Below are 54,818 nucleotides of genomic sequence, written 5' to 3'. Positions count from 1 at the left end.
GGATTGTTCCAGTTCGTCCAGAAGGCCGGAACTAGTGGAGCCTCCTGCTTTCCCAGCATGAACCAGGACGAACAGGTCGCGGTGGCGTTCGCCGGGATGATCTATCCGGCGGGCGCCGGCGCCGGCGCGGTGCAGACCTCCTTGAGGACCTCCGGCGGCCGCGGTGGCGTAGGAGGGGTTCTGGTTCGTGTAGTCGGCGAGCCCGCTGCGCATCGCCAGCAATTCCGCGATGGTGACCTTCTTCCCGTCGGGAACCCCGCGAACATGGGCGGAGACCGGATCGTCGAACCGAAGCCCGCCTTCCTGAGCGAGAAGCACGATCAGCGCGGGCCGACGGCTCGGATCGATCAGGAATCGAGAAGCGCCGGAGGCCGGACCGCGCCTAGCGTGACCGTCATGGACATCACCATTCACCAGGCCTTCCTTCCGCACGACGACCCGGACGCCTCCCTGGCCTTCTACCGCGACGCCCTCGGCTTCGAGGTCCGCAAGGACGTCGGATACGACGGGATGCGCTGGATCACGGTCGGACCCCCCGGGATGCCCGGCACGTCCCTCGTCCTGCACCCGCCCGCCGCCGATCCCGGCATCACCGAGGACGAGCGCCGCACCATCGCCGAGATGATGGCCAAGGGCACCTACGCCAGCATCATCCTGGCCGCCCCCGACCTCGACGCCGTCTTCGAGAAGCTGCAGGCCGGCAACGCCGAGGTCGCCCAGGAGCCGATCGAGCAGCCCTACGGGATCCGCGACTGCGCCTTCCGCGACCCCGCGGGCAACATGGTCCGCATCCAAGAGACCCGCTGAGCCGCCCGGCGCCCGCCGGGCGGTGGTGACGGCCGCGGAGGCGGCCTCCGCGGCACCCGGCCGGATTCCCCGATAGCCGACCAAGCGGTTGCTTGCATAAGGTGGCGGGCATGGGACTTCTGGACGGCCTGCGGGTGCTGGATCTGACGATGTGGCGGCCGGGGCCGTACGCGACGCAGCTGCTCGGGCGGCTCGGCGCCGACGTCGTCAAGGTCGAGCCGCCCGGCGGGGAGCCGATGCGGGTCTTCCGCGACCACTTCGACGTGCTGAACCGGCACAAGCGCAGCGTCGAACTCGATCTGAAGACCGACGCGGGGCTCGCGCGGTGCCTGGAGCTGGCGAAGGACGCCGAGGTGTTCGTCGAGGGGTTCCGGCCGGGTGTAGCCGACCGGCTGGGCGTCGGGTACGCCCGGCTCCGGGAGGCCGCGCCCGCGCTCGTCTACTGCTCGATCTCCGGATACGGCGCCGAAGGGCCGCTGGTCGACGTGCCGGGACACGACGTCAACTACCGCGCCTACGCGGGCGCTCTCGCCCAGGACACCACGGCGGCGGGGGCGGAACTGGCCGTCGCCGACATGGCGGCGGCGACGATGGCGGCGTTCGCGATCACGGCGGCCGTGCTGAAGGCGCGACAGACCGGCGCCGGCGAGCGGATCGACCTCGCCATGGCGGACGTGCTGGCCGACTGGGTCGAGACCTCGCCCAACATGACCGACGCCGACGCGCCCGTCCCGGGATACGGGATCTATCCGACGAAGGACGGGCGCACGATCGCCCTCGGCGTCGTCTCCGAACAGGCGCTGTGGGCGGCGACCTGCCGGGCGCTCGGCCTCGAACGGCACGCGGACGTCCCGTTCCTGCAGCGGTTCGAGCGGCTGAAGGAGCTCGACGGCCGGATCGCCGACGCGGTCGCGGCCCTCACCCGGGACGAAGCGCTCGCGCGGCTGTCGAGGGAAGGCGCGCCGGTGGCGCCCGTCCTGACCCGGACGGAGATGCTCGCGCACGAGCACTTCCGCGCGAGGGGCATCGGGACGGGACCGATACGGACGGCGAACCAGCCCAACCCCTCGCAGGGAACGGCTCCGGAACTGGACGAGCACCGGGGCGAGGGCTGGCGCCTCACAGACTGACACCCGGCCGGGAACGTCCTCGCTCAGGCGTTCGCGGGGGCCGCGGGAGAGGCGGACTTGGACGCGGAGGGGCGCAGGAAGAGGTAGAGGACGGGTACCGCGTAGGCCAGCCAGACGGCGGCCTGGAGCCAGGTGACGGTGGGCGTCAGGTTGAAGATGCCGTGCAGGAAGGTCTGGAGCCACTCGCCCGGACGGCCCCAGTCGCCGAAGAGGAGCGACGGCTGGAAGGCGACGGCGTCGAGGCCGGGGAGGACGTCCGCCTCCTGGAGGTCGTGGAAGCCGTAGCCGAGCACGCCCGCGGCGACCAGCACCAGGGCGCCGCCCGTCCAGGTGAAGAACCTGCCGAGGTTCAGCGACATGCCGCCGCGGTAGAGCAGGTGACCGAGGACGACGGCCGTGGCCAGCCCGGCGAGCGCGCCTCCGACCGACTGGGCGGGGGAGACGTAGGAGTGGGCGATGTTGGTCCACAGGAAGAGCGCGGTCTCCAGGCCCTCCCGGCCGACCGACAGGAAGGCGACGAAGGCCAGGGCGGCGGGGCCGAGGTCGAGCGCCTCGTCCAGCCGTCCTTCCAGCTCGGCCTTGATGCCCCGGGAGGCCCTGCGCATCCAGAAGACCATCCAGGTGACGAGCCCGACGGCGACGATCGACAGCGCGCCGCCGACCAGCTCCTGGATCTTGAAGTGGCTCTCCTGCGCGATGAGGGTCTGCAGCACCAGCGCGAACAGGACGCTGACCGCGACCGCCGCCGCCACGCCCGCCCAGACCGGGACGAGCGCGCGGCGGTTGCCGGTCTTGACGAGGTAGGCGATGAGGATGCTCACCACCAGGGCAGCCTCCAGGCCCTCGCGGAGGCCGATGAGGTAGTTGCCGAGGAACATGGACGCCTCCGGGACGGCTAGGAGAAGAGGGTCTCCCCCCAGAAGCCGCCCTCGCGGACTCCCGGGGGAACGGCGTACACGCCGCTGCCCACGTGCTGGATGTATTCGTTGAGGCGGTCGCCGCGCAGGTTCGCCTGGACCCGGACGAACGACGCGTCGATGTCGCGCTGGTAGGCGAGGAAGAACAGGCCCGCGTCGAGCCTGCCGAGCCCGTCGGTGCCGTCGGTGAAGGAGTAGCCCCGGCGGAGCATGCGGGCGCCGGCGTTGGCGTCGGGGTGGGCGAGGCGGACGTGGGCGTCGGGCGCCATCCGCTCCAGGATCACCGGGTCGTGCTCGCGCGAGCGGCCGGGTGAGGCGCCTTCGCCCTTGGACCTGCCGAAGACCTCCTCCTGCTCGGCGAGCGAGGTGCGGTCCCAGGTCTCGATGTGCATCCGGATACGACGCGCCACCAGGTAGCTGCCGCCCGCCATCCACGGCGCGCCGTCCTCGGCCGCGGCCCAGACGTGCCGGCCGAGCAGGGCCTCGTCGGTGCCGGGGATGTTGTTGGTGCCGTCCTTGAAACCCATCATGTTGCGCGGCGTCTGGGAGTCGGGCGTGGTGGAGGAGGTCTTGCCGAAGCCGAGCTGGGACCAGCGGACCGACACCGTGCCGAAGCCGATGCGGGCGAGGTTGTGCACGGCGTGCACCGCGACCTGCGGATCGTCGGCACACGCCTGGATGCACAGGTCGCCGCCGCTGCGCGCCGGGTCCAGCTTGTCACCGGGGAAGTGCGGCAGGTCCACCAGCGCCGCGGGCCTGCGGTCGGCCAGCCCGAGCCGGGTGAAGAAGGACGGGCCGAACCCGAGGGTGAGGGTGAGGCGGGAGGCGGGCAGGCCGAGGGCCTCCCCCGTGTCGTCCGGAGGGGCCAGCGGTGCGCCGCCGACGGCGCCGCCGCCGACCGGCAGCCCGCGCGTCATCGCCGCCGCGGCCGCCGTCCACTCCCGCAGCAGCGCGACGACGCGCTCGGGGTCGTCGCCGGTGAGGTCGAACGCCGCGAAGTGCAGCCGGTCCTGGACGGGTGTGGTGATACCCGCCTGGTGGGCACCGTGGAAGGGGATGACGCCGGGGTCGGCCTCGGTCTCGCCGGAGGAGGTGCGGGCCACCTGGAAGAGGCCCGCCGCGCCGGCGAGCACGCCCGCGCCGCCGGCGCCCAGCAGGGCGCGGCGGCTGACAGGAGGACGTCCGGCCATGGTCAGGCGACCGCGGCGGCGAGCTTGGACAGGGGTTCGCCGAGCGCGTTGACCACGTCGGTGAGCTTCTTGCGCTCGTCGGCGCCCACGGTGTCGTAGGAGACGTAGCCGTCGCCCTTTTCGTGCTTCTTCAGGGCGGTGTAGACGTCGGCGAAGGCCCCTTCCAGCGCGGTGGCCAGAGCGGCGTCCTTCTCCTTGACGACGGGCGCGAGCAGCTCGAACACCTTGGAGGCGCCGTCGAGGTTGGCCTTGAAATCCACGAGGTCGGTGTGGGAGAACGCCTCCTCCTCACCGGTGATCTTCCCGGTGGCCACCTCGTCGAGCAGCTCCTTGGCGCCGTTGGCCATCGAGGCGGGCGTGATGTCCACGGTGTGGACCCGGTCCTGGAGGTCCTTCAGGTCGGTGATGAGCTGGTCGCCGACAGCCTCCATGCCCTTGGCCGAGCCGTCCTCCCACAGCGCCTTCTCCAGCTTGTGCCAGCCGGACCAGCCCGCCTTCTCCTCGTCGGTGAGGTCGGCCTCGCGGGCGTCGATCTTCGGGTCGAGGTCGCCGAAGGACTCCGCGACGGGTTCGACGCTCTCCCAGCCGAACCGGGAGGGCGCGTACAGCTCCTTGGCCTTCTCGATGTCGCCCGCCTTCACCGCGGCGACGAACTTCTCGCTCACCGACACGGTGTCGGCCACCTGGGCGTCGATGTAGAGCCGGTAGTCGGCGACCGCCTTGACCAGGCGCGGGTCGAGCGCGGCCGCCTCGCCGGAGACCTTCACGTCCTGCCGGATGCCGTCGCCGACCATGCCGGGCTTGCAGCCGATCTGCTGGTCGCCCGCGGGGAGGCTGACGGTGATGTCGTAGCTGGTGCCGGGGCCGATGTTCTCCTTCTCGGAGATGATCTTGCCGTCGGGCGCGTAGAAGTAGACCTCGGTGACCTTGGAGCCTTTGTTCACCAGGGTGAAGGTGTGCGAACCGGCGGTCAGGTCGGTCCGGGAGACCTCGCACTCGGTGTCGGTGGACACGACGGTGAGCGCCGCGGGGTCGGCCGCCGGGTCGGAGGCGCCGCAGGCGGTGAGCGCGGACAGCGCGGCGGCTCCGGTCAGGGCGAGCAGGGGCAGGGAGCGCAAGGGGGTCTCCGCAGAAATGAGGTACTGGCGCAGGGCGCGCCGGAGCGGACCGCTCCGGCATAGGTGAGCCTAACCTACCTTCTACAGCGTGTAAATTCTCCGGGCGGTACGGGGACCTGGGCGGATGGGACGCGGGATCGGGCCGAGGCCCGGGAGAACGCTCGGGTCAGTCCTCGGAGTCGCGGAGCAGGGCGCGCAGGAACTCCTCGTCCTGCTCGTCCAGGGTGCTGACGAACCTGCGCAGCACCGAGGCGCGGTCGGGCTCCTCGGTGAGCAGCCGGTTCATCCGGCCCGCGACCAGCGCGGCGGCGTCGGCGACCGCCTCGTAGCGGTAGGCGCGCCCGTCGCGGCGGCGGGTGGCGGCGCCCTTGTCGTACAGGCGCGTGAGGATGGTGACGACCGTGCTGTAGGACAGCTCGGGAAGGCGGTCGCGCACCTCGCCGGGGGTCAGGCCGCGGCCGGCCCGGGTGAGCACCGTGACGATCTGCCCTTCGAGCTGGCCCGCCCGCCGCCGCCCGCTCCCCCGTTCAGGGTCGGATGACGGGAAAAGGCTCACCTTTCGACTCTACCGGCGCATCCCCGGCGTGGTGGCAAACTGGCTGCGTGTTCGATCATTTCGTCTGGTCAGTGCTGGTCGCGCCGCTGCTCGTCGTGGCCGCCGCCGCCCTCGTCGCGGGCAGGCTGCGGCCCGGCGCCGGAGCGGCGGCGCTCGCCTGGTCCGCGGGCGGGGCCGCGCTCGCCTCCGCGGCCAACCTCGCCCTCTTCTGCGTCAAGGCGGTCGCCGAGATCCCCGCCGTCGACGCCTACTTCGGCCTGTCGCACGGCACCGTGACCGCCGACACCGCGCACGTCCCGTGGGTGTCGTGGCTCTCGGCCGCCCTGCTCGCCTGCTGCGCCGCCGCGGCGGGCCGGGTCTGGCGGCGCCACCGGCGCGGGCACGCGGTGATCAGGACCCTCGCGCCGCTGCCCGGCGGCGAGCGGGTGGTGCTCCTGCCCCGGGCCGCCCCCGACGCCTTCGCCGTCCCGGGCCGGCCGGGGCGGATCGTCGTCACCAGCGGCATGCGCGACAGGCTCACCGACGCCCAGTACGCGGCGCTGCTGGCGCACGAGCAGGCGCACCTGGACGGACGGCACCACCGGCTGGTGCTGCTCGCCGACCTCGCCGGCGCCCTCCATCCCGCGCTGCGCTGGGTCTCGCAGCGGGTCGCCCACCTCGTCGAACGCGACGCCGACGAACGGGCGGCCGCCGCGATCGGCGACCGCCGCACCGTCGCGAAGGCCATCGCCGCGGCCGCCCTGGCCACCCGCGAGGCGGCGGCCTCCCCCGGCCTGCACATGGCCCGGCCCGGCTCCGTCCCCCGCCGCGTCACCTCGCTGCTCACCCCGGACCGCAGGCTGCTCCTGCCCTGGGCGGCCCTGCTGCCGCTCGCCCTGGCCGCGAGCTCCCTCGTGTGGACCGGTGAGGCCGCCGTGGACCTCCAGCAGCTCCTGCGATCGGCCCACCAGGCAGCGGCTCCGGCGCGCTGACGGCTGGGGTGCCCGCCGCCGCCGGTCAGAAGGGGATGTAGACCCAGTTCTTGGGGCGGTAGGCGTTGTGGAGCACGAGCGAGAGATAGCGTCCGGCGTTGCGCAGGTACTCGTCGGTGGAGAACGCGGCGCGTTCGATCGCGGGGAGGGCGGGCTCGGCGGCGTCGCCGAGGTAGGTGAGGGCGTTGAGGGCCTGCAGGCGGACTCTGGGGTCGGGATGGCGGTCCAGGGTCCCGGCCAGGAAGGGCACCGCTTCCGTGGCGCGGCCCAGGCCGGCCAGGGCCTCGGCGATCACCACGCGGACCTGGGGTGATGGTTCGTCCTCCAGGCGTCCGGCCAGGGTCTTCGCGGCGGGGGCGGCGTCCTCGCCGAGCATGAGCAGACCGGAGGCCGCCCAGTAGCGGACCGCCTCGTTGCCGTCGGCCAGGTCGCGGGTGAGCGAGGGCAGCCGGGCGGGGTCGCGGCGGATGGCGGTCGCGGCGACGTCCATGACGCGGCGCAGCGGGTAGGCGCCGGGGGCGCGGCTCTGGTCGTAGCCTTCCAGCGGGGAGCCTTCGGGGATGAACCCGTTGTCGTTGACGGCCAGGAGATGGGCGTCGAGGGCCTTGCTGAGCCGGTCGAGGACGGCGCGGTGGGCGGGGTCGCGCGCGAGGTCGTCCACCTCGTCGGGGTCGGCGCGCAGGTCGTAGAGCTCCTCGGCGGGCTTGGCCCGCCAGAACCGGTCCTGGACGTCGGTGAGGGTGCCGTCGAGGTGCGCCTGCTCCCAGTCCTGGTAGCCCTTCTGCTGCCAGGCGTAGGCCTGGTGCTGGCCCCAGGGGCGGTGCGGGCTGTAGTTGCGGATGTAGCGGTAGCGCTCGTCGCGGACGGTGCGGACCATGTCGTAGCGCTCGTCCATGCGGTTGCGCACGGCGAAGGCGTAGGCGGGGCGGCTCCGGCCGGTCAGGGGGGTGCCGCGCATGTGGGCGGGGGGCCGGAGTCCGGCCAGGTCGAGCACCGTGGGGGCCAGGTCGAGGGAGGTGACGGGCTCGGTGACGACGGAGCCCGGCGCGGCCGGCGCCAGGTGCGCCCACTTCTCGGGGAAGCGGACGATCAGGGCGGTGCGCAGGCCGCTGTCGTAGCAGTGGCGTTTGCTGCGCGGCAGGGCGCCGCCGTTGTCGGAGTAGTAGAAGACGATCGTGTCGTCGGCCAGGCCGTCCTTCTCCAGCTCGTCCAGGCGCTTGGCGACCCAGGAGTCCATCTCGGCCATGAGGTCGTGGTAGCGGGCGCGGTCGGCCCTGATGCGCGGGGTGTCGGGCAGGTAGGCGGGCACCCGCACGTCCTCGGGCCGGGTCCGCCCCGAGGCGGTGAAGAACAGGCCGGTCTCGTGGGTGATCCTCGTGTTGAACACCGAGAGGAACGGTGCGCCCTTCGGCCGCCGCCGCCAGTGCGCGAAGGGCCCCGACAGGTTCCACACCTCGGCGGGCCGGAAGGGCGCGTTGTAGTCGGTCTTCTCATTGTTCGTGCAGAAGTAGCCCGCTTCGCGCAGATACTCGGGATACCCGCGGAGGAAGGCGGGGATGCCCCCCTCGGCTCTCATGTGCTGCGCGGGCCCGCAGCTCTCCGGCGGCATCCCGGTGAGGATCGCGAACCGCGACGGCGCGCAGACCGGAGCGCTGGAGAAGGAGTTCTCGTACCGCACCCCCTCCCGGGCGAGGCGGTCGAGCGTGGGCGTGCGCGCCAGCGGATCCCCGTAGGCGCCGATGAACGGATTGTTGTCCTCGCTCACCAGCCACAGGATGTTCGGCCTCCGCGCCCTCGCCCCGGCCCGGTCGGGCAGGCCCGCCGCGAGAAGCCCGCCCGCCCCCGCCGCCAGCACATGCCTGCGCGACACCTCAAAAGAACTCATCTGTTTCCACCCATTAAGGCGATCAAGCCCGGACATCGTTGATCTCAGATGCCCTGCGCGAGCGGTGGATGTCAACGGCCGCATGTGGACTCGGCGACGATCACGAGCTCACTTCGCCAGGGAGACGGTCGCCCCGCCCGACAGCACCGAGTCGTGCAGCTCGATCGCGGTCGGCTTCGCCTTCTTGGGGATGTCGTAGACGATGACGCCCTTGACGGTGTTGCCCGGGTTGATCTCCTCGAACAGGGACTTGCTGTCCTTGAGGTAGATGGCGGCCTCCCCGTCGGCGGAGAACTCCTTCTCGCCGGCGAGCAGCTTCTGGGCGTCGCCGAGGAAGTACTGCGGCTTGTTGCCGTGGTTCTTCACCGTGACGTACACGAGGTAGAAGCGGCCCTGCGGGGAGTGGCTGAGGAAGGAGTCACCGAGCGTGGCGGGCCCGTTCCCGGCCTTGGTGACCTTGAAGGTGAACTTCCCGTCCTTCACCCGAGCACCGATCCCCGCCACCTTGGGCGCGGGCTTCTCCTCCCGGCGGACCTGCGCGCTCCGCTCGCCCTCGCCGGGGGGCGCGGAGGTGGTCTCGGCCGCCTCGCACGCGGTGACCAGCAGGCAGGCCAGGGCGACGGGCAGGACGCGGAGGGAGGGGTGCATGGGGGTCTCCTTAGGGGTGGCGGCCGCCCTTGGGCGCCGTACGGGCGATGCCGGGTGCCACCAGCAGAATGTTTGTGACCATACCGTTGCACGCATCGCAACGGCCAGACCCGCACAGCATAAAACATTTGTGACTTCAGTTTTCATCCAATTTTGGAAGACGCCAGTGCCACTCCCCTTCGGATGCCACGTGCCCGGAACACGGCGAGGCGCTCGCCGGAGGGGCCCGAGTCGGAAGGGCCCGGGTCAGAGGGTGCGCAGGACCGAGACGACGACGCCCAGCACGGCCGCCCGATCGCCGTCGATCACCTCGTAGGCGGGGTTGCGCGGCTCGAGCAGAACGTGGCCGTCGCGGCGCCGGTAGACCTTGACCGTGGCCTCCCCGTCGATCATCGCGGCCACGATCTGCCCCGAATGCGCCTCCTGCTGCCGGCGCACCACGACGGTGTCGCCGTCGCAGATCGCCGCGTCGACCATCGAGTCCCCGCGCACCCGCAGCGCGAACACCGTCCCGCGCCCGGTCAGCCCGCGAGGCAGCCTCAACAACTCGTCGACGTGCTCGTCCGCCGCGATCGGAACGCCCGCGGCGATGTCGCCGACCACCGGCACGACCACCGAGTCACCCTGCTCCGACGGCCGCGCCCCCGCCAGGAACGCCCGCACGTCGATCGGCCGTGCCAGGCCCGCGCCCCGCCGCAGGAACCCCTTCTCCTCCAGGCTCGCCAGATGCCTCGACACCGAGGAGGACGACCGCAGCCCCACCGCGTCGCCGATCTGCCGCACACTCGGCGCATACCCGTGCCGAGCCGCCCACTCCCGGATCACCACCAGAATCCGCTGCTGCCGCTCCGGCAGACCCGCTACGTCCAGATCCTCGAACAGGCCGAACTCGTCATAGGCGCTCACCAGCCGAATCATAGGCCCCACCCCTCGAACCGACCCGGAAAAGCAGCCCCTTCCCCGGTTCAAAGACGGTGCCGCAGCCAGATCAAAGCAGCCCGCCCCTTCTCCCCCTGGTGAGCGCGCAGCCCCGGCATGTTCGACGGGGCCGGGAGCAGCGATGACGACAGGTAGTCCCCCGCCATCGCGGCCAGAACGGCGTTCACCTCGTTCTCCCCGGCTCCACGGGCGACATCGGCCTTCTCCCATTCCCGCTGCGGGTCGGTGCCCGTCGCCGCCGCTGAAACCAGCAGCGTCAACAGGTCGAACCAGGGCGCTCCCGCCACCGCATAGGACCAGTCGACCACCGAGACTCCTCCGTCCGAAGTGAGCAGGAGGTTGTCGGCCCGCAGGTCCGAGTGGACCATCGACTCCCCCGCCGCGGCCCGCGTCCAGCCCGCCTCCAAGGCGGCGAGCAGGCCGACGTTCCGCACCGCCCACGACGGCAGCGCCGGATCGGCTCCGCGTTCGGCGAAGGTCCGCCAGGCGGTGTAGTTCTCGGCGAGGTCCTCGACCAGGGGCCTCAACCGCATCGGCGCCGGAGACAGCGCAGCGGCCAGCTCGTCCACAGCGCCGACGACCCGATCCAGCTCATCGGGCGACCAAGGCTCCTCCGGCATGCGGCCGTCTATGCATTCCATCGCCAGGATCACCCAGTCGCCGTCGTCCTGCGCCCACAGCAGACGCGGTACGGGGAGATGCTCGGGCATGCGCCGCATCACCGACAGCTCTCTCCGGTACAGGTCGGGCGCCACCGGATTCCGCGCGGGACTGATCGCCTTGACGAAAACGCGACGACCGTCCACGAGCGTGAGACGGGAGGCCACACCGGGAGAGAACCCCCCGGTCTGGATCTCCTCGGAGACGGGCGCGGCTCCGAGCGCCGCCGTGACCTGTGCGCGCAGACCCTCCGGCAGATTCCACCAGCTCATTCGGGCGGTCGCGCTTTCCCTCGCCACTTCCCTCCCCCTCTCGCCGGCCTCGGCTTCCGCCGCTACTTCAGGGTTGTTACCAGGAACGATGCCCCTTCACGACCTCCGAACGATCAAGGCGGCCAAGTCCAACTACCGCACGGCGGCGCAGAAGACGCGCGACGCGGCACGACGGTGCGGGAAGGCGACCTGTGCGAACCCGTTCAGCGCAGGGCCTTCGCCGGTTCGGCGAGGCAGGTGCGTTCGGGTTCGGTGCCGTCGTGGCGTTTCGTTCTGATGCTCCTCATCCGCGGTGGCGCAGGAGGGTGGCGTGGTCGTAGGAGACGGCCAGGGCCCAGATGGTGGTGGAACCGGGCGTGCGGACCAGGGTGATCTCGTCGGTGCCGGGGGGTGTTCGGACAGTGGTCCAGCGGCCCGCGGAGTAATGGGCGAGGTGGGTGGCGGAGGCCGTCCAGATGCCGCCGCGGCCGTCGGGGGCGACGGTGCGGAGCGTGGGTTCGGCCAGCCGCGGGGCGGGGATCCGGCTCCAGGTGCGGCCGTTCCAGTGCAGGACCAGGGGGCGGGGCGAGCGTCCGCCGGAGGACCTTCCCACGGCCCAGACGTCACGGGTGGAGACGACCGTGACGGAACGCAGCATGCCTTCGGCGACCTTCGGGAGGCGGGCGGGACGCCAGCGCTTGCCGTTCCAATGGGCGGCAGCCGGTATGAAGGGATGGGGCTCCTTCTGGTCGAAGGCCTCTCCGACCGCCCAAAGGTCGCCGGAGCGGCGGCCGTCAACGGTGTAGGTGTACAGAGGCGGCTGGAAGGTCTTCCAGGTTCCGGCACGCAGACGTCGCACCGAGGGCAACGACGGATTGCCAGGCCACCAGACATCGCCGCCGGGCAGCGCGAGGGGCGCGCCCACGTTCTGCGCCAGGCCGCCCCGTCGCGGTTCCGGAGCCCAGGACCAGCGGCGGCCGTCGAAACCGAGCAGCCGGACGTCCTGGAAGGTGGGGTCCGGCCTGGTGACGAACCAGACTCGCTTACCGGCCCCGAACACGTTGTCGAACTTCTCCCGTCCAGCCGTCTTGGGACGTACGGTGCGCCACCGGCGCCCGTTCCAGTGGTGGATACGGCCGTCGGCGACCCACACGTTCCGCGGCCCGAGCACGGCCACCGCCTGGTCCTGCCCGGAGGCCAGTTCCGAGTCGAACCGCTTCACCACCTGCCATCGGGGAGCCGAGGCCGTTGACGCCGCACCGGATGCGGAGATCAAGGGAACGGTGAGCAGGACGGCGGCTGCGAGGGGAAGGCGGCGCGGCACGGAGGCTCCAGGGGGTGGTCGGAAGGCTGCAACCTATCCGGTGCGTGCGATGCGGAGCTCACGCCATCGCGGTCTTTGGGGTCATGGTCGGCGGTGTCCGTCCACCAGTGCCTGGAGGAGGCCGGGGAAGGCTTCGTCGAACTCCTCGCGGCGTAGCGCGTTCATGCGCGAGGTGCCGACGTAGTACTGGCGGATGAGTCCGGCCTCGCGCAGCACATGGAAGTGGTGCGTGGCGGTGGACTTGCTGACCGGCAGGTCGATGGTGCCGCAGGCGAGGTCCTGCGGTGCGGCGTACAGCTCGTTGACGATCTGTCGGCGCACGGGATCGACCAGGGCTTCGAGCACCTGCTGAAGGCTGATCGTGTGGATGTCCGGGTGGTCCGGTACGCGGTCGTCCCGGGTCTTCCGGCGTGCTGTCGCCATGGGGCCGTCGGCCTCCTCTTCAGGTCGTTCGACAGCCGTCAAAGTACCATGGCGGTCAAAGTTTGACAGGCGTCGTACTTTGCGTTTGGGTGAGGAGCGGCGGAGCGGCTCCTGTGCCGCCGCCATCGAACGAAGGGGACGTGTGATGGTTGCGACGGTGCGGTTCCACGAGTACGGCGGGCCGGAGGTACTGCGGCTGGAGGACGTGCCGGTCGGCGACCCCGGTGTCGGCGAGCTGCTGATCCGCGTGGACGCGATCGGGCTCAATCGCGCGGAGGTGTTGTTCCGCGGCGGCCACTACATCGAGCCGGTCAAGGAGTTCCCCGGCCGTCTCGGCGCCGAGGCCGCGGGAGTGGTCGAGGCGGTCGGCGCGCAGGTCGTCGGATTCGAGGTCGGCCAGGCGGTCAGCGTGGTGCCCGCGTTCTCGATGAACGAGTACGCCGTCTACGCCGAGCGCGCGATCGTCCCCGCGGCCGCGGTCGTCCACCGTCCCGACGGGCTCGGTGCGATCGAGGGCGCGGCGGTGTGGATGCCTTACGTGACGGCCTACGGCGCCCTGGTCGAAGTCGGTGGGATGAGAGCCGGCGACACGGTCGTGCTCACCGCCGCCTCCAGCAGCGTCGGCCTCGCCGCGATACAGGTCGCCCGACGCATCGGCGCGGTGCCCATCGCCACCACGCGCAGCCGCGCCAAGAAGGACGCGCTGCTCGCGGCGGGGGCGGCCGAGGTGATCGTCACCGACGAGGAGGGCGTCGCCGACCGCGTGCTCGCTCTGACCGCGGGCCGAGGCGCCGAATTCGTTTTCGACGCCGTTGCCGGGCCCGGTGTCGTGGACCTGGCCCGAGCGGTCGCGCCCGGCGGCACGCTCTTCCTCTACGGCGCGGTGAGCGGAGAGCCGACCCCGTATCCGGGGTTCGAGCTCGGCATGCCCGCCCTGAACATGCGCACCTACACCATGCACGAGACGACGCGGGACCCGCAGCGGCTGCGTCGCGCCGAGTCCTTCGTCTCCTCCGGCCTGCGCACCGGCGCCTTCCGCCCCGTCGTGGACCGCACCTTCCCCTTGAACGAGATCGCCGCCGCGCACCGCTACATGGAGGCAGGCGCCCAGATAGGCAAGATCGTCATCACGGTCGACCACTGACGGACCCGCCGCCCCCGCCGCCCGCCCGGGCGCTGTGGCTGCCCGCGAAGGTCGTCCACCGGACCGGCACGACCCGCGACGCGGTTCTGCGCGGTCTCCACCTCGAACCGGACCGGTGCGATCTGGACTGGGCAGAGCGCCGGTCGGCGTGAACGGGTTGCTGGCGCGCCCATGTGCGGCTGCGAGCCGTCCTCCCCCTCCTCGCCGAAGGTCGGACGTGAGGGCTACGCGTCGCGACCGCCCTGACCTGCATATGGTCGCGATCGCCGTCCGTCAGGCCGCGGCGGCAGGGTTGATGGCCGGTGCCCACCGGCGTGGCCGTCTACGGTGGGGCGGATGAGGACGGCGATCGATGAGGTCGGGGAGTGGCTGCGGGAGCGGCTTCCGGGGCTGGCGGAGGAGCACGGGGTGCCGGGGGTGGCGGTCGCCGTCGATGCCGGGGGGCGGGTGGTCGAGGCGGCGGCGGAGGTGCTGAGCACGGCGACGGGGGTGGAGGCGACGGTCGACTCGGTGTTCCAGATCGGGTCGGTCACCAAGGCGCTGACGGCGACGCTGGTGATGCAGCTCGTCGCCGACGGGCGGGTGGAGCTCGACGCTCCGGTGGCCGGGTACCTTCCCGGGTTCCGGGAGGCGACCGTCCGGCAGCTGCTGTGCCACACGGCCGGGTTCGAAGGGGATGTGTTCACCGACACGGGCAAGGGCGACGACTGCCTGGAGAGGTATGTGGAACTACTGGCCGACGTGCCGCAGATCTTCGAACCCGGACGGATGTTCTCCTACAACAACGCGGGTTACAGCGTGCTCGGGCGGATCGTCGAGGTCATGCGGGGCATGCCGTTCGACCGGTGCATGCGGGACCACCTGTTCACTCCCCTGGGCATGACGCACGCGGCGAGCGATCCGTACGAGGCGATCCTGCATCGCGCGGCGGTGGGGCACCTCGGCGGGCGGCCCGCCCCGGTCTGGGCGATGGCGCGCTCGAACGCGCCCGCCGGGTCGATGCTCGCCATGACGGCGCGCGACCTGCTGGCCTTCGCCCGGGCGCATCTGGCCGACGAGGGGCTGCGGGCCATGCGGGAGTCGCAGGTCACCCTGCCGGACATCGGCTGGGGGACGGCCTGGGGCCTGGGCTGGGCGCTCCACGACCTGCCGGGCGGCCCGGTGTTCGGCCACGACGGCAACACCATCGGGCAGTCGGCCGCCCTGCGGATCGACCCCGGCCGCGACGTGTCCGTAGCGATCCTCATCAACGGCGGCGACCGCAGGCCGCTGATGAAGGAGATCCTCGGCAGGGTCATCGGGTCACCCGCCGAACCCGTCCCCGACCCCGCGCAGCGCCTGGACGTCAGGCGCTGCGCGGGCGTCTACCTGTCGAGCACGAGCCGGACCACGGTGAGCGGGGACGGGCAGGGACGGCTGTGGCTCGAACAGGTCCCCCTCGGCCCCGTGGCGGAGGTCGGCGACGAGCCGTACCGGACGGAGTTGCTCGGCTGGCGAGGAGACTCCCTCCTGCCCGCCGAACCCGGTCGCGGGCCCGTCGCCTTTCTGGGAGATGACGGCCAGGGCCGTGCGCGCTACCTGCACACGGGCCGAGCCGACGTTCGCGTGGCCGGACGGACCGAAGCCTGAGCGTCCGCTGGACCGGACGACCGACGCCGTTCCCGCCTGAGGGTTATCGTTCCGGGATGGCCGGTATCGCGGGAGTTCCCCTGCTCTTTCTCGATGTCGATGGGCCGCTCATCCCGTTCGGCGCGGCGCACGCCTATCCGACGTACGAATCCGGCCGTCCGAACCCGGGGATCGACGGACATCCGCTGCTGGGACGGATCGATCCCGCGCACGGGGAACGGCTGCTGGCGCTGGGTTGCGAACTGGTCTGGGCCACGACCTGGATGCAGGACGCCAACGACGGCATCGGCCCGCGTCTCGGCCTGCCCCGCCTCGAGGTGGTCGCCTGGCCCGAGCCTTCCGCCCTGGACCAGCGGGACGCCTGGGAGGGCGTGCACTGGAAGACCCGCACCCTGATCGAGCGGGCGGAAGGCCGCCCCTTCATCTGGATCGACGACGAGATCACCGAAGCGGACCGGCTCCGCGTGGCCGCCGACCACCAGGGACATGCCCTGCTCCACCGAGTCGACGCCCGGCTCGGTCTCACGGACACCGACTACGCCCTTCTGAACGGCTGGCTCCACCGGCTCGGCAAGTCCGTCGGCGATGTCGTCCGGTCGGACGGGCCGCGCCTCCGCCGACGCCGCCCTCCTCATCGTCGGTGACGACCGGCGGCGTTCTCCTCTCCGCCCTGGTGCCACGCCGCTGACCCTGTAAGGGCGTGGGGCTTCACCAAATCTCCACATTCGGCACACGAATCCTCCGCAGCGCCCTCATACGCTCACCTCCGTGACAGCGCAGCGCATTCTTCTCGTCGAGGACGACCCGACCATCGCCCAGGCAGTGGCCGAACGGCTGATCGTCGAGGGTTTCGAGGTCGCGACGGCCGCTGACGGTCCCGCCGGGGTGGCCGTGGCGGCCTCCTTCCTGCCCGACCTCCTGGTGCTCGACGTGATGCTGCCCGGTTTCGACGGCCTCGAGGTCTGCCGCCGGGTGCAGGCGGCCCGGCCGGTCCCCGTCCTGATGCTGACCGCTCGCGATGACGAGACCGATCTCCTGGTGGGCCTCGGCGTCGGGGCCGACGACTACGTGACCAAGCCTTTCAGCATGCGGGAGCTGGTCGCCCGGATCCGGGCCCTGCTGCGCCGCTCGGCCGTGACGGCCGCCGCCACCTCCGAGAAACTCAAGATCGACGAAGCCGCGCGGCGGGTCCATCTGGAGGGGACCGAGATCCATCTGACGCCGATGGAGTTCGACCTGCTGGCCTGTCTGGCCCGTCACCCCGGCACCGTGATGACCCGGTCCGCCCTGCTGGAAGCGGTATGGAACTGGGCGGGTTCGTCGGATTCCCGGGTGATCGACACCCATGTGAAGACGCTGCGGCGCAAGCTGGGCGCCTCCTGGATCCGGACCGCGCACGGCGTCGGTTACGCGCTGGAGCGGCAGTGAGCTGGCCGCGCCCGCTCGACCCGCTGCGGTCCATCAAGATCAAGTTTGGGGTGGTCGCGATGTTCACCGCGCTCACCTCGGCGTTGCTCGTCAAATGGGGCTACTACATCGGCTTCAGGGGGCGGATCACCTTGCCGATCGCGGTGCTCGGGTCGATGGCCGTCACCCAGCTGATCGCGCACGGGATGACCGCGCCGCTGCGGGAGATGACGGCGGCGGCCCGCTCCATGGCGAGCGGCCGGTACGACCGGAGGGTCCACGTCACCTCCAACGACGAGGTGGGCGAGCTGGGAGAGGCCTTCAACACCATGGCCGCCGACCTGGCCGAGGTCGACCGGCAGCGGCGCGAGTTCGTCGCGAACGTCTCCCACGAGCTGCGCACCCCCATCACCGCGCTCCGGGCCGTGCTGGAGAACGTCGCCGACGGCGTGACCCCGGCCACGCCGGCGGTCCTGGAGGGCGCGGTCGGCCAGACCGAGCGGCTCGGACGCCTGGTGACCCAGCTCCTCGACCTGTCACGGGTCGACGCCGGAGCGGTCCCGCTGGAGCTCACGCACTTCGACGTGCGGGACTTCCTGGCCGAGGTCTGCGCCTTCACGCCCGTGGTCCTGGAGGTACGGGCCGGGCTGACGGCCCACGCCGACCGGGACCGGCTGTTCCAGGTCGTGGCGAACCTCGTCGACAACGCCTGCCGGCACGGCCCGCCCGACGGCACCGTGACCGTCCGGGCCTCGACCGTCCTCACCGACCTGGTCCTGGAGGTGATCGACGAAGGACCCGGGATCCCCGAATCCGAGCGTCCCCGGGTCTTCGAGCGCTTCGTCCGGGGCGGCTCCTCCGACGGCGGCACCGGGCTGGGCCTGGCCATCGCCCGCTGGGCCGTCGACCTCCACCAGGGCACCATCGCCGTCCTCGACACCGACACCGGCTGCCACATCCGTGTGACCATCCCCCTTCACCACCGGAGAACCGCCATGCCCACCGACTGGAGCGCGCCCGCGCCGCAGCCGTCCGCGCCAGGACCCCACCCCGGCGGTTTCGCGCCGGCCCTGACCCCGTTCATGAACGACACCGACGAGCGGGTCGCCCGTGCCTGGCCCGCCCCCTCGGGTCCGGCCGCACTGCGCGTGCTCCTGCCGGCGGGCGCGGCCGGAATCGCCGGAGCGATCTTCCTGCACGGCAAGCCCGGCATCGGGGCGGCCCTGGCGGCCGTCGCCATGGTGCTCGCACTCCTGCCGGTCCTGCGCGGCCGGCTGACCCCGCGCAACCGCACCGGGCTGGTCTTCGCGGCCCTGGGCCTCGGCCTGGCGCTGATGCCCGTCCTGCGCGACGCTGCCTGGCTGCTCGCGCTGACCACGGCGCTGGCGCTGCCCTTGCTCTCGTACGCGCTGGTCGGCGGCCGGAGCTGGTTCGAGGTCATCGGCGGAGGGCTGACTCTGCCGGGCGCGCTGGTGTCCATGCTTCCGTGGTCCGGCCGGGGCATCGCCTCGGCGGCCGAAGCGGGCCGGGGCACGGGCACGGCCGCGTTGCGCACGGCGGCCCTGGCCGGTCTGCTGCTCCTGGTCTTCGGAGGCCTGCTGACCAGCGCCGACGCGGCCTTCAGCGAGATGGTCTCGGCGCTCCTCCCGGACCTGGGCCTCGGTTCGATCCTGGCGCGCGCCTTCTGGTTCCTGATCATCTCCAGCCTGGTGCTGGCCTTCGCCTACCTCGCGATCACACCGCCCCGGCTCAGGGAACTGGCCCCCGCCCCCGGCACCCCCGCGGGCCGCTGGGCCTGGGCCGTGCCGCTCATCTCCCTCAACCTGCTCTTCCTGGCCTTCTGCGCGGTGCAGGCCCGGGTCCTGCTCGACCACACCGCCCTGCCGGCCGGAGTGTCCTACTCCTCCTACGCCCGCCAGGGCTTCTTCCAGCTGGTCGTCGTCACCGTGCTGGTCCTCGCCGTGATCGCCGTCGCGGTCCGGCACCGCCCCGTCTCCTCCCCGGCCCTGGTCCGCCTCCTGCTCGGCGCCCTGTGCGTGCTGACCCTGGTCGTCGTCGCGGTCGCCCTGCGCCGCCTCTACCTCTACGAGGAGTCCTCCGGCTGGACCCGTCTGCGCCTGTGGGTCCACGCCTTCGAACTCTGGCTCGGCCTGGTCATCGTGATGATCGCCGTCGCCGGAATCCGGATGAAGGCGGACTGGCTGCCCCGCGCGGTCGCCGCCACCGGCGCCGCCGGCCTCCTACTCCTCGGCCTGATCAACCCCGACGGGTTCATCGCCTCCCGCAACGTCGACCGCCTCGCCCACACCGAACGCGTCGTCGTGCCCTACCTCAACGTCCTCTCCGCCGACGCCGTCCCCGCCCTGGACCGCCTCCCCGAGCCCCGCCGCTCCTGCGCCCTCCAGGAGATCGCCCGCGACCTGGAAAAGCCCGATGGCTGGACTTCGAAGAACCTCTCCAGAGAACGCGCCCGCCGCATCCTCGCCCAACGCCCCGTCCTGCCCTGCAAATGAACCGACCATGATCAGCCAGTCCCCGCTGACGGCTCTCACCTCGCGCGACGACCGCCACCCGACCTCTCCCCCATCCCGAGCCAGCCGTTCTACGCCCCGCCGGACATGCGCTGGGACATGTGCAAGGACCCGGACGGCAACGGGCAGACGCCCCGGCACCACGCCTTGGGACACTGGGGACTGACCTTGTGCGGGCTGGCCGGCGACGACCTCACCGACCTCAATCCCCAGTGGTGGCCCGACCACCCCGAGGCCTGCCCCGCCTGCCGATCCACCGGCCCCGGGAGCACACGATGAACCACGGCGTTCCCCTGCGCCCGGCCAACGGGCTCGACCAGATCTTCCCCGCCAGCGGGTGAGACCGAGGAAGACGAGCAGGGGCCGAGGATCATGATCCTCGGCCCCTGCTCCATGCCTGCCAGGTGATCCATCAGGAGGCTTAGTCACCCGGTTGGTCACTCGAAAGCAAAACAGGGCCATCCGAAGATGGCCCTGAGCTGGTCGGGACGACAGGATTTGAACCTGCGACCCCTTGACCCCCAGTCAAGTGCGCTACCAAGCTGCGCCACGTCCCGCGACCTCCGCTTTTGCCCCGTCTGGGGCGTTGGCGGCAGGCATAACTCTAGCGCAGTCGCGGGGGTAGCGCACATCGGTTGATCGGGGGCGGGGGCTAGAAGGAGAGGGGCTCGCCGGGGAGGAGGTCGAGGCGGCGGAGGATGATGCCCTCGCGGAGGGCCCACGGGCAGATTTCCAGTTCTTCTATGTCGAAGAGGTCCATGGCGGCCTCGGCGACGAGGGCGCCGGCGAGGAGCTGGGGGGCGCGGCCCGGGGAGACGCCGGGGATCTGCATGCGCTGGAGGATGGACATGCCGGCGAGGCGGTCGGACCATTCGCGGACGGCGGTGCGGGAGAGGGTGCGGCGGACGAAGGGGCCTTCGGCGCTGGGGGCGGCGCCGGCGATGCGGGCGAGCTGCTTGAAGGTCTTGGAGGTGGCCACGGCGTGGTCGGGGGGGCCGAAGCGGGCGATCGCGCCGATCCGGGCGGCGATCTCGGCGCGGATGTGGCGGCGCAGCGCGCGGACCTGGTCGGGGTCGGGCGGGTCGAGGGTCAGGCGGTCGCGGGTGAGGCGGCCGGCGCCCAGGGGCAGGGAGAAGGCTCCGTCGGGCTGCTCGTCGGTGCCGGTCGCGATCTCCAGGGAGCCGCCGCCGATGTCGAAGACCTGCAGGCGGTGGGAGGACCAGCCGAACCAGCGGCGGACGGCCAGGAAGGTCAGCCGGGCCTCGTCCATGCCCGACAGGACCTCGATGTCGGTCTGCAGCTCGGCCTTGATCCGGCCGAGGACCTCCTCGCCGTTGGAGGCCTCGCGGATCGCGGAGGTCGCGAACGCCAGGGTCTCCTGGACGCCCTTGTCCTCGGCGATCTCCAGGGCCTCGGCGACGAGCCGGTGGAGGGTCTCGATGCCCTCCTCGGAGAGCGCGTGCCCGTCGACGAGGTGTTCGGCGAGGCGCAACTCGGTCTTGTGGGAGTAGGCCGGGAGCGGTCTCCCGCCCTGGTGCGCATCCATGACGAGGAAGTGCACGGTGTTGGATCCGATGTCGAGGACGCCCAGTCTCATGTGTCGAAAATATCGAATGAACCTTTCCCGCAGGTGAACTCGGGTGGCGAGGTTCACGTTCCCTCTGGGACAGAAGATGCACAAAACACCTGAAACGGGGTATGAAGATCAACGTGAGTGATTTCCTCGTCGTGGCGAACCGCCTGCCTGTGGACCGTTTCGTGGGCCCCGAGGGCGAGGTGGGATGGCGCCGCAGCCCCGGTGGCCTGGTCACCGCGATCATGCCGCTGATGCGGGGCAGGGACGGCGCGTGGATCGGCTGGACGGGCTCGGCGGACGAGGAGGTCGCGCCGTTCACCGACGAGGGCCTGTACCTCGTGCCGGTCCCCCTGTCCGCCGAAGAGGTCGAGCTGTACTACGAGGGCTTCTCCAACGCCACCCTCTGGCCGCTCTACCACGACGCCGTCGCCCCGCCCGAGTACCACCGGCGCACCTGGGACGCCTATGTCCGGGTCAACCGCCGCTTCGCCGAGGCCACCGCCGAGGCCGCCGCGCAGGGCGCCACCGTCTGGGTGCAGGACTACCAGCTCCAGCTGGTGCCCCGGATGCTGCGCGAGCTGCGCCCCGACCTCAAGATCGGCTTCTTCCTGCACATCCCGTTCCCGCCGGTGGAGCTCTTCCAGCGCCTGCCCTGGCGCAGGGAGATCATCGAGGGCCTGCTCGGCGCCGACCTGGTGGGCTTCCAGCTCTCCTCCGGCGCCGCCAACTTCGTGCGGATGGCCCGCCGCGTGCTGGACGTGCGGGCGCAGAGCGGCCGGATCCAGTACGAGGGCCGCACCGTCCAGGCCAGGTCCTTCCCCATCTCGGTGGACGTCGGCGAGCTGGAGGACCTCATCTCCCGGCCCGAGGTGCAGGAGCGGGCCGACATGATCCGCTACGAGCTCGGCGAGCCCGAGCGCATCCTGCTGGGCGTGGACCGGCTCGACTACACCAAGGGCATCACCCAGCGCCTGGAGGCGTTCGGGGAGCTGCTGGCCGACGGCGAGCTCAAGCCGGGCGAGGCGGTGTTCGTGCAGATCGCCACCCCGAGCCGGGAGCGGGTGGAGCAGTACCAGATCCTCAAGGACGACATCGAGCAGCAGGTCGGCCGGATCAACGGGGAGTTCGCCCAGCTCGGCTCGCCGGTGATCAACTACATGCACACCAGCTACGACCGCGCCGAGCTGGCCGCCCTCTACCTGGCCGCGGACGTCATGGTGGTCACCCCGCTGCGGGACGGCATGAACCTGGTGGCCAAGGAGTACGTGGCCTGCCACAAGGACCTGCAGGGCGCGCTGGTGCTCAGCGAGTTCGCCGGGGCGGCCCCCGAGCTGCGCCGCGCCTTCCTGGTCAACCCCTACGACGTGGACGGGCTGAAGCGCACCCTGCTGGCCGCGATCCGGGGCGAGCCCCTGGACCTGCAGCGCAGGATGCGCGCGATGCGGCGCCGCGTGGTGGACTACGACGTGGGCCGCTGGGCGGAGACCTTCCTGGGCGCCCTGTACGACGAGGGCGGCGCGGAGTCCGCGGACGAGGCGGCTGAGACGGCCGAGGCCGCCGAGCCGCTGGCCTAGCCCGCGGCCGCCGCGTTCTGGGCGTCTATCGCCTTCCTGAGCGCCGTGGGCAGCGGCCCGGTGCGCGCCTTCAGGTCCGCGAGCCGCCGCTTGTGGGTGCGCCGGGCGCCGCGGTCCAGGATGTTGCGCAGCCTTCCGGCCTCGGCGAGCGCGACGAGGGCCGCGTCCGCGGGGTCGATCCGGGGCAGCGGGTCGCGCAGCGCGGCCGTCACCCGGTGGTGCAGCCTCCCGGGCAGCCGGGCGTCGCGCGGGGTGATGCGGCGGGTGGGGAACACGCCCAGGATCTTGTGCTTCTCCACCCGCACCCATCCCCCGTCGGCGAGCTGGTCGCGGACGGCCGCCGCCGTCTGCCGGGCCCTGCGGCCCACCCAGTACTGCCACCTGTGGCGCCGGGCGGACGACAGCTCCTCCAGCACCGCCTCCAGGACGGGGTCGTGGCAGGGGTGGCGGACCGCCACGACGGCGCGGCCCTTCTCGTCGCTCAGGTGGCCGGCCAGGTAGAGGTCGGCCAGGGCCGCGGCCCGCACCAGCTCGTTGAGGTGGACGCCCATGGGGGGCCTGCCGCGCTCGGGGTCGAGGGCCAGGAGGTAGATCCGCTGCGGGAGGGTGTCGGGCAGTTCCACGGTCATTCCTCTTCTCGTTCTTCCTCTGGGTTCTCCGGTTGCTGCTTCTCTCGGGCGGAGGCCCGGGTGGGACGGCCCGGGCCCCGCATCTTCCCCACTCCCGACGGCAGCCTGCCCGCGTCGGACAGGGCGCGGCGCAGCAGGAACTCGATCTGCGCGTTCGCGCTGCGCAGCTCGTCCGAGGCCCAGCGCGCCAGCGCGTCGTACACCGCCGGGTCGAGCCGGAGCAGGAGCTTCTTCCGTTCGGTCGCCATGGGCTTCGCTACGCGTAGAGGGTTCCGGTGTTCACCACGGGCTGGGCGTCCCGGTCCCCGCACAGCACGACCAGGAGGTTGCTGACCATGGTGGCCTTGCGCTCCTCGTCCAGTTCGACGATCTCGTCCTCGGCGAGCCGGGCCAGCGCCATCTCCACCATCCCCACGGCGCCCTCGACGATGCGGCTGCGGGCGGCGACGATCGCGGTGGCCTGCTGGCGGCGCAGCATCGCCTGGGCGATCTCCGGCGCGTAGGCCAGCCGGGTGAGCCGGGACTCGGTGATCTCCACGCCGGCCGCGGCGACCCTGGCGCCGATCTCCTCGCTGAGCCGGGCGGTGATCTCCTCGGCGTTGTCGCGCAGGGACAGGCCCGGACCCTCGTGGGTGTCGTAGGAGTAGCTGTTGGCGATGTGCCGGACGGCGGTCTCGGTCTGGATCGCGACGAACTCCACGAAGTCGTCGACCTCGAAGACGGCGCGCGCGGTGTCCTTGACCTGCCAGACAACGACCGCGGAGATCTCGATCGGGTTGCCGTCCAGGTCGTTGACCTTCAGGACGTCGGTCTCGTGGTTGCGGATCCGGGTGGAGACCCGGCGCCGCTCGGTGAGCGGGTTGACCCAGCGCAGCCCGTCGGTGCGCACGGTGCCGGTGTAGCGGCCGAGCAGCTGCAGCACGCGCGCCTCGCCGGGGGCGACGGCGGTGAGGCCGACCGAGACGATCAGGGCAGCGACGAAGACCAGGCCGCCCGCGACCATCAGGACGGGGGCGAGCGCCCCTCCCTCACCGTCGCCGAGCATGACCGCGCCCGCGACGAAGGCGACGACGCCGACGACCACGCCGGCCACCACCCCGCCCAGGACGGGCCAGCCCGAGGCGCCGAAGGCGATCCGCTCCCGCGTCTGCGGGACCGGGGGGTTCGCGAGCTCGCTCATGAAGGTTCTCCTCATCTGTGGCTGATGTCTAGAACCTAGCAAAGTGATATCACTTTTTCAATCGGGGATCCGGGGCAGCGAACCGGCCTCCTCCACCAGGAACTCGCGGAGCCGCTCCGGCCACAGCGCCAGCCCGGCGAAGGCCTCCCCCCGGCACGGGAACCGCTCGACCTCGTATCCGCCCCGCTCCGGGTCGTCGAACTCCGGCCCGCAGCGCAGGGAGAGGTCCATCGTCTCCAGCCGCCCCAGGAAGAACCGGTGCACGTAGTCGGCCTTCGGACGGTGCTCGGTGTAGGTGAAGACGGCGTGCAGCGGCCCTGCGGTCGCGCCGAGCTCCTCCATCAGCTCCCGCCGGGCCGCCGCGCGCATGTCCGGGTCGTCCGGCTCGACCTTGCCGCCGGGCGTCGTCCAGTACGGCGGGACGCCCGGCCGCGTCCGGCGGAACAGCAGGAGGTCCGCCCCGTCCAGCAGCAGGACCCGCGCCTTGCGCACGACCGGCCGCCGCGGCGGCTCCACTCCCCGCAGCACGTACCCCGCGGCGAATCCGCCCCGTTCGGCCGCCTTGGCCGCCCGCACCCGCTCCAGCTCCGCCGCCCCGCAGCCGATCCCGTCCGCCAGCGCCAGCACCACCTCCAGCAGGTCGGCCAGCTCGCCGGGCGAGGGGTCGTCGGCGAACTCGTCGGCCTCCTCGTACAGCTTGGCCAGCAGCAGCCCGCGCAGCGCGGACCGGTCGGCGACACGGATGTCGGGCTCCTTTCCGGCCTGCCGCATGAGCTGTGGGATCAGGTCGCGGACGAGCTTCTCCCTGCGGGAGGAATAAGAATCACGCATCTGTGGGGGCTCTTTTCTCGTGGTTTTTGTCATTCAAGGCTAAATACCTGGGTCGTAACCCGTGGTACTTTTCACGCCGAACCGGATTCCGGAGGTCTCATGCACCGCGTCGTCATCACCGGGATGGGCGTCAAGAGCCCGGCGGGGAGCACCGTCCAGGACGCCTTCTCGACAGTACTGTCGGGTAAGTCCACGGCCGTTCACCTGCCCGAACTGCTCGACGCCGGGGTACCGGTGACCTTCGGCTGCCCGGTGAGCGGGTTCGCTCCCCAGGAGTACTTCCCCCCGCACCGGCTGCGCCACCTGGACCGGCCCACCCGGCTCGCCGTCGCCGCCGCGGTCGACGCCTGGGCCGACGCCGGGCTGGACGGCCCGCTCACCGAACCCGGCGAGCGGGCCCGCGGCGGCACCTACGTCGGGACGGGCGGCGCGCACATCGCCCACACCGCCGAGCTGGGCACCCTGCCCAGGGAGCGCCTGCCGGTGGCCTCCGTGCCGATGATCATGCCGAACGCCACCGCCGCGCGCATCTCCATCCGGCACGGGCTCCAGGGCCCCTGCCTGACCTTCGCCTGCGCCTGCGCCAGCGGGTCCGTCGCGCTGGGCGAGGCGATGACGGCCATCCGATACGGGCGGATCGACCGCGCCCTCGCCGGCGGGGTGGAGGCGATGCTCACCCCGTTCGCGGTGGCGGCCTTCGCCCGCATCAGCGCGCTGTCCCGGCGCGGCGACGCCCCGCACGAGGCGTCGCGGCCCTTCGACCGCGACCGCGACGGGTTCGTCATGGCCGAGGGCGCCGCCTTCCTGGTGCTGGAGCGCGCCGACCTCGCCGAGGCGCGGGGCGCGCGGATCTACGGCGAGCTCGCCGGCTACGCCGCGGGCGCCGACGCCGGGCACATCGTGCAGCCGCTGGAGGACGGGGAGGTCGCCGCCCGGACGATGCGGGCGGCCCTGGAGGACGCCCGCATGGCCCCCGGCGACATCGGCCACGTCAACGCGCACGCCACCGCCACCTTCCACAACGACCGCGCCGAGGCCCGCGCCATCGCGAGCTGCTTTCCCGCCGGCTCGCCTCCGGTCACCGCCACCAAGGGCGTCACCGGCCACCTGATGGGCTCGGGCGGGGCGGTCGAGGCGGTCTTCGCGCTGCTGTCCGCCCGCGCCGGGCTCGTCCCGCCGACCGCCAACTTCACCGGCGGCCCGGACGCCGAGCCGATCGACGTCGTCCACGGCGCGCCCCGGCGGATCCCCACCGCGCCCGTCCTGTCCAACTCGTTCGGTTTCGGCGGTCACGACGCGACGCTCGTGCTGGTGCCGGCGGAGAGCTGACCGTCAGGGGACCGGCATTTGCGCAGAGTAAGGGATCGGCTCTTATCCGCTTCTTATACTTGAACCTTCAAGATATTGCTTGAAAGCTCAAGTAAATCCCCCGCGCGGACGGAGACGAGACCACACCATGAGCCGCTCCCCGAAGGCATGGATCATCGGCGGCATCGCCGCCCTGCTGCTGGCGTTCGTCGTGGCGCCCTTCATCTACACCCAGTTCGTCGCGAGCGACGCGCCCGAGGAGCTGAGCGTCGGCACCGCCCCGCCGAGCGCCGCCGCCGGCGAGGCCGCCCCCGCGGACGGCGCCTGGAAGGTCGGCCCCGGCTCCCAGGCCGGCTACCGCGTCAAGGAGGTGCTGTTCGGCCAGGACGTGGAGGCCGTGGGCCGCACCTCCCAGGTCACGGGCGACCTGACGATCTCCGGCGCGTCGGTGAGCGAGGGCTCCTTCACCGTCGACATGGCGAGCGTCAAGAGCGACGAGGCGCGGCGGGACGGCCAGTTCAACGGCCGCATCATGGACACCGCCGCCCATCCGACCTCCACGTTCACCCTGACCGAGCCCATCGCGCTCGGCTCCGTCCCCGCCGTGGGCGCCAAGGTCGAGGCCGAGGCCACCGGCGAGCTGACCCTCAAGGGGCAGCGCAAGGAGGTCGCCTTCAAGGTGACAGCCTCCCGCACCGCCGCCGACGCCTTCGAGGTGAGCGGGCGGATCCCGGTGGTCTTCACCGACTACGGCATCGACAACCCCAGCTTCCCCGGCATCGAGGTCGAGGACGACGGCCAGGTGGAGTTCCTGCTCAAGTTCACCCGCTGACCCCTCCCGCCGCCGCACGGCCCGCGCCCCCACCCCGGTGCGCGGGCCGTCCGCGTTGCGCGGAGGCACGGCGAACCCGTACAGTCTTTTCCTACCGGTTTGATTGGTTTAGTAGGGAGAAACGGTGCTACGAGCCTTCGCACTCCGCGCGGGCGGGGTCCTGGCCCTCCTCGCCCTGTGGTGGGCGGTGGCGGCCGCCGGGATCTGGTCCGAGGTCTTCGTCCCGAAGCCCTCGTCGGTGTGGAACAGCCTCATCGAGACCTGGCGGGACGGGTACGCCGGCCACCCGCTGTGGGAGCACCTGGGCATCAGCCTGCGGCGCATCCTGCTCGGCAGCCTCTACGGCGTCCTCGGCGGCGTCGCCGTCGGCCTGCTGATCGGGCTGGTCCCCACGGTGCGGGCGCTGCTCGGGCCGCTGGTGACGTTCGTGCGCACGCTGCCTCCCCTCGCCTACTTCAGCCTCCTCATCATCTGGTTCGGCATCGACGAGACGCCCAAGGTCGTACTGCTGTTCGTCGCGGCGCTGCCGCCGGTCGCGGTCGCCACCGCCGACGCGGTGCGCGGCGTGCACGAGGACTACGTGCACGCCGCGCGCTCGCTGGGGGCCAGCCGCCGCCAGATCCCCTTCCTCATCGTCCTTCCATCGGCGCTGCCCGAGCTCATGACCGGCATCCGGGTCGCGGTCGGCGTCGCCTACACCACCGTCGTGGCGGCCGAGACCGTCAACGGGGTGCCCGGCATCGGCGGCATGATCCGCGACGCCCAGCGCTACAACCAGTCGGACGTCGTGGTGCTCGGGCTGCTGGTCATCGGCGCCTCCGGGCTCCTCATCGACGGCCTCCTCCAGCTCACCGAACGCAGGCTCGTGCCCTGGCGCGGCCGGGCCTGACCCCCTCCCCCACCACACCCCTCGAAAGAAGCACCACCGTGAAACTGAAGTCGCTGGCCGCGGCCGCCTCCCTCCTCCTCGGGCTGACCGCCTGCTCCTCCGCCGACGGCTCCGGCGGCGCCAACCCCGACGGCTCTCCCCAGGAGCTGCGCATCGCCTACCAGCTCATCCCCAACGGCGACCTCATCGTCAAGGACCAGAAGTGGCTGGAGGAGGCGCTGCCCGACACGAAGATCACCTGGTCGAAGTTCGACTCGGGCGGCGACGTCAACACCGCGGTCATCGCGGGGTCGGTGGACATCGGCCTGGCCGGCAGCAGCCCGGTCAGCCGGGGGCTCTCCGCGCCGCTGAACATCGCCTACAAGGTGCCGTGGATCTTCGACGTCATCGGCGAGAACGAGGCGCTGGTGGCCAGGGACGCCGACTCCGTGGCCGGGCTCAAGGGCAAGAAGATCGCCGCGCCGTTCTCCTCCACCACCCACTACAGCCTGCTGGCCGCGCTGCAGGACGCCGGGCTGAAGGAGGGCGACGTCAGCCTCGTCGACCTCGAACCGCAGGACATCCAGGCGGCCTGGACGCGCGGCGACATCGACGCCGCCTACGTGTGGACGCCGGTGCTGGGCGAGCTGCAGAAGGACGGCAGGACCCTCGTCACCAGCAAGGAGCTGGCCGCCAAGGGCAAGGTGACCGCCGACCTCGCGGTGGTGCGCACCGAGTTCGCCGACACCTACCCCGAGGCGCTGACCACCTGGCTGCGGCAGCAGGACCGCGCCGTGAAGCTCGTCCGCCAGGACAAGGCCGCCGCGTCCGCCGCCGTCGGACGCCAGCTCAACCTCTCCCCCGAGGAGGCCGGACGGCAGATCGACCAGCTCGTCCTGCTCGACGGCGAGGAGCAGCAGGGCGCCGACCACCTCGGCACTCCCGCGGCGCCGGGCGCACTGGCGCAGACCCTGCGCAGCACCGCCGAGTTCCTGCAGACGCAGGGCAACGTGGACGCGGTGCCCGAGCTGACCGCCTTCCAGAAGGCGCTGGCCCACGACGCGCTCGCCGAGGCGTTCGGTGGCTGAGTCCGCCACGCCCGCGGTGGAGCTGAGCGGCGTCTCCCTCGCCTACGGGGGCGCCGCGACCGGGTGCTCGCGCTCGGCCCGGTGGACGCCCGGATCGCGGCGGGGGAGTTCGTCGTCATCGTCGGGCCCTCCGGCTGCGGCAAGAGCACCCTGCTGCGGCTCGTCGCGGGGTTCGCCCCGCCCACCGAGGGCGCGGTGCTCGTGGACGGGGCGCCGGTCGCCGGGCCGGGCCCCGACCGGGGCGTGGTCTTCCAGCAGCCCCGGCTCTTCCCGTGGCTGAACGTGCGCCGCAACGTGGAGTTCGGCCTGCGCACGACCGGCGTCCCCAAGGCCGAGCGCAAGGGCAGGTCGGCGGAGCTGCTGGAGCTCGTCGGCCTGGGCGACGCCGCCGCGCGCCGCCCGTACGAGCTGTCCGGCGGGATGCAGCAGCGGGCGGCCATCGCCCGCGCGCTGGCGCCCGACCCGGCGATCCTGCTCATGGACGAGCCGTTCGCGGCGCTCGACGCGCTCACCCGCGAGCGGCTCCAGGAGGAGATCCGCCGGATCTGGCAGGCCACCGGCAAGACCGTCCTGTTCGTCACGCACAGCGTCGACGAGGCGGTCTTCCTGGGCACCCGGATCCTCGTGCTCAGCAGGCGGCCCGGCCGCATCGCGCTGGACCGCTCCTCCGAGCTGCCCCGCGCCGCGGACCCGCACACCCATCCGTCCTTCCTCACGCTGCGTGAGGAAGTCGCCGCGGCCGTCCGGGACGCCGCGGCCTGATCGCGAAGAAGGAGCACCTCCGATGCGCTTCCACTGGTTCCTACCGACGACCGGTGACGGCAGCGGCGTCCGCGCCGCCATCATGGACACCGACCGCGGCCTGTCGTCCGACCGGCCCGCGAGCGTGCGCTACCTGTCGCAGGTGGCGCGGGCCGCCGAGGACGCCGGGTTCGAGGCGGTGCTCACCCCCGTCGGCGCGGGCTGCCCCGACCCGTGGATCGTGTGCTCGGCGGTCGCCCAGCACACCGAGCGCGTCAAGATGCTCGTGGCGTTCCGGCCCGGCTTCGCCCTGCCGACCCTGCTGGCCCAGCAGGCGCAGGCCTTCCAGGAGGTCTCCGGGGGGCGGCTGGCGCTCAACGTCGTCACCGGCGGCGACCCCGTCGAGCAGCGCTCCTACGGCGACTTCCTCGACCACGACGCCCGCTACGCCCGCACCGACGAGTTCCTGGACGTGCTGAAGCGCAGCTTCACCGGGGTGCCGTTCGACCACGCGGGCGAGCACTACCGCATCGAGGGCGGGGGTCTGCGCGAGCCGCTGGAGCAGGTGCCGGAGCTGTACTTCGGCGGCTCCTCCCCCGCCGCCGAGCGCGTCGCCGCACGGCACGTGGACACCGCGCTCACCTGGGGCGAGCCGCCGTCGGCGGTCGCCGGCAAGGTGGCGCGGCTCAAGGAGGGCGCCGCCGCGCTGGGCCGGACGCTGCGGGTCGGCCTGCGGGTGCACGTGATCGCCCGCGACACCTCGGCCGAGGCGTGGGCGGCGGCCGACCGGCTGCTGGCGGGCATGGACCCGGCGCGGATCGAGGCGGCGCAGCGGCGCTTCGCCCGCTACGACTCCGTCGCCCAGCGCGCCATGACCGAGCTGCACGGCGGCGACACCCGGGACCTGGAGATCTCGCCCGGCCTGTGGGCGGGGGTGGGCCTGGTGCGCGAGGGCTCGGGCACCGCGCTCGTCGGCTCCTACGAGGAGGTCGCCGGGCTGCTGCGCGAGTACGCCGAACTCGGCATAGAGGAGTTCATCCTGTCCGGCTGGCCCCATCTGGAGGAGGCGTACCGGGTCGGCGAGAACATCGTGCCGAGGCTGGCCCCGGCGGCGGTCTGAGCCGGCGGCTCAGTCGTCCACGTCGGCGAAGACGTCGTGGTCGCTCCAGTCCGCGGCGTCGCCGCGGGCCGTGCCCACTCCGGCGATGCCCACCGCCACTCCGGTCAGCGCCGCGAAGGCGGCGGCTCCGGCGACACCGGTGAGGATCCTGCGTCCGGTCATCGTCGGTCTCCTTCGACTCGGGTCCTTCGGCTTCCCCCGACGACTCCACGGTGACGGACGTCACCCCCGGGTGTCAATGAACGCTACTGGACCGTAATCCTGCGCCGTAAGGGTGAGGAAATGTAAAAATGTTAACTAAATACTTAATCCCCCTGGTTCCGGAGGAACTTTGCATCCCGTCGCCCGCATGACGACGTTCCCCGCCGCCCTCCTGCTCGCCGCCGGCGTGCTGCCCGCCGCTCCCGCCCTGGCGGAACCCGCCCCCGCACCGGTGTCCCGGAGCTTCGGGCAGCCGGGGGAATGGACGGCCGCGCGGATGCGCCGGGCCGAGGCCAACGCGCGCGACCTGCCCCTGCGGCAGGCGAAGCCCCGGCCCGGCAAGGTCTCTCCGGTCGCCAAGGCCGTGGTCGCCCAGGGCCACCGCAAGGCGCCGCTCAAGCAGATCGGCCGCCTCTACATGACCGACGCGCAGGGGCAGGTGTCCAGCTGCACCGGCACGGTCGTCAACACCGCCTATCCCGAGAAGGGCGAGGGCAACGGCAGCGTCCTGCTCACCGCCGCGCACTGCCTGGAGAGCCCGGAGGACGGCTGGTACGCCGAGTCCGTGGTGTTCGCGCCGGACCTGGACCGGGAGACCGCCCCCCACGGGCTGTGGAACGGGTACCGGGCGCTGATGTGGTCGCCGTGGACCAGCCGCGCCGACCACGCGTACGACTACGCCTTCCTCGCGGTGGCCCGGCAGGACTCGGGCACCCTCCAGAAGCGGACGAAGGGGCAGAGCCTGCGCTTCGACGCGAAGAAGAAGCGGATGTGGCTGCGGGCGTACGGGTACGCCGCCCAGTACTCCCCGCACGAGAAGGACTACCCCGAGGGCGGCAGCGTCCTGCGCATGTGCAAGGGCCGGACCGGCTCCGTCGTGTACGACGTGGGCAGGTTCCACACGCTGAAGTGCAACCTGTCCCACGGGGCGAGCGGCGGACCGCTCGTCACCGACGTGAAGAAATCCGGGTACGGGCGGATCGTGGGGGTGGTGAGCTTCGGCCTCAAGGGCGGGACCAGGCTCCACAGCCCGGTCTTCGACAAGCGGACCAAGGAGCTCTTCTTCAAGATCCGCAAGGTGCGGACGCCGCTCCAGGAGGCGCCGCCCGCCCAGGACCTCGTGCGCGTGCGGTGAGGACTACAGCACCCGGAAGGTGAGCCCCGCCCGCTGAAGGCGGTCGATCAGCGCCTGCCCCATGGCCTGCGCCGTGGTGACCTGTCCGGAGGTCTCCGGCAGGTCGTCGTGCAGCAGGCACAGCGCGGACTCCGCGAGCATCTTGGCGGTCTCGGTGTAGCCGGGGTCGCCTCCGGCCACCTCGGTGTTGACCGACCGGCCGCCGCCCTCGCCGTGGAAGCGCACCCGGAACCAGTTGCGCGCGCGCTGCTCCGCCGAAGGTCCGTCGCCCGGCTTCTGCCGCAGCATCTCGCGCAGCCCGCCGTCTCCGCCGAGGCTCCCGTTCCGGGTGAGCGCGAGGAAATGCCCGTAGGTGAAGTCCGGCCCGTACCGCTCCAGCGCCCGTGCGCTGCGGACGACCACCTGCGGGTCGAGGGTGGGCAGCGGGACGGCGAATCCGCCGCGCAGCCGGGTGTGCGGCAGGGGGTTGCGGGCGATCCGGGCGCGGCGGCCTTCGGGCATCGGCTCCATGCGCGAACGCGCCCGCGCGGCGCGCAGCCCGGTGAGGGGGTCGAAGATGACGCCCTTGGCCGAGGCGATGGTGCCGCCCGAGGCGCTGCCGCTGGCGCTGACGAATCCCTCGACGCGCAGCGGCACGCCCTCGGGCAGCTGCTGGACGGTGAAGAACGCGCCCAGGTCGTGCGGGATGGAGTCGAAGCCGCACGCGTGCACCAGGCGCGCGCCCGACTCCACGGCGCGGTGGTGGTGGCGCACGTACATGAGGTCGACGAACGCCGGTTCGCCGGTGAGGTCGATGTAGTCGGTGCCGTTCTCGGCGCACGCCTCGACCAGCGGTTCGCCGTACTTCAGGTAGGGCCCGACGGTGGAGATGACGAGCCGGGCGCTCAGGGCCAGCTCCTCCAGGGACGCGGGGTCCTCGGAGTCGGCGTGCAGCAGCGGGACGTCCACGCCGAGCCGCTCGCGCACCGCCTCCAGCTTGGCGCGGTCGCGCCCGGCCAGCGCCCACCGGGTCTTCCCCGCGTGCCCGGCGAGGTACTCCGCGGTCAGTCCTCCGGTGAAACCGGTAGCCCCGTAGAGGACCACGTCGTACTCCCGCTCACGCTCCATGCGACGTTCCTTCCCCATTTCCCCCACATCTATTGACACAATATCTATCAACTACCGCTCAAGTAGCCCGAAGCGCCCTTCTCCTTAACGGACGGGCAGGATCAGCGGCCTGCCGCCGCGAGGATGCGGCAGCACCTCGATCGGGTGCTCGTAGACCTCCGACAACAACGCCGCGGTCAGCACCTCCTCCGGCTCCCCGCACGCCGCCAGCCGCCCGCCCGCCAGCACCGCCACCCGGTCGGCGTGCGCGGCGGCCAGCGCCAGGTCGTGCACCACCGCGACGACGGCCCTGCCCTCGGCGGCCCTGGCGCGCGCCACGGTGAAGACCAGCTCCTGGTGCCGGATGTCCAGTGCCGCCGTCGGCTCGTCCAGCAGGATCACCGGGGTCCGCTGGGCCAGCACCCGCGCCAGCGCCACCCGCGCCTGCTCGCCCCCCGACAGCGACGGGTAGGGCCGTTCGGCGAACGCCGTCACGTCGGTGTCGCGCATCGCCTGCGCCACCGCCTCGTCGTCCTCGTCCTCCAGCGGGGTGCCCGCCCAGGGCGCCCTGCCCATGCGCACCACCTCCGCCACCGTGAAGGAGAACGCCAGCGCGTGGCTCTGGGTGAGGAACGCCCGGCGCATCGCCAGCTCCACCGGGCGCCACGACACCGCGGGCCGCCCGTCGAGGACGATCTCGCCCCCGGCCTCCAGGTCCCCGCACACCGCGGCCAGCAGGGTGGACTTGCCCGCGCCGTTCGGACCGACCAGCGCCAGCACCTCCCCCGGCCGCACGTCCAGGTCCACGCCCTCCAGCACGGCGCGCCCGCCGCGCCGGACGTTCACCCCCCGCATCCGCAGGTCGACCCCGGAACCGGGCAGCAGCACCGGGTTCCTGCGCAGCGGGTTCATCCCCAGCCCCCCGACTCGGCACGCGTACGGCGCAGCAGCCAGAAGAAGAACGGCCCGCCGACGACGGAGGTGAGGACGCCCAAGGGAAGCTCCTGGTAGTCGAGTGCGGTGCGGGCGACGAGGTCGGCCGCGACCAGCAGGGCGGCGCCGCCCAGCGCGCTGGCCGGCAGCAGCACCCGGTGCCCCGGTCCGGCGACCATCCGGACGAGGTGCGGCACGACCAGGCCGACGAAGGCGATGATGCCGCTGAAGGCGACCGCGGCGGAGGTGAGCAGCGCGATGAGCACGATGCCGTGGAACCGCAGCCGCTCGACGTCGACGCCCAGGTGCCGGGCGCTGCGCTCGCCCAGCGCCAGCAGGTCCAGCTTCCGGGCGTACGCGCACGCGATCGCGCAGCCGGCGACCGCCGGCGGGGCGACGACCGCGACCGACTCCCAGGTCGCGCCCGCCAGGCTGCCCAGCTGCCAGGAGGTGATGGCGCGCAGCGCGTCGTTGCTCGACATGAACAGCAGCAGGCCCAGCAGCGCGGTCGAGACGGCGTTGACGGCGATGCCGGTCAGCAGCAGCGTCACCACCTCGGTCCGTCCGTTGGAACGTGACATCACGTACACCAGCAGCGTGGTGAGCAGGCCGCAGACGAACGCCAGCGCGACGACCGTCCAGCCGCCCAGCCCGGTCAGGCCCAGCACGATGACGGCGGCCGCGCCCACGGCCGCGCCCGAGGAGACGCCGATGACGCCGGGCTCGGCCAGCGGGTTGCCGAAGACGCCCTGCATGAGGGCGCCGGCGCAGCCCAGCGCCGCTCCGGTGGCGGCGGCCAGCACCACGCGGGGGAAGCGCACCACCCACAGGGTGTTCTCGCCCTGCGCCGCCTCCGGCAGCGGTCCGGCGTCGATCCCGAGCCGGTGCAGCAGCGAGCCGACGACCTGCGCGGGCGGGATGTCGACCTGCCCGCTGCCCGCCGCCAGCAGGCACAGCAGGACCAGCGCTCCGGTCAGGCCCGCCAGGAGTGCCGTGCCCCTCATGACGCGCAGGTCCGGTACACCGCGCCGGCCAGCGCCTCGATGGTCGATCCGGTGCGCGCGCCGAAGGTCAGCAGCGAACCGTCCCCGGCGTCCACGACGCGCCGGTTCTGCCCGGCCGGGGTCTGGGCGACGCCCGGCAGCCTCAGCAGTCCGTCGACGCCGCCGACCGACTCCAGGCCCGAGCTCAGCACGAGGATGACGTCGGGCGCGGCGTTGATGAGCCCCTCGCTGGTCAGCGGGCGGAACCCCTTCAGTCCCAGGGCGCTGCCCGCGTCCTCGGCGCCGATCGCCTCGATCATCGCGTCCGAGCCCGCGCCGCGGCCGCCCATGAGGTAGACGCCCGCCGTGCCCCGGAGGTAGAGGAACGCGATCCGCAGCGGGGCGGCGGCGGTGCCCTTCGGGCGAGCGGCGTCGATCTGCGCGGCGACCCTCTCGTTGAGCTTCCGCCCCGCCTCGGGCACGCCCAGCGCCTCGGCGACGGCGGTGATGTGGTCGTCGATCCGCTCCAGCGTCTGCTCGGCGTCGACCATGACCACGGGCACGCCCGACTGCCGGAGCTGGGTCAGCACCTCGGCCGGTCCGATGCTGGAGTCGGCGAGCACGACGGTGGGGTCGAGGCCGAGGATCGCCTCGGCCGACAGGTCGTGCCCCTGGGTGGTCACCAGCGGCTTGGCCGCGGCGGCGGGGAAGGTGGTGGAGGCGTCCCGGCCGACCACGCGGTCGCCCAGGCCGAGGCTGAAGACGATCTCGGCGAGCGAGCCGTAGAGGTTGAGCGCGAGGATGCGGCTGGTGTCCTCGACGGTGACGCTCGTCCCGTCCGCCGACCGCACGGTGGCCGGCAGAACGGGATCGGCGTCGGGTGCGACCGGCTCGACGTCCTCGGCCGTGCTCGTCGCGGAGGAGGGGCCGCAGTGGGCGTAGGGGTCGTTCCCCGCCGTCCGCGGCTCCGCCGCCCGCCCCCCGCAGCCTCCGGCCAGGAGCGCGGCGGCGACCAGTGCCGCGCTCCACCGGATGAGCGTCATGCCGCCGCCTTGCGCCTGCGGGCGAGCAGGAGTCCTCCCGCGCCCAGCACGACGACCGCCGCCGCGACCGATCCGCCGATCACCAGGGGCCCGTCGCCCGAGCCGCCGAACTCCACGGGCACGCGCACGTCCTGGGAGCGGTCCGAGCCGCGGGTGTGGTCGGCGCGGGTGACGACCGAGCACTCGACCTCGGCGCAGTCGAAGTCGCCGATCTTGCGCGTGGCGGCCAGCTTCACCTCGAACGTGCCGCCCTCGCCGTAGGCGATGGCCAGCTCCCGCCCGTACGGGGGCGGGTTGGAGGAGACCCACTGCGAGCCGCCGCCCGTTCCCGAGGTGTCGGCTCCGCCGCCGCAGGGGGTGGCCGGCCGGCCGGGCCCGGGGTCGCGGCACAGCGCGACGTAGACGCCCTTGGTCTCGTCGAAGCCCGAGCCGGTGACGGTGATGGTGTCGCCGTCGCTCAGGCTTGCGCTGGAGACGGTCAGGGTCTGGCCCTGGGCGCCCTTGGCACTGGCGCCCTCGGCGTACGCGGTGCCGGTCGCCGCGACGCCGGCCAGGAGGGCGGGCAGGAGCAGGAGCGGTGCGCGCCTCATGCGGCGGCGCTCCAGTCCACCGCGCCGAGCTCGTCGAAGATGGCGGTGTTGAGCCGGTAGGCGAGCTTCACCTCGCCGATGATGCGCCGCTGCTCCTCGGCGTCGAAGGGCGCCTCGTCGATGAGCACGCGGTAGGCGTCCTTGAAGGGCTTGGCCTTCAGGTCCGCGAAGCGGTAGAAGCTGGTGCCCTTGCCGTCCTTCAGGTCGTAGGCCCGCTCCACCATGCGGCCGATGATCTGGCCGCCGGACAGGTCGCCCATGTAGCGCACGTAGTGGTGGGCGAGGAAACCGCCGGACCAGGTGAAGGCGACCTCGCGGATGCGCGCGGCGTACACCTGCGCGGCGGGCGACTCCTCGACCCGCTCGGCCCATCCGGCTCCCAGGAGCTCGGCGAGATCGGCCTCCAGCGCGGGCTTGCGCACGAGCTCGGCGAAGACGAACCGGCCGGCGACCGGATGGTCCCGCATCGCCTCGGCCGCCTCCTCCAGCGCGGCGTAGACCGGGTGCAGGCGGGCGGTCAGCGCGGCGTACGCCGAGAGGGGGAGGTTCCCGTCCATGAGGTCGCTCATGTAGCCGTTGGTCTCCGCGTCGGCATGGTCCTGGACGCTCGCCTGCCGGAGCACGGTGGAGAAGGTCTCCCCTGAGGGACGGGTCATTCGGACACTACTCCTTTGTCGCAGTTTGGACTGTTTGACCAGTTGATCCACATTGGGGAGTACCTTAGCTTAGGCTCACCTAAGAAAAAATAGGTTAGCCTTACCTAACTGATCGGACCCGCATGAAATCCACGCGCAGTCAGGCGGCGGCCCTCGTGCTCGGCTCGGCCCTCGGCCTGACGGTCGCCACCGCCACCCCCGCCGCGGCGGCCTCCGTCCGCGTCACCCCCGCCGGCAGCCTGACCGCCGCGGGAGCGACCGTCACCGTCAGCGGCTCGGGCTTCGACGCCGCGGGCAACAACGGCTTCGGCATCTATGTGGTCTTCGGACCGAAGAAGGCGAACTTCTCCCAGGACGCGAACGCCTTCGGCGCGGCGCGCTGGGTCCACGTGAAGGGCGGGGGCGCCGGTCCCGGCCAGGCGGCCCTGGCCAAGGACGGCTCCTTCAGCACCACCCTGTCGGTGAAGGCGCGCTACACCGACGGCAACGGCGACGCCGTCGACTGCCTGAAGACCCCGTGCTACATCCTCACCTTCGCCGCGCACGGCTCGCCCGACCGCAGCCAGGACACCTCCACCCCGCTGACCTTCAAGGGGGTCCCCGCCGCGGACGACGGAGACGGCGGGGCCAAGCCCTCCAAGGCGGCCGCCGCCCCGTCCGCCAGCGCCTCCCCGAGCCCGGCGAAGACGGCCCGGACCACGGCGGGCAGCGCGCCGACGGACGGCACCCCCGTGGACGGCGCCGGCGCTCCCGCGCTCGCGGCGGCCGAAGAGGTGGAGGCGAGGACCATCTCCTCCTCCGACGCCGCACCCGCCTGGCCGTTCTGGACCGCCGTCGGCGCCGTCTTCGTCCTCGGCTTCGCCGCTCGCGCGTTCACCCGCCGCCGGCCCGCCCGGCGATGAGGCGGGGTCAGTGCCCGCGCGGTGCCACCCCGAGCGCCGCGCAGGCCTCCTGATACATGCGCACCACCTCGTGCCGCACCTGGACGCGGTCCTTCAGCGGCTCGCTCCAGGGCACGCGGACCTCGCGCCGCGCGCCGTCGGCGAGCACCGCCTCGAAGACGATCGCCTCGGCGTCCAGGCCGGTGTTCACCGCGCTGACGGCCTCGACGCCGCCCAGCGCGCGGCAGATGAGCACGTTGTCCTCGGCGTGGTCGCCGTTCATGTGCGCGGCGATGGCGGCGACGGCCTCAGGACCGAAGGGGAGGTCAGACATAACGGGGCCTTTCTGGCGTATACGGCACGAACCCGCTACGGTACCGCACGAGGGTTAGGTAAGGCTTACCTAACTCACGCACGATCGAAGGAGCACCATGCGCAACCGCGCACTCCCCGTCCTGGTGGGCACGGGCCTGGCCGTCTTCGGCCTGTCCTCCCCCGCGCTGGCCGCCGGTCCGGAACTCACCGTCAGCCCCGCGACCGGTGCGGCCCCCGCCGGGCAGACCCTGACCGTCAACGGCTCCGGCTTCACCGCCAACGCCCTGGGCGTCTACGTGGCCTTCGGGCCCAAGTCCGCCGACTACCACACCAACGCCGGCAACTACCAGAAGACCAAGTGGGTGCGCACGGGCGCCACCCCGTCCGCCGGACAGGACACCCTCAAGGCCGACGGCACGTTCTCCACCACGCTGGACATCTCGGCCTCCTACACCGACGGCAACGGCAACGCCGTCGACTGCCTGAAGACCCAGTGCTACGTCCTCACCTTCGCCGCGCACGGCTCCACCGACCGCAGCCAGGACACCTTCGTCCCGGTGAAGTTCACCGGGCAGGGCACCACCGACCCGGTCGACCCCACCGACCCGACGGACCCGACGGACCCGACCGAGCCCGGTGAGCCCGGCGAGCCCGGGAACGGCGGCTCCACCGCCGAGCAGACCATCACCGCCGAGGTCGGCCAGGGCGGCTCCCTCTCCCTGTCGGTCGCCGGCACGAACGTCAAGCTCGGCTCGGCGTCCCGGGGCGGCAACGCCACGGGCGACCTCAACACCGTCACGGTCACCGACACCCGCGGCACCGACGCCGGCTGGAGCCTGGTCGGCCAGGTCGGGGACTTCTCCTCGGCCGAGGGCCGCACCATCCCCGGCGCCAACCTGTCCTGGGCGCCCAGCGCCGCCACCGCGGGCGACGGCTCCCAGGGCCGGGCCGTCCCCGGCCCGGCGGTCACCGGACTCGACCAGGCGCGCACCCTCGGCTCGGCCGAGGGCGGGCTCAGCGGCGGGGTCTTCGACCTCGGCGCCGCCCTGGACCTGAAGGTCCCGGCGGGCGCCGCCGACGGCACCTACACCGGCACCCTGACCCTGACCCTCTCCTAAGCAGGACCGGGCACGGGATGAGGCCGATGACGACGCCCTCATCCCGTGTCCCCCCATTCTCCCCGGAGCACGTCCCATGTTGACCCCCTGGATCCTGGCCGCGAGCCTGGCGCTGGCCCCCGCCTCCGACTTCAGCTGGTCGGTCCAGCCGTCCGGTCCCCAGGGCCCCACCGGCCGCGACTACTTCACCTACACCGCGACGCCCGGCCGGCAGGTCCGCGACACCGTCGGCATCACCAACCGCAGCGACCGCAAGCTCACCTTCCGGCTGTACGCCACCGACGCCTTCAACACCGGAGACGGCTCCTTCGCCCTGCTCACCGCCGACAGGCAGCCCGTGGACGTCGGGACCTGGATCTCCCTGGAGAAGTCCACGCTGACGGTCAAGCCCGGCAAGCGGGTGGACGTGCCCTTCACTCTGAAGGTCCCGGCCAACGCCACGCCCGGCGACCACAGCGGCGGCGTCCTGGCCGCGGTCACCGAACAGGAGACGACCTCCGACGGCCGGCGCCTCAACGTCGACCGCCGTGTCGCCGCCCGTGTCCATCTGCGGGTCGCCGGCCCCCTCACCTCCTCCCTCCAGGTCGACCGCATCTCGGCCGACCACTCCGGGCCCGTGCTGGGCAAGCGCACCGTCAAGGTCACCTACCGGGTGCGCAACAACGGCAACGTGCGGCTGGCGGGAGACGCGCGCGTCTACGTCCACGGCCCCCTGGACTGGCCGCAGGGCTCCCCCGCCGAGCGGGAGATCCCCGAGCTGCTGCCCGGGTCCTCCTACACGTTCACCGACACCGTCTCCGGAGTGCTGCCCGCCGGCCCCATGCAGGCGGCGGTACGGCTCACCCCCACCGACCCGGGCGGGGTGTCGCCGTCCGGCCCCGCGCTGAGCACCCGCACCTCCGGCCTGTGGATGGTGCCCTGGACCGGGCTCGGCGTCCTCGCCCTCTTCCTCCTGCTGCTGGCGCGCCGCCGCAGGCCCGCCCGCCGCTAGTACCGGCCCGACGCATCCGGAAGCGACCGACTGAGATGGTGAAAGCGTGAAGACCCTCCTGCTGGCCCTGGCGCTGGCCCCCGCGCAGGCCCCGGGAGCGACGGTCGAGCTCGACCGCGACGAGGTGCGGATCGGGCAGACGGTGGCCGTGCGCCTCTCCGGCTGGCCGAGCGGGAACGTGGCGGTCGAACTGTGCGGCAACGAGGGGCGGCGCGGCAGCGCCGACTGCGCGGTCGCCTCCTCCGCCACCACCCACGTGGGCGCGCAGGGCACCGGGAACGTCCTGCTGACCGTGGTGAGACCGCCCGTGGGCTGCCCCTGCGTGGTGTCGGTGCGCCCGGTCGGCGGCGGCACCCCCCGGACCGCCCCCCTCACCGTCAGGGGCGCGGGCACCCTCACCCGGGCCGAACGCGACAAGGCCGCGCCCCAGGCGCCCTCGCTGGCCGTGACCCGGATCGCGCTGGAGGGCGGCGGCCTCACCGCGGCCTGGCTGGGCGGGGCGGCCGAGCGCACGCTCGTCTACACCGTGCGCAACGACGGCGAGGTCGCGGTGACCGACGCCCCGGTGACGCTCATGGCCGGCCGCTCCCCCGACCCGACCGGCATCCTGACCGCCCCCGCCCTGGGCACCCTGGCCCCCGGCGAGGAGCGCACCTACCGGGTGCCGGTCCGCTTCGGCCCCCCGGCCCTGGGCGACTACCAGGTGACCGGGCACATCGAGGGACTGGCCGGGGAGGTGTCCTTCACCGCCGAGACCTCCTCCTACCCCTGGACGTGGCCCGCGCTCGGCCTGCTGTTCGTCGGCGCCCGCACCGTCCGCGACCTGCGCCGCCGACCCGAGGAGCCGGCTCCCGTCCGCGCCGTCGGCGGCGTGAGCCTCACCTGCCCGCACTGCTCCGGCGAGGTCCTGCTGCGGGTCGACGGGGCTCCCGTGAAGGACGGGGCGCCCGTGAAGGAGGAGGCGCCGGTCTCCGATGGGCGGACGCCGGACGACGAGTCCACGACCGCTGCCACGACAGCCCTGCGGACCTACCCGGACTGAGGCGGCGCCGGACCGGGCGGCACGCGGACCGCCCTCAGGCGGGGCCGTCCGCGCGCAGGCGGCGGGCCAGCTCCGCCTCGCCCGCCGCGCGCATCGCCTCCACCGGCACGTCGGTGCGGCCGGTCATCAGCTCCACCTGGCGGACCGCCTGGTGCAGCAGCATCGCGTAGCCGCTGAGGACCCTGCCGCCGCGCGCCAGGACGGCGCGGGCCAGCGGGGTGGGCCACGGCGAGTAGACCACGTCGAAGACCGGCACGTCCGCCTCGGCCACCGGGCCGGTGAAGGGCAGCGCGCCCTCGCCGGGGAGGGTGGAGACCACCAGGCCGGTGTCCAGCAGGCCGGGCAGCTCCGCCAGGGGGACGGTCTTCACCGCGAGGCCGAAGCGCTCGCCCACCTCGGCCGTCTCGGCCGCCCGGGCGGGGGTGCGGACGGCCAGGACCGCCCGGCGCGCGCCGAGCCGCGCCGCCGCGGCGAGCATGGACGCCGCCGTGGCGCCGCCGCCCAGGACGACGAGCTCGTCCAGCTCGCGCACCCCGCCCTCGGCCAGGGCCGCCACGATGCCGTGCACGTCGGTGTTGTCGGCGATCCAGCGGCCGTCGCGCGGCACGAGGGTGTTGGCGCCGCCGACCTTCACCGCCAGGTCGCTGCACTCGTCCGCCAGCCTCAGCGCGGTGCGCTTCAGCGGCATCGTCAGGGACAGCCCGGCCCACGGCCCGGCCAGGAAGCCGGCCAGGCCGTCCTCGGCGCACTCGTGCGCCTCGTACTCCCACTCCGCCAGCCCCAGTGCCGCGTAGGCGGCACGGTGCAGGACCGGTGAGAGCGAGTGCCGGATGGGCGAGCCGAGCACGGCGGCACGGCGGGTCAGTCGCGATTCTTCTCGAGCCACTTGTCGAATTTCTTCTTCAGCCGGGCGAAGTCTTCCTCGGTCACCCCGAACTCGGTGATGTGGTTCTCCGGGTCGGTGGCGACGAAGAACATCCACTTGCCGGGCTGGGGATTGATCGCCGCCCTGATCGCCTCGAGACCGGGATTGCTGATCGGGCCCGGCGGCAGGCCGAGGTGCTCGTACACATTGTAGGGGGAGTCGATGTCCAGGTGCCCGTACCGCACGTCGATGGTCCGCTCGCCGTGCGCGTACATGACCGGGGTGTCGAACTTCAGGTACGTGTCGGCCTTGAGGCGGTTGTAGACGACCCGGGCGATCTTGCGCTGGTCCTCGGGCTTGCCGGCCTCGGCCTGGACCATGCTGGCGATCACCATGATCTCGCTGACCGTCCGGCCCTGCTTCTCGGCCCCGTCGGCGAGCTCGACCTTCTTGATCTCCTGGCGGAACCTGTCGACCATCATCTTCAGCAGCTGCTGGGCCGTGGCGTCCGGCGGCAGGTCGTACCGGCCGGGGAACAGGTAGCCCTCGACCTTCCCCTTGGCCGCCGCGGGCAGACCGAGCTCGTCGGGGTCGACCTTCTTGAACGACGAGACCGGGATCTTCGTGACCTTCGACAGCCGCTGGTAGATCTCCGAGGCCCACAGGCCCTCGGGCACGTCGATCACCCCGGAGCGCGCCTCGGGGCTGAGGATGAGCGCCACCGCCGCCTCCGCCGACATGTGCCGGCGCATCAGGTAGAAGCCGGGCTGGATCGACTGGACCTCCGGCTCGTCCTTGGCCGCGTTGACGAACGCCTTGGCGGACTTGACGACCTGGGCCCGCTCCAGGGTGGCGGCGATGGCGGAGGTGGACTCACCCGACTTCACCTCGACCGTGACCTTGCCGCCGCCTTCCCCCGTGTAGTCCGGCGGCCGCATGTACGCCTTCAGCTCGGTGTAGCCGAAGTAGCCGCCGCCGCCGACCACGACGAGGAGGAAGAGCAGCGAGGCCATCGCGGCCGCGCCGCTCCCCCTGCGCTTGCGTTCGCGCTTCTTCTGCTTCTCGCGCCGCCTGCGGCGGCCGCCGTCCGAGCGGACCACCGGATTGTCGTCCCGGGTCCGGTCCGCGTCCCAGAAGTCGGTGTCGCTCAATCTTTCCCCTTGACCGGCGCGCCCGGCGGGTTGCCGGTGAGCCGCTCGGAATCCAGCGCGGCCTGCAGCAGCACCGCAGCGGCGGCCTGGTCGATGACGCCGCGCTGGTTCTTGGCCTTGGTGCCTCCGGCCCGCAGGCCGCTGGCCGCGGTCACGGTCGTGAGACGTTCGTCATAGAGACGTACCGTACCCAAGGGGAGTTTCACTGCCAATCGCCGGGCGAAGGCGCGGGCCGACGCGGCGGCCTGCCCCTCCCGCCCGGACAGGTTCGTCGGCAGCCCGACGATGATCTCCAGCACCTCGTGCTCGGCGGCCAGGGCGAGGATCCTCGCCACAGCGCCCCGGCCGGCGCGCACGGTCTCCAAGGGGGTCGCCAGGATGCCGGCCGGGTCGCTGCGGGCCACGCCTATCCGCACACTGCCCACATCGACGGCCAGCCGTACACCCTGCCTCACTCCGAGCCCACCGCGTGTTCCACCACGTGCAGCGCCTCGGCGATCTTGGCGGGGTCGGCGCCGCCGCCCTGGGCCAGGTCGTCCTTGCCGCCACCGCCGCCGCCCAGCACCTTGGCCGCCAGCGAGACCAGCTTCCCGGCCTTGCGGCCCCGCTCGCGGGCGCGCTCGTCGACCGCGACGACCACGACCGGACGGTCCTTGGGCACACCGGTGATCATGACGACGGAGGGCCGGTCCTGGATCCGGGAGCGCACGTCGATCGCGAGCTTGCGCAGGTCGTCGGCGCCGGTGCCGTCGGGGGCGCGGTGCCCCACGAACGCGATGCCGCCGACGTCCTTGGCGCCCTGGGCCAGGCCCGCGGAGGCGGCCAGCACCTGCTCGGCGCGCAGGCGCTCCAGGTCCTTCTCGGCCTCGCGCAGCCTGGTCACCAGGCCCAGGACGCGCTCGGGCAGCTCCTCGCGGCGCGCCTTGACCTGGTCGGCGAGCTGGGAGACCAGCACGCTCTCGCGGGCCAGGAAGCGGAAGGCGTCCAGGCCCACCAGCGCCTCGACGCGGCGCACCCCGGCGCCGATGGAGGACTCGCTCATCAGCTTGATCAGGCCGAGCTGGCCCGAGCTGCCCACGTGGGTGCCGCCGCACAGCTCGCGGGAGTAGTCGCCGACCTCCACGACCCGCACCTCGTCGCCGTACTTCTCGCCGAACAGCGCCATCGCGCCCATCGCCACCGCCTCGGTCTGGCTGGTGGTGAACGCCCTGACCTCCAGGTCGTTGATGAGCACCTCGTTGACCTCGTCCTCGACGTCGCGCAGCACCGAGACCGGGACCGCGCCGGAGGCGGTGAAGTCGAAGCGGAAGCGGCCCGGGGAGTTCTCCGAGCCCGCCTGCGCCGCCGACTCGCCCAGCGCCGCGCGGAAGCCCTTGTGGACCATGTGCGTGGCGGTGTGCGAGCGGGAGATGGCCTGGCGGCGGGTCACGTCGATCTCGGCCAGCACGGTGTCGCCGGAGCGGGCCACGCCCGAGCGCACCCTCCCGCGGTGCACGATGAGGCCGGTCAGCGGCGACTGCACGTCGGTGACCTCGACCTCGGCGCCGCCCAGGAAGCGGATCACCCCGTGGTCGGCGAGCTGGCCGCCGCCCTCGGCGTAGAAGGGCGTGCGGTCCAGCACGACCTCGACGTCGGTGCCCTCGGGCGCCTCCACGACGTTGGCGCCGTTGACCAGGATGCCCACGGCCCGCGCCTCGGCGGTGAAGTCCCGGTAGCCCAGGAAGTCCACGGTCCCGCCGGTGCGCTCCAGCAGGTCGCCCAGCACCGAGACGTCGGCGTTGCCGGTCTTCTTCTCCTGGGCGTCGCGCTTGGCCCGCTCGCGCTGCTCGGTCATGAGGCGGCGGAAGCCCTCCTCGTCGACGGACAGGCCCTGCTCGGCCGCCATCTCCAGGGTGAGCTCGATCGGGAAGCCGTAGGTGTCGTGCAGCTTGAAGGCGTCGGCGCCGCCCACGACCTCGCGGCCCGAGGCGCGGGACTCCTTCACCGCGACGTCGAAGATGTTCTCACCGGTGCGCAGGGTGCGGGAGAAGCTCTCCTCCTCCGCGTCGATCACGGTGTGGATGTTGGCGGCGGTGCGGATGAGCTCGGGGTACTGCTCGCCCATCGCGCCGATCGCGGTGGCGGTCAGCTCGTGCAGCATCCCGCGCTCCTGGCCGCCCAGCAGCCGCAGCTTGCGCACGGCCCGGCGCAGGATGCGGCGCAGGACGTAGCCGCGGCCCTCGTTGGAGGGGATGATGCCGTCGGCGACCAGCATCATGCCCGAGCGCACGTGGTCGGCCACCACGCGCAGCGACACGTCGTCGGTCTCGTTCGCGCCGTAGCGCGTCTCGGTCAGCTGCGCCGCCCGGTCGAGGACCTTCCACATCGTGTCGGTCTCGTAGATGTTGTCGACGCCCTGCAGCAGCGCGGCCATGCGCTCCAGGCCCATGCCGGTGTCGATGTTCTTCGCCGGCAGGTCGCCCGCGATGTCGAAGTCGACCTTGCTGCGCACCTGGCTCAGCTGGTACTGCATGAAGACCAGGTTCCAGACCTCGAGGTAGCGGTCCTCGTCGGCCTCGGGACCGCCCTCGCGCCCGTGCTCGGGGCCGCGGTCGTAGTAGATCTCCGAGCAGGGGCCGCCCGGTCCGGGCACGCCCATGTGCCAGAAGTTGTCGGCCAGGCCGCGGCGCTGGATGCGGTCCATCGGGACGCCGACGTTCTTGTGCCAGATCTCGGCGGACTCGTCGTCGTCGTGCAGGACGGTGACCCAGAGCCTCTCCTCGGGGAAGCCGAAGCCGCCGTCGGACTGCGACCGGGTGAGGAGCTCCCAGGCGAAGGGGATCGCCTGCTCCTTGAAGTAGTCGCCGATGGAGAAGTTGCCCAGCATCTGGAAGAAGGTGGCGTGCCGGGTGGTCCGGCCGACCTCCTCGATGTCCGGGGTCCGCACGCACTTCTGGCAGCTGGTCATGCGCGGCGCCGGCGGGGTGCGCTGGGCCAGGAAGTAGGGCTTGAACGGAACCATGCCGGCGGGCACCAGCAGCAGCGTCGGGTCCTCGGCGATGAGGCTCGCCGAGGGCACGATGGTGTGCCCGTTCTGCTCGAAGTACCGCAGGTATCGGCGGGCGATCTCAGCCGACTCCATGTGTTCCGTCCTTGATGTCGTCGTGGTCGTCGTTGTGGTCGATGGCGCGCAGCTCGCGGGTCTCCACGGGCCGTGCCTGCAGGATCCGGATCGGCCTGTCCCGGCGGGGGTCCACCGGGGGCTCCTGGTCCAGCCGGATGGCCTCGTGCAGCTCGGCCTCGCGCTCGGCCATGTGCTCGCGCACCTCCTCGGCGAAGGCGCGCAGCCGCTCGCCGGTGGTGCTCCCGGTCTTCACCGCGTTCTCCACGGCGCGGACCGCGAGGTTCTCCGGGGTGAGGCTGCGGGCGAAGCGCATCGCCCTGCGCTGGGCGTACAGGGCGGTGCCCGCGCCCACCGTGAGCCAGAAGATCCGCTTCACCGGCGGCCTCCCTTGCGCTGGGCCGGCAGCCGGAGCCGCGCCGGAGCCTCGGGCGCCGCCGGGCGGCTGAGCGCCTTGCGCACTCCGTAGGAGAACGCCGCGGCCTTCACCAGCGGCCCGCTGACCACCGAGGTCATCACGGTGGTGACCGCCGAGACGTTCTGGGTGACGCCCGCCATCTGCTTGGTGATCACGTCGGTGCGGTCGAGCTGCTCGCCGGCCTGGTCCACCGTGCGGGCGAGGTCGTCCAGCAGCGGGGCGGCCCGGTCCCCGAGCTCGGCGACGAGCTCGGTCGTCTCCTTCAGCAGCCGGGACAGCCGCAGCAGCACCAGCGTCAGGAAGGCCACCAGGATCGCCCAGAAGACGGCGATGATGAGACCTGCGAGCTGTCCACCAGTGAGCATCCGGGTCTTCCAATCAGGATTCGTCGAGCCCCCGCGCGGGGCGAGCCGGGTCGAAGCCCGTATTCCACGGACCTTATCGCGTGCGGGCTGCTCAGAAGGCGACCCGGCTTCCGGGCGCCGAACCGTCTCCAGCCTAACGGCCTCGGAGAACCGTTCTAATACGCTCCAGCACCTCGGTCCACCGGGTTTCCGCTCCGTGCCTGGTGGGGCGGTAGTAGCGCCGGTCGACCAGCTCGTCGGGGGCGTACTGCTGGGCGACGACCCCGCCGGGGTGGTCGTGGGCGTAGAGGTAGCCCTTGCCGTGGCCGAGCTTCTCGGCGCCCCGGTAGTGGGCGTCCCGCAGGTGGCCGGGCACCTGGCCCACCGCGCCCCGCCGCACGTCCGCCATCGCCTCGTCGATCGCGGTGATCACCGCGTTGGACTTGGGCGCCAGCGCCAGGTGGATCACCGCCTGGGCCAGGTTGATCCGCGCCTCGGGCAGCCCGACGTGCTCGACGGCCTTGGCCGCGGCCACCGCCGTCTGCAGGGCCGTGGGATCGGCCATGCCGACGTCCTCGCTGGCGTGGACGATCAGCCGCCGGGCGATGAACCTGGGGTCCTCCCCCGCCACGATCATCCGGGCCAGGTAGTGCAGGGCGGCGTCCACGTCGCTGCCCCTGATGCTCTTGATGAAGGCGCTGACCACGTCGTAGTGCTGGTCGCCGTCGCGGTCGTAGCGCACGGCGGCCCGGTCGACCGCCTTCTCCAGCACGTCCACGGTGATCTCGCCGTCGCCCGCGACCAGGGCCGCGGCCTCCAGGTAGGTCAGGGAGCGCCGTCCGTCCCCTCCGGCGAGCCTGACGAGGTGGTCCTCGGCGTCGGCGGTCAGGACCGCCCGGATGCCCCGTTCGTCCGCCAGGGCGCGTCTGAGGACCGTACGCACCTGTTCGTCGCCCAGGGGCTGGAGGGTCAGCAGCAGCGAGCGGGACAGCAGGGGGCTGTTGACCGAGAAGAACGGGTTCTCGGTGGTGGCGCCGATGAACGAGACCCAGCGGTTCTCCACCGCCGGCAGCAGGGCGTCCTGCTGCGCCTTGTTGAAGCGGTGGACCTCGTCGACGAACAGCAGGGTGTGGCGGCCGGACATGCCGAGCTCCCGCTTGGCGCGGTCGATGGCCTCGCGGACCTGCTTCACCCCGTCGGAGACCGCGGAGATCTCCACGAACCGGCGCCGGGAGGCCTGGCTGATCACCGTGGCCAGGGTGGTCTTGCCGGTGCCGGGCGGGCCCCACAGCACCAGCGACATCGGCGCGTCCCGCTCCACGAGCTGCCTGATCGGCGTGCCGGGGCCGGTCAGGTGCTCCTGCCCGACCACCTCCTCCAGGGTCCGGGGGCGCATCCGCACGGCCAGAGGCTCGTTCGCCTTCTGCGCGTCCTCCGCGGGCACGTCGAACAAGCTGTCCATAAGGTGACACTATCCGGCAGTCCGGACGACCGCAGCGAAGCGAGGATCGTCCGAGTTCTCCCCGGGGAGCCCGGGGGGTCGCCCCCGGACGAACGCGGTCCAGAGGCAGTCCAGAAGAGGCGTAGTGGTTGACAGAGCGGCCGGGACGGGAGTGACGTTGTCCTTCATGACGCGGGAGCCCAGCGGATACGACCGCGCCCTCGACCTGTTCGAGGGCGTCGTCGTCGGCGTACCCCCCGACGCCTGGGACCTGCCCTCCCCCTGCGCGGCCTGGAGCGCGCGGGACCTGCTCGGGCACGTGATCGGCGGCCAGCTGGAGATCATCGCGCTGATCGGGCGCGCCGAGCCCCCGGACGCCGTGGACGACCCCGGGCGGCTGGCCGGCGGCGACCCGGTGGCCTCCTGGCGGCGGGCCAGGGCCGCCTGCGCCGCCGCCCTCACCCCCGAGGCGCTGGCCACGCCCATCCCCTTCGGCGGGTTCGGCGAGCTGCCGCTGCGCGACCTGCTGGACACCTACGTGCTGGAGCTGCTGGTCCACGCCTGGGACCTGGCCCGCGCCGCCGGGCTGGCGGTGCGGCTCGACGCCGACCTGGTCCACCGCGCCTCGGCCACCGCCCAGGTGATCGGCACCACCATGCGCAAGGAGGGCCTGATCGGCCCGGCGCTGCGGCCGCCGCGCGGCGCGGGCGAGCTCACCCGGCTGCTGGCCTTCCTCGGCCGCGACGAGGACGCCTTCCCCGAGGCGCCGGGAAAGCAGTGACCCGCACGGCCCTGGGGCCGTGCGGGTCCGCCGTCTCGGGCACCGGCGTCAGCCGGTGAACTCCGCGAGGGTGCGCTCGGCCTCCTCCAGCCAGGCGCGGCGGGCGGTCAGCGCCTCCTGCGCCTCCTTGGCACCCTTGGCGTTGTTCGCCGACTCGGCCTTGGCCAGCTTCTTCTCCAGCTGCTCGATGGAGGAGCGCAGCTGGCTCACCGTGGCCTCGGCGCGCGCCCTGGCCTCGGGGTTGCTGCGCCGCCACTCGGCCTCCTCGGCCTGGCGGACGGCCTCCTCGACCTTGCGCAGCCGGCCCTCCAGCCGGTCGCGGTCGGCGCGCGGGACCATGCCCGCGGCCTCCCAGCGCTCCTGGATCGAGCGCAGCGCCTGCCGGGTCTGGCGGATGTTGCCCACCGGGACCAGCCTCTCGGCCTCCTCCAGCAGCTTCTCCTTGACCTCGGCGTTGCCGGCGAACTCCGCGTCCCGCTCGTCGAAAGCGGCCTTGCGGGCGTTGAAGAAGACGTCCTGGGCGCCCTTGAAGCGGCCCCACAGCTCGTCCTCGACCTCCCGCGAGGCCCGCCCGGCGTTCTTCCAGCGGCGCATCAGCTCGCGGTAGGCCGCGGCGGTGTCGTTCCACTGGGTGGAGCCGGAGATCGCCTCGGCCTCGGCGACCAGGCGCTCCTTCTCGGCCTGGGCGACGGCCCGCTGGTCCTCCAGGGAGGAGAAGTAGGCCTTGCGGCGCTTGGTGAAGGCGTTGCGCGCGGCCGACAGGCGCTTCCACAGCACCGTCTCGGTGGCGCGGTCGATGCGCTCGGCCGCCTTCCACTCCTCGACCAGCTGGCGCAGCCGCTCGCCGCCGTTCTTCCAGTGCGTCTCCTCGACGGCCAGGCGCTCGGCCTCGGCGACGATGCGCTCCTTGACCTCCTTGGCGGCGCTGCGGGCGTGGTCGCGCTGGACCTTCAGCTCCTCGCGCTTCTTGCCCGCCATCTCGCCCAGGGCGTCCAGCCGGCGCAGCAGCGAGTCGAGGTCGCCGACCGCGTTGGCGTCCACGACCGACTCGCGCAGCCGCTCGATGCTGCTGGCCGCCTGGGCGGGAGCCAGGTCGGTGGTCCTGATGCGCTGCTCGAGCAGCCCGATCTCGGTGGCGAGCGAGTCGTACTTGCGCTTGAAGTAGGCAAGGGCCTCCTCAGCGGCGCCCGCCTGCCAGGAACCCACGACCCTCTCGCCGTCCGCGGTCTTCACGTAGACCGTGCCTTCTTCGTCGACACGGCCCCACGGATCTGTGGCGCTGGACACCCTTGCCTCCTGCGTCATGGCCCGAACTGCCGGATGTGTTTTTCGGGCTTATCAAACACTAGCGCCCCGAGTCACCCGTTCTTGGCGATCGAGATGCTGTCGATGTCAACCTTCTTCTTGGGCGCGCCGTCGTTCGGCGGCTCGGAGCCCGCCTTGGCGACCGCCTCGACCTTGTCCAGGCCCGAGGAGACCGTACCGAAGATGCTGTAGTCGGCCGGCAGGTCGTCCCAGTCCTTGTACACGATGAAGAACTGGCTCCCGTTGGTGCCGGGGCCGGCGTTCGCCATCGCCAGAACGCCCTTCTTGTACTGGGCGCCCTCGGTGTTCTCGTTGGCGAACTCATACCCCGGACCGCCGGAGCCCTTCGCCGTGGGGTCGCCGCACTGCAGGACGTTGTCGGTCAGGCGGTGGCACTCGGTCCCGTCGAAGTACTTCTCCTTGGCCAGGTGGGCGAAGGAGTTGACGGTGCAGGGCGCCTTCTTGCCGTCCAGGGTGAAGGTCAGCTCGCCGGCCGAGGTCTTGACCGTGGCCTTCACGTCCTTGTCGTAGGCGGGCTTGGCGGGGGGCATGCCGACGTCCTTGACGGCCTTCTCGCCGCTGGCGGGCTCGGTGTAGAGGCACTCGCCGGGCTTGGCGGTCGGCGCCGCCACCGTCGGGTCGTCCTCGGGCCCGTCCTCGCCGCCCTTGGTGATGGCGTATGCCGCGCCCGCGACGCCCAGGACCACCACCGCCGTGGCGACGGCCGCGCCGATCACGCTGCGCCGCTTGGCCGCGGCCTCCTCGGCTGCGCGGTGCGCCTGCTGGCGCTCGTAGCGCTGGCGCGCGAGTTCCTTCTTGCGGTCCTTGCCGGCCACTGCGGCTGCCTCCCCTGCTCTCCCTTGCCGTACGCTGATGATGATCAGTGCAGGGCATCGTAGCGGTCCCCGATCCCGCGCGTCTCCCCCCGTGACACGGCGGAACGCGTTCGCGGAGGGGCCTGGCCCCCCGGTAGGCTCGGGATCACCTTCCGTGCATCCAAGCGGCCCCAGCATAAGGGGCGCATACAGAGAGGCAGAACGTGCTCGTCGCCGGGTTTCCCGCAGGCTCCTTCGCCACGAACTGCTACGTGGTGGCTCCCGCCGCGGGCGAGGAGTGCGTGATCATCGATCCCGGGCAGGACGCGACCGAGGGCGTCGAGGAGATCCTGCGCGAGCACCGGCTCAAGCCGGTCGCGGTGATCCTCACGCACGGCCATCTGGACCACGTGTGGTCGGTCGCCCCCGTCTGCGGGGCGCGCGACGTGCCGGCGTTCATCCATCCCGACGACCGCGACCTGCTCTCGGACCCGGCCAAGGGCTTCGGGGTGACCTCCGCCCAGCTGTTCGGCGGGCTGACCCTGAGCGAGCCGGACGACGTGCGCGAGCTGAGCGACGGCGCGGTGCTGGAGCTGGCGGGGCTGGAGCTGACCGTCGAGCACGCCCCGGGCCATACGCCGGGGTCGGTGACCTTCCGGGCTCCGTTCGAGGACATTCAGGTGATGTTCTCCGGGGACCTGCTGTTCGCCGGCTCCATCGGCCGCACCGACCTGCCGGGCGGCGACCACGGGGCCATCCTGCGCAGCCTGGCCCGGGTCTGCCTGCCCCTGCCGGACGAGACCGTGGTGCTGCCCGGCCACGGACCCCAGACGACCATCGGCCGTGAGCGCGTGAGCAATCCGTACATGTCGGATCTGGCTCCCAGCGAAGGCCCAGGACGAGGCTTCTGATCTGCCATGAGCACTTTCCAGGCCCCCAAGGGGGTCAGTGAGTACGTTCCGCCGCGCTCCGCGGCGTTCCTGGCCGCCCGCGACGCCTTCGCGGCCGCGGCGGCCCGCGCCGGCTACTCCTACCTGGAGCTGCCCGTCTTCGAGGACACCCAGCTCTTCGCCCGCGGCGTCGGCGAGTCCACCGACGTGGTGAACAAGGAGATGTACACCTTCACCGACCGGGGCGACCGCTCGATCACGCTCCGGCCGGAGATCACCGCCGGGGCGCTGCGCTCGGTGCTGGAGCACAACCTGCACCGCGGGGCGCTGCCGGTGAAGATCTGGGCCGTCGGCCCCGTCTTCCGCTACGAGCAGCCCCAGTCCGGCCGGTACCGGCAGTTCTACCAGGTGGACCTGGAGGCCCTGGGCTCACAGGACCCGGCGATCGACGCCGAGACCATCGCCCTGGCCTGGGACTACTACCGCGAGCTGGGCCTGCGCCGGACCGCCCTGCACCTGAACACCCTGGGCGACGCCGAGTGCCGTCCGGCCTACCGCGCCTCCCTCCAGGCCTTCCTGCGCGGCCTGGACCTGGACTCCGACACCCGCCGCCGGGTCGAGCTGAACCCGCTGCGCGTCCTGGACGACAAGCGGCCCGAGGTGATCGCCCAGCTCGGCGACGCCCCGCTGATCGCCGACCACCTGTGCGCGGCCTGCAAGGCCCACTACGACCGGGTCCGCGAGCTGCTGGCCGACCTGGACATCCCGTGGACCGAGAACCCCCGGCTGGTGCGCGGCCTGGACTACTACACCCGCACCCTGTTCGAGTTCGACCACCCGCTGCTGGGCGCCCAGTCGGGCATCGGCGGCGGCGGCCGCTACGACGGCCTGTCGCAGACCATCGGCGGCCCGCCGCTGCCGGGCATCGGGTTCGGCCTCGGCCTGGACCGCACGGTCCTGGCGATGGAGGCCGAGCGGGTGCCCGCGGTGGCCGGCACCGCCGTCCAGGTGTACGGGGTGGCGCTGGGCGACCAGGCGGCCCGGGAGGTCTTCAAGCTCGTCACCGGGCTGCGGCGGGCCGGCATCGCCGCCGATCAGGGCTTCGGCGGGCGCAGCATGAAGGCCGGCATGAAGGGCGCGGACCGCTCCGGCGCCGCCTACGCCCTCATCCTCGGCGAGCGAGATCTCGCCGCCGGGTCCGTGCAGCTCAAGGACCTGGCCGCCGGCGAGCAGATCGCCGTCCCGCTCACCGACATCGTCGACGTTCTGAAGAGGAAGCTTTCATCATGATTCGCACGCACGAGGCCGGCTCGCTCCGGGCGGAGCACGCCGGGACCCAGGTCGTGCTGGCCGGCTGGGTGGCGCGCCGCCGCGACCACGGCGGTGTCACCTTCATCGACCTGCGCGACGCCTCCGGCACCGTCCAGGTGGTCTTCCGCGCCGACGACGCCGCGCAC

The 54,818-nt window shown here is 72.3% G+C and carries 57 protein-coding genes and 1 tRNA gene (1 of these 58 running past the window's edge); 25 read left to right on the top strand and 33 right to left on the bottom strand.

The window, feature by feature from the left end; genetic code table 11:
* Positions 1–396 precede the first annotated feature (396 nt).
* Positions 397–807, top strand: coding sequence for a VOC family protein (locus ABD140_RS15210; protein ID WP_344241162.1), 411 nt, complete (start codon positions 397–399; stop codon positions 805–807).
* A gap of 110 nt (positions 808–917) precedes the next feature.
* Positions 918–1,937 (top strand): CaiB/BaiF CoA transferase family protein, encoded by a 1,020-nt coding sequence (locus tag ABD140_RS15205; protein ID WP_344241160.1) that lies wholly within the window; start codon positions 918–920, stop codon positions 1,935–1,937.
* Between the two features lie 23 nt (positions 1,938–1,960).
* Here ABD140_RS15205 and efeU read toward each other — a convergent pair whose 3' ends face one another.
* From efeU to ABD140_RS15185, 4 genes are all read right to left on the bottom strand, one after another.
* A complete protein-coding gene (efeU, locus tag ABD140_RS15200; RefSeq protein ID WP_344241158.1) occupies positions 1,961–2,815 on the bottom strand; it encodes an iron uptake transporter permease EfeU in 855 nt (284 codons plus the stop codon).
* Between the two features lie 17 nt (positions 2,816–2,832).
* A complete protein-coding gene (gene efeB / locus ABD140_RS15195) occupies positions 2,833–4,044 on the bottom strand; it encodes an iron uptake transporter deferrochelatase/peroxidase subunit (RefSeq protein ID WP_344241156.1) in 1,212 nt (403 codons plus the stop codon).
* Between the two features lie 2 nt (positions 4,045–4,046).
* The gene (gene efeO / locus ABD140_RS15190; protein WP_344241154.1) at positions 4,047–5,162 is read right to left on the bottom strand and encodes an iron uptake system protein EfeO; all 1,116 of its coding nucleotides are present in this window, start codon (positions 5,160–5,162) and stop codon (positions 4,047–4,049) included.
* 166 nt (positions 5,163–5,328) lie between these two features.
* Positions 5,329–5,718 (bottom strand): BlaI/MecI/CopY family transcriptional regulator, encoded by a 390-nt coding sequence (locus ABD140_RS15185; protein WP_344241152.1) that lies wholly within the window; start codon positions 5,716–5,718, stop codon positions 5,329–5,331.
* A 47-nt stretch (positions 5,719–5,765) separates the two neighbouring features.
* Between ABD140_RS15185 and ABD140_RS15180 the strand changes: the two genes are divergently transcribed.
* Complete coding sequence (locus ABD140_RS15180) at positions 5,766–6,689, top strand: M56 family metallopeptidase (RefSeq protein ID WP_344241150.1); 924 nt, start codon at positions 5,766–5,768, stop codon at positions 6,687–6,689.
* A gap of 25 nt (positions 6,690–6,714) precedes the next feature.
* On the opposite strand, the gene ABD140_RS15175 is transcribed toward ABD140_RS15180, so the two are convergent.
* The 6 genes from ABD140_RS15175 to ABD140_RS15150 form a co-directional block, all read right to left on the bottom strand.
* Positions 6,715–8,574, bottom strand: a complete 1,860-nt coding sequence (locus tag ABD140_RS15175; protein WP_344241148.1) for a sulfatase-like hydrolase/transferase — start codon at positions 8,572–8,574, stop codon at positions 6,715–6,717.
* 108 nt (positions 8,575–8,682) lie between these two features.
* Positions 8,683–9,222 (bottom strand): DUF4352 domain-containing protein, encoded by a 540-nt coding sequence (locus ABD140_RS15170; RefSeq protein WP_344241146.1) that lies wholly within the window; start codon positions 9,220–9,222, stop codon positions 8,683–8,685.
* A gap of 246 nt (positions 9,223–9,468) precedes the next feature.
* Positions 9,469–10,128 (bottom strand): transcriptional repressor LexA, encoded by a 660-nt coding sequence (gene lexA, locus ABD140_RS15165; protein WP_344241144.1) that lies wholly within the window; start codon positions 10,126–10,128, stop codon positions 9,469–9,471.
* Positions 10,129–10,187: 59 nt separating this feature from the next.
* A complete protein-coding gene (locus tag ABD140_RS15160) occupies positions 10,188–11,093 on the bottom strand; it encodes an aminoglycoside phosphotransferase family protein (protein ID WP_344241142.1) in 906 nt (301 codons plus the stop codon).
* Positions 11,094–11,376: 283 nt separating this feature from the next.
* A complete protein-coding gene (locus tag ABD140_RS15155; protein ID WP_344241140.1) occupies positions 11,377–12,294 on the bottom strand; it encodes a hypothetical protein in 918 nt (305 codons plus the stop codon).
* Positions 12,295–12,477: 183 nt separating this feature from the next.
* The gene (locus ABD140_RS15150; protein WP_344241138.1) at positions 12,478–12,819 is read right to left on the bottom strand and encodes an ArsR/SmtB family transcription factor; all 342 of its coding nucleotides are present in this window, start codon (positions 12,817–12,819) and stop codon (positions 12,478–12,480) included.
* 145 nt (positions 12,820–12,964) lie between these two features.
* Here ABD140_RS15150 and ABD140_RS15145 point away from each other — a divergent pair, with 145 nt between their 5' ends.
* The 6 genes from ABD140_RS15145 to ABD140_RS15120 all read left to right on the top strand — a co-directional run bounded on the left by ABD140_RS15145 (position 12,965) and on the right by ABD140_RS15120 (position 19,809).
* The gene (locus ABD140_RS15145) at positions 12,965–13,963 is read left to right on the top strand and encodes a zinc-dependent alcohol dehydrogenase family protein (protein WP_344241136.1); all 999 of its coding nucleotides are present in this window, start codon (positions 12,965–12,967) and stop codon (positions 13,961–13,963) included.
* 336 nt (positions 13,964–14,299) lie between these two features.
* On the top strand, positions 14,300–15,592 hold the full coding sequence (locus ABD140_RS15140) for a serine hydrolase domain-containing protein (RefSeq protein WP_344241134.1): 1,293 nt from the start codon (positions 14,300–14,302) through the stop codon (positions 15,590–15,592).
* 56 nt (positions 15,593–15,648) lie between these two features.
* Positions 15,649–16,236 carry an HAD domain-containing protein gene (locus ABD140_RS15135; RefSeq protein ID WP_344241132.1) on the top strand — a complete coding sequence of 196 codons (588 nt, stop codon included), beginning with the start codon at positions 15,649–15,651 and terminating at the stop codon, positions 16,234–16,236.
* Positions 16,237–16,360: 124 nt separating this feature from the next.
* Positions 16,361–17,020 (top strand): response regulator transcription factor, encoded by a 660-nt coding sequence (locus ABD140_RS15130; RefSeq protein WP_344241130.1) that lies wholly within the window; start codon positions 16,361–16,363, stop codon positions 17,018–17,020.
* Positions 17,017–19,512 (top strand): DUF4153 domain-containing protein, encoded by a 2,496-nt coding sequence (locus ABD140_RS15125; protein WP_344241127.1) that lies wholly within the window; start codon positions 17,017–17,019, stop codon positions 19,510–19,512. The genes ABD140_RS15130 and ABD140_RS15125 overlap by 4 nt, the downstream gene beginning before the upstream one ends.
* 105 nt (positions 19,513–19,617) lie before the next feature.
* Complete coding sequence (locus ABD140_RS15120; protein WP_344241125.1) at positions 19,618–19,809, top strand: hypothetical protein; 192 nt, start codon at positions 19,618–19,620, stop codon at positions 19,807–19,809.
* 201 nt (positions 19,810–20,010) lie between these two features.
* Here ABD140_RS15120 and ABD140_RS15115 read toward each other — a convergent pair.
* Positions 20,011–20,087 (bottom strand) — tRNA-Pro (locus ABD140_RS15115).
* A gap of 95 nt (positions 20,088–20,182) precedes the next feature.
* The gene (locus tag ABD140_RS15110; protein WP_344241123.1) at positions 20,183–21,127 is read right to left on the bottom strand and encodes a Ppx/GppA family phosphatase; all 945 of its coding nucleotides are present in this window, start codon (positions 21,125–21,127) and stop codon (positions 20,183–20,185) included.
* A 113-nt stretch (positions 21,128–21,240) separates the two neighbouring features.
* Between ABD140_RS15110 and ABD140_RS15105 the strand changes: the two genes are divergently transcribed.
* Positions 21,241–22,680 (top strand): alpha,alpha-trehalose-phosphate synthase (UDP-forming), encoded by a 1,440-nt coding sequence (locus tag ABD140_RS15105; RefSeq protein WP_425544117.1) that lies wholly within the window; start codon positions 21,241–21,243, stop codon positions 22,678–22,680.
* Here the strand turns inward: ABD140_RS15105 and ABD140_RS15100 are convergent.
* The 4 genes from ABD140_RS15100 to ABD140_RS15085 are packed head-to-tail and all read right to left on the bottom strand — an operon-like array spanning position 22,677 to position 25,320.
* Positions 22,677–23,303, bottom strand: a complete 627-nt coding sequence (locus ABD140_RS15100; RefSeq protein ID WP_344241119.1) for a GOLPH3/VPS74 family protein — start codon at positions 23,301–23,303, stop codon at positions 22,677–22,679. The two genes, ABD140_RS15105 and ABD140_RS15100, sit on opposite strands and share 4 nt — an antisense overlap.
* Positions 23,304–23,305: 2 nt before the next feature.
* Positions 23,306–23,557, bottom strand: coding sequence for a type II toxin-antitoxin system antitoxin (locus ABD140_RS15095; protein ID WP_344241117.1), 252 nt, complete (start codon positions 23,555–23,557; stop codon positions 23,306–23,308).
* Positions 23,558–23,565: 8 nt separating this feature from the next.
* The gene (locus ABD140_RS15090) at positions 23,566–24,489 is read right to left on the bottom strand and encodes an SPFH domain-containing protein (RefSeq protein ID WP_344241115.1); all 924 of its coding nucleotides are present in this window, start codon (positions 24,487–24,489) and stop codon (positions 23,566–23,568) included.
* A gap of 57 nt (positions 24,490–24,546) precedes the next feature.
* Complete coding sequence (locus ABD140_RS15085; RefSeq protein WP_344241113.1) at positions 24,547–25,320, bottom strand: NUDIX domain-containing protein; 774 nt, start codon at positions 25,318–25,320, stop codon at positions 24,547–24,549.
* A 99-nt stretch (positions 25,321–25,419) separates the two neighbouring features.
* On the opposite strand from ABD140_RS15085, the gene ABD140_RS15080 reads away from it, so the two are divergent.
* The 6 genes from ABD140_RS15080 to ABD140_RS15055 all read left to right on the top strand — a co-directional run bounded on the left by ABD140_RS15080 (position 25,420) and on the right by ABD140_RS15055 (position 31,277).
* The gene (locus ABD140_RS15080) at positions 25,420–26,649 is read left to right on the top strand and encodes a beta-ketoacyl-[acyl-carrier-protein] synthase family protein (protein ID WP_344241111.1); all 1,230 of its coding nucleotides are present in this window, start codon (positions 25,420–25,422) and stop codon (positions 26,647–26,649) included.
* 127 nt (positions 26,650–26,776) lie between these two features.
* A complete protein-coding gene (locus tag ABD140_RS15075) occupies positions 26,777–27,460 on the top strand; it encodes a YceI family protein (protein WP_344241109.1) in 684 nt (227 codons plus the stop codon).
* 124 nt (positions 27,461–27,584) lie between these two features.
* Positions 27,585–28,349, top strand: coding sequence for an ABC transporter permease (locus tag ABD140_RS15070; protein ID WP_344241107.1), 765 nt, complete (start codon positions 27,585–27,587; stop codon positions 28,347–28,349).
* A gap of 38 nt (positions 28,350–28,387) precedes the next feature.
* Complete coding sequence (locus tag ABD140_RS15065) at positions 28,388–29,416, top strand: taurine ABC transporter substrate-binding protein (protein WP_344241105.1); 1,029 nt, start codon at positions 28,388–28,390, stop codon at positions 29,414–29,416.
* 63 nt (positions 29,417–29,479) lie between these two features.
* Positions 29,480–30,178 carry an ABC transporter ATP-binding protein gene (locus ABD140_RS15060; RefSeq protein ID WP_344241103.1) on the top strand — a complete coding sequence of 233 codons (699 nt, stop codon included), beginning with the start codon at positions 29,480–29,482 and terminating at the stop codon, positions 30,176–30,178.
* A gap of 22 nt (positions 30,179–30,200) precedes the next feature.
* Positions 30,201–31,277: an LLM class flavin-dependent oxidoreductase gene (locus ABD140_RS15055; RefSeq protein ID WP_344241101.1), complete on the top strand. Its 1,077-nt coding sequence runs from the start codon at positions 30,201–30,203 to the stop codon at positions 31,275–31,277.
* A 9-nt stretch (positions 31,278–31,286) separates the two neighbouring features.
* On the opposite strand, the gene ABD140_RS15050 is transcribed toward ABD140_RS15055, so the two are convergent.
* Entirely contained in the window at positions 31,287–31,439 is a 153-nt protein-coding gene (locus ABD140_RS15050) for a hypothetical protein (protein ID WP_344241099.1), read from the bottom strand.
* Positions 31,440–31,626: 187 nt separating this feature from the next.
* Between ABD140_RS15050 and ABD140_RS15045 the strand changes: the two genes are divergently transcribed.
* Complete coding sequence (locus ABD140_RS15045; RefSeq protein ID WP_344241097.1) at positions 31,627–32,613, top strand: trypsin-like serine peptidase; 987 nt, start codon at positions 31,627–31,629, stop codon at positions 32,611–32,613.
* A 3-nt stretch (positions 32,614–32,616) separates the two neighbouring features.
* Here the strand turns inward: ABD140_RS15045 and ABD140_RS15040 are convergent, their stop codons facing one another.
* The 6 genes from ABD140_RS15040 to ABD140_RS15015 form a co-directional block, all read right to left on the bottom strand.
* Entirely contained in the window at positions 32,617–33,720 is a 1,104-nt protein-coding gene (locus ABD140_RS15040; RefSeq protein WP_344241095.1) for a saccharopine dehydrogenase family protein, read from the bottom strand.
* A gap of 84 nt (positions 33,721–33,804) precedes the next feature.
* On the bottom strand, positions 33,805–34,611 hold the full coding sequence (locus ABD140_RS15035) for a heme ABC transporter ATP-binding protein (RefSeq protein WP_344241093.1): 807 nt from the start codon (positions 34,609–34,611) through the stop codon (positions 33,805–33,807).
* A complete protein-coding gene (locus ABD140_RS15030; protein ID WP_344241091.1) occupies positions 34,608–35,636 on the bottom strand; it encodes a FecCD family ABC transporter permease in 1,029 nt (342 codons plus the stop codon). Before ABD140_RS15030 ends, ABD140_RS15035 begins: the two co-directional genes overlap by 4 nt.
* A complete protein-coding gene (locus ABD140_RS15025; RefSeq protein WP_344241089.1) occupies positions 35,633–36,658 on the bottom strand; it encodes a heme/hemin ABC transporter substrate-binding protein in 1,026 nt (341 codons plus the stop codon). Before ABD140_RS15025 ends, ABD140_RS15030 begins: the two co-directional genes overlap by 4 nt.
* A complete protein-coding gene (locus tag ABD140_RS15020) occupies positions 36,655–37,248 on the bottom strand; it encodes a hypothetical protein (protein WP_344241087.1) in 594 nt (197 codons plus the stop codon). Before ABD140_RS15020 ends, ABD140_RS15025 begins: the two co-directional genes overlap by 4 nt.
* Entirely contained in the window at positions 37,245–37,904 is a 660-nt protein-coding gene (locus ABD140_RS15015; RefSeq protein WP_344241085.1) for a biliverdin-producing heme oxygenase, read from the bottom strand. The genes ABD140_RS15020 and ABD140_RS15015 overlap by 4 nt, the downstream gene beginning before the upstream one ends.
* Positions 37,905–38,026: 122 nt before the next feature.
* Here ABD140_RS15015 and ABD140_RS15010 point away from each other — a divergent pair, with 122 nt between their 5' ends.
* Positions 38,027–38,806 (top strand): hypothetical protein, encoded by a 780-nt coding sequence (locus ABD140_RS15010; protein WP_344241083.1) that lies wholly within the window; start codon positions 38,027–38,029, stop codon positions 38,804–38,806.
* A gap of 7 nt (positions 38,807–38,813) precedes the next feature.
* Here the strand turns inward: ABD140_RS15010 and ABD140_RS15005 are convergent, their stop codons facing one another.
* Positions 38,814–39,119: a DUF2470 domain-containing protein gene (locus ABD140_RS15005; RefSeq protein ID WP_344241081.1), complete on the bottom strand. Its 306-nt coding sequence runs from the start codon at positions 39,117–39,119 to the stop codon at positions 38,814–38,816.
* Between the two features lie 97 nt (positions 39,120–39,216).
* Here ABD140_RS15005 and ABD140_RS15000 point away from each other — a divergent pair, with 97 nt between their 5' ends.
* The 3 genes from ABD140_RS15000 (at position 39,217) to ABD140_RS14990 (ending at position 42,251) form a co-directional block, all read left to right on the top strand.
* Positions 39,217–40,218 carry a WxL domain-containing protein gene (locus ABD140_RS15000; protein ID WP_344241079.1) on the top strand — a complete coding sequence of 334 codons (1,002 nt, stop codon included), beginning with the start codon at positions 39,217–39,219 and terminating at the stop codon, positions 40,216–40,218.
* 76 nt (positions 40,219–40,294) lie between these two features.
* Positions 40,295–41,209, top strand: a complete 915-nt coding sequence (locus ABD140_RS14995) for a WxL protein peptidoglycan domain-containing protein (protein ID WP_344241077.1) — start codon at positions 40,295–40,297, stop codon at positions 41,207–41,209.
* Between the two features lie 46 nt (positions 41,210–41,255).
* Entirely contained in the window at positions 41,256–42,251 is a 996-nt protein-coding gene (locus tag ABD140_RS14990) for a hypothetical protein (protein ID WP_344241075.1), read from the top strand.
* A gap of 34 nt (positions 42,252–42,285) precedes the next feature.
* Here ABD140_RS14990 and ABD140_RS14985 read toward each other — a convergent pair whose 3' ends face one another.
* From ABD140_RS14985 to ABD140_RS14955, 7 genes are all read right to left on the bottom strand, one after another.
* Positions 42,286–43,137, bottom strand: coding sequence for a shikimate dehydrogenase (locus tag ABD140_RS14985; RefSeq protein ID WP_344241073.1), 852 nt, complete (start codon positions 43,135–43,137; stop codon positions 42,286–42,288).
* The gene (gene mltG / locus ABD140_RS14980) at positions 43,113–44,267 is read right to left on the bottom strand and encodes an endolytic transglycosylase MltG (protein WP_344241071.1); all 1,155 of its coding nucleotides are present in this window, start codon (positions 44,265–44,267) and stop codon (positions 43,113–43,115) included. Before mltG ends, ABD140_RS14985 begins: the two co-directional genes overlap by 25 nt.
* Positions 44,264–44,722 carry a Holliday junction resolvase RuvX gene (gene ruvX / locus ABD140_RS14975; RefSeq protein WP_344241069.1) on the bottom strand — a complete coding sequence of 153 codons (459 nt, stop codon included), beginning with the start codon at positions 44,720–44,722 and terminating at the stop codon, positions 44,264–44,266. The genes mltG and ruvX overlap by 4 nt, the downstream gene beginning before the upstream one ends.
* Positions 44,719–47,388 (bottom strand): alanine--tRNA ligase, encoded by a 2,670-nt coding sequence (gene alaS / locus ABD140_RS14970; RefSeq protein WP_344241067.1) that lies wholly within the window; start codon positions 47,386–47,388, stop codon positions 44,719–44,721. Before alaS ends, ruvX begins: the two co-directional genes overlap by 4 nt.
* Positions 47,375–47,746, bottom strand: a complete 372-nt coding sequence (locus ABD140_RS14965; RefSeq protein ID WP_344241065.1) for a DUF6167 family protein — start codon at positions 47,744–47,746, stop codon at positions 47,375–47,377. Before ABD140_RS14965 ends, alaS begins: the two co-directional genes overlap by 14 nt.
* Positions 47,743–48,150 (bottom strand): DUF948 domain-containing protein, encoded by a 408-nt coding sequence (locus ABD140_RS14960; protein ID WP_344241063.1) that lies wholly within the window; start codon positions 48,148–48,150, stop codon positions 47,743–47,745. The genes ABD140_RS14965 and ABD140_RS14960 overlap by 4 nt, the downstream gene beginning before the upstream one ends.
* Before the next feature lie 133 nt (positions 48,151–48,283).
* A complete protein-coding gene (locus ABD140_RS14955; protein WP_344241061.1) occupies positions 48,284–49,591 on the bottom strand; it encodes a replication-associated recombination protein A in 1,308 nt (435 codons plus the stop codon).
* Between the two features lie 166 nt (positions 49,592–49,757).
* Here ABD140_RS14955 and ABD140_RS14950 point away from each other — a divergent pair, with 166 nt between their 5' ends.
* Entirely contained in the window at positions 49,758–50,351 is a 594-nt protein-coding gene (locus ABD140_RS14950; RefSeq protein WP_344241059.1) for a TIGR03086 family metal-binding protein, read from the top strand.
* A gap of 48 nt (positions 50,352–50,399) precedes the next feature.
* Here ABD140_RS14950 and ABD140_RS14945 read toward each other — a convergent pair whose 3' ends face one another.
* Positions 50,400–51,656: a DUF349 domain-containing protein gene (locus ABD140_RS14945; RefSeq protein WP_344241057.1), complete on the bottom strand. Its 1,257-nt coding sequence runs from the start codon at positions 51,654–51,656 to the stop codon at positions 50,400–50,402.
* A 53-nt stretch (positions 51,657–51,709) separates the two neighbouring features.
* Complete coding sequence (locus tag ABD140_RS14940; protein ID WP_344241055.1) at positions 51,710–52,492, bottom strand: peptidylprolyl isomerase; 783 nt, start codon at positions 52,490–52,492, stop codon at positions 51,710–51,712.
* A gap of 203 nt (positions 52,493–52,695) precedes the next feature.
* On the opposite strand from ABD140_RS14940, the gene ABD140_RS14935 reads away from it, so the two are divergent.
* The 3 genes in view from ABD140_RS14935 to aspS are tightly spaced (at most 6 nt apart) and all read left to right on the top strand, a layout consistent with a single transcriptional unit that may run on beyond the window.
* Positions 52,696–53,382 carry an MBL fold metallo-hydrolase gene (locus ABD140_RS14935; protein ID WP_344241053.1) on the top strand — a complete coding sequence of 229 codons (687 nt, stop codon included), beginning with the start codon at positions 52,696–52,698 and terminating at the stop codon, positions 53,380–53,382.
* A gap of 6 nt (positions 53,383–53,388) precedes the next feature.
* The gene (hisS, locus tag ABD140_RS14930; RefSeq protein WP_344241051.1) at positions 53,389–54,651 is read left to right on the top strand and encodes a histidine--tRNA ligase; all 1,263 of its coding nucleotides are present in this window, start codon (positions 53,389–53,391) and stop codon (positions 54,649–54,651) included.
* On the top strand, positions 54,648–54,818 hold the beginning of the coding sequence (aspS, locus tag ABD140_RS14925; protein WP_344241049.1) for an aspartate--tRNA ligase. Its footprint extends 1,581 nt past the window's final position; 171 of the gene's 1,752 nt are visible here — the first part of the coding sequence; it begins with the start codon at positions 54,648–54,650; its stop codon lies off the right edge, out of view. The genes hisS and aspS overlap by 4 nt, the downstream gene beginning before the upstream one ends.

It is taken from the genome of Actinocorallia libanotica, assembly GCF_039525175.1.
Taxonomy (GTDB): domain Bacteria; phylum Actinomycetota; class Actinomycetes; order Streptosporangiales; family Streptosporangiaceae; genus Actinocorallia; species Actinocorallia libanotica.
Note: the sequence above shows the minus strand (reverse complement) of the source record. Positions and strands in the feature narration are given on the sequence as shown.

Bases quoted from the DNA above. Each gene is read 5' to 3' on its own strand.
- ABD140_RS15000 (WP_344241079.1), top strand. From the start codon at position 39,217: ATGCGCAACCGCGCACTCCCCGTCCTGGTGGGCACGGGCCTGGCCGTC.
- efeU (WP_344241158.1), bottom strand. From the start codon at position 2,815: ATGTTCCTCGGCAACTACCTCATCGGCCTCCGCGAGGGCCTGGAGGCT.
- efeB (WP_344241156.1), bottom strand. From the start codon at position 4,044: ATGGCCGGACGTCCTCCTGTCAGCCGCCGCGCCCTGCTGGGCGCCGGC.
- ABD140_RS15005 (WP_344241081.1), bottom strand. From the start codon at position 39,119: ATGTCTGACCTCCCCTTCGGTCCTGAGGCCGTCGCCGCCATCGCCGCG.
- ABD140_RS15170 (WP_344241146.1), bottom strand. From the start codon at position 9,222: ATGCACCCCTCCCTCCGCGTCCTGCCCGTCGCCCTGGCCTGCCTGCTG.
- ABD140_RS15055 (WP_344241101.1), top strand. From the start codon at position 30,201: ATGCGCTTCCACTGGTTCCTACCGACGACCGGTGACGGCAGCGGCGTC.
- ABD140_RS15040 (WP_344241095.1), bottom strand. From the start codon at position 33,720: ATGGAGCGTGAGCGGGAGTACGACGTGGTCCTCTACGGGGCTACCGGT.
- ABD140_RS15035 (WP_344241093.1), bottom strand. From the start codon at position 34,611: ATGAACCCGCTGCGCAGGAACCCGGTGCTGCTGCCCGGTTCCGGGGTC.
- hisS (WP_344241051.1), top strand. From the start codon at position 53,389: ATGAGCACTTTCCAGGCCCCCAAGGGGGTCAGTGAGTACGTTCCGCCG.
- ABD140_RS14955 (WP_344241061.1), bottom strand. From the start codon at position 49,591: ATGGACAGCTTGTTCGACGTGCCCGCGGAGGACGCGCAGAAGGCGAAC.
- ABD140_RS14950 (WP_344241059.1), top strand. From the start codon at position 49,758: ATGACGCGGGAGCCCAGCGGATACGACCGCGCCCTCGACCTGTTCGAG.
- ABD140_RS15025 (WP_344241089.1), bottom strand. From the start codon at position 36,658: ATGACGCTCATCCGGTGGAGCGCGGCACTGGTCGCCGCCGCGCTCCTG.
- ABD140_RS15150 (WP_344241138.1), bottom strand. From the start codon at position 12,819: ATGGCGACAGCACGCCGGAAGACCCGGGACGACCGCGTACCGGACCAC.
- ABD140_RS14960 (WP_344241063.1), bottom strand. From the start codon at position 48,150: ATGCTCACTGGTGGACAGCTCGCAGGTCTCATCATCGCCGTCTTCTGG.
- alaS (WP_344241067.1), bottom strand. From the start codon at position 47,388: ATGGAGTCGGCTGAGATCGCCCGCCGATACCTGCGGTACTTCGAGCAG.
- ABD140_RS15030 (WP_344241091.1), bottom strand. From the start codon at position 35,636: ATGAGGGGCACGGCACTCCTGGCGGGCCTGACCGGAGCGCTGGTCCTG.
- ABD140_RS14995 (WP_344241077.1), top strand. From the start codon at position 40,295: ATGTTGACCCCCTGGATCCTGGCCGCGAGCCTGGCGCTGGCCCCCGCC.
- ABD140_RS15020 (WP_344241087.1), bottom strand. From the start codon at position 37,248: ATGAGGCGCGCACCGCTCCTGCTCCTGCCCGCCCTCCTGGCCGGCGTC.
- ABD140_RS15145 (WP_344241136.1), top strand. From the start codon at position 12,965: ATGGTTGCGACGGTGCGGTTCCACGAGTACGGCGGGCCGGAGGTACTG.
- ABD140_RS15135 (WP_344241132.1), top strand. From the start codon at position 15,649: ATGGCCGGTATCGCGGGAGTTCCCCTGCTCTTTCTCGATGTCGATGGG.
- ABD140_RS15205 (WP_344241160.1), top strand. From the start codon at position 918: ATGGGACTTCTGGACGGCCTGCGGGTGCTGGATCTGACGATGTGGCGG.
- ABD140_RS15085 (WP_344241113.1), bottom strand. From the start codon at position 25,320: ATGCGTGATTCTTATTCCTCCCGCAGGGAGAAGCTCGTCCGCGACCTG.
- ABD140_RS15140 (WP_344241134.1), top strand. From the start codon at position 14,300: ATGAGGACGGCGATCGATGAGGTCGGGGAGTGGCTGCGGGAGCGGCTT.
- ABD140_RS15110 (WP_344241123.1), bottom strand. From the start codon at position 21,127: ATGAGACTGGGCGTCCTCGACATCGGATCCAACACCGTGCACTTCCTC.
- ABD140_RS15090 (WP_344241115.1), bottom strand. From the start codon at position 24,489: ATGAGCGAGCTCGCGAACCCCCCGGTCCCGCAGACGCGGGAGCGGATC.
- ABD140_RS15080 (WP_344241111.1), top strand. From the start codon at position 25,420: ATGCACCGCGTCGTCATCACCGGGATGGGCGTCAAGAGCCCGGCGGGG.
- ABD140_RS15120 (WP_344241125.1), top strand. From the start codon at position 19,618: ATGCGCTGGGACATGTGCAAGGACCCGGACGGCAACGGGCAGACGCCC.
- ABD140_RS15050 (WP_344241099.1), bottom strand. From the start codon at position 31,439: ATGACCGGACGCAGGATCCTCACCGGTGTCGCCGGAGCCGCCGCCTTC.
- ABD140_RS15010 (WP_344241083.1), top strand. From the start codon at position 38,027: ATGAAATCCACGCGCAGTCAGGCGGCGGCCCTCGTGCTCGGCTCGGCC.
- ABD140_RS15075 (WP_344241109.1), top strand. From the start codon at position 26,777: ATGAGCCGCTCCCCGAAGGCATGGATCATCGGCGGCATCGCCGCCCTG.
- ABD140_RS15210 (WP_344241162.1), top strand. From the start codon at position 397: ATGGACATCACCATTCACCAGGCCTTCCTTCCGCACGACGACCCGGAC.
- ABD140_RS15095 (WP_344241117.1), bottom strand. From the start codon at position 23,557: ATGGCGACCGAACGGAAGAAGCTCCTGCTCCGGCTCGACCCGGCGGTG.
- ABD140_RS15045 (WP_344241097.1), top strand. From the start codon at position 31,627: ATGACGACGTTCCCCGCCGCCCTCCTGCTCGCCGCCGGCGTGCTGCCC.
- ABD140_RS15015 (WP_344241085.1), bottom strand. From the start codon at position 37,904: ATGACCCGTCCCTCAGGGGAGACCTTCTCCACCGTGCTCCGGCAGGCG.
- ABD140_RS14945 (WP_344241057.1), bottom strand. From the start codon at position 51,656: ATGACGCAGGAGGCAAGGGTGTCCAGCGCCACAGATCCGTGGGGCCGT.
- ABD140_RS15160 (WP_344241142.1), bottom strand. From the start codon at position 11,093: ATGAGCTGGTGGAATCTGCCGGAGGGTCTGCGCGCACAGGTCACGGCG.
- ABD140_RS15175 (WP_344241148.1), bottom strand. From the start codon at position 8,574: ATGAGTTCTTTTGAGGTGTCGCGCAGGCATGTGCTGGCGGCGGGGGCG.